The 57,671-nt window shown below is 43.8% G+C and carries 49 protein-coding genes (1 of these 49 running past the window's edge); 42 read left to right on the top strand and 7 right to left on the bottom strand.

Annotation, left to right across the window (positions count from 1 at the left end; genetic code table 11):
* From Q0339_RS08210 to Q0339_RS08200, 3 genes are all read left to right on the top strand, one after another.
* Positions 1-576, top strand: partial view of an RluA family pseudouridine synthase gene (locus Q0339_RS08210; protein WP_298078340.1) — the 3' portion only. Its footprint begins 354 nt before the window's first position; the window shows 576 of its 930 coding nt (coding positions 355-930); its start codon lies beyond the left edge, outside the window; the stop codon is at positions 574-576.
* A gap of 38 nt (positions 577-614) precedes the next feature.
* Positions 615-1,331 carry a DUF2786 domain-containing protein gene (locus Q0339_RS08205; protein WP_298078338.1) on the top strand — a complete coding sequence of 239 codons (717 nt, stop codon included), beginning with the start codon at positions 615-617 and terminating at the stop codon, positions 1,329-1,331.
* 838 nt (positions 1,332-2,169) lie between these two features.
* The gene (locus tag Q0339_RS08200; RefSeq protein WP_298078337.1) at positions 2,170-5,028 is read left to right on the top strand and encodes a Cna B-type domain-containing protein; all 2,859 of its coding nucleotides are present in this window, start codon (positions 2,170-2,172) and stop codon (positions 5,026-5,028) included.
* Positions 5,029-5,146: 118 nt separating this feature from the next.
* On the opposite strand, the gene Q0339_RS08195 is transcribed toward Q0339_RS08200, so the two are convergent.
* Positions 5,147-5,956, bottom strand: coding sequence for a Cof-type HAD-IIB family hydrolase (locus tag Q0339_RS08195; protein WP_298078336.1), 810 nt, complete (start codon positions 5,954-5,956; stop codon positions 5,147-5,149).
* A 135-nt stretch (positions 5,957-6,091) separates the two neighbouring features.
* Between Q0339_RS08195 and Q0339_RS08190 the strand changes: the two genes are divergently transcribed.
* From Q0339_RS08190 to msrA, 39 genes are all read left to right on the top strand, one after another.
* Positions 6,092-6,415: a metal-sulfur cluster assembly factor gene (locus Q0339_RS08190; RefSeq protein WP_070755633.1), complete on the top strand. Its 324-nt coding sequence runs from the start codon at positions 6,092-6,094 to the stop codon at positions 6,413-6,415.
* 10 nt (positions 6,416-6,425) lie between these two features.
* Positions 6,426-6,710 (top strand): rhodanese-like domain-containing protein, encoded by a 285-nt coding sequence (locus tag Q0339_RS08185; RefSeq protein ID WP_291428483.1) that lies wholly within the window; start codon positions 6,426-6,428, stop codon positions 6,708-6,710.
* 150 nt (positions 6,711-6,860) lie between these two features.
* Positions 6,861-9,464, top strand: a complete 2,604-nt coding sequence (gene clpB / locus Q0339_RS08180; RefSeq protein WP_298078335.1) for an ATP-dependent chaperone ClpB — start codon at positions 6,861-6,863, stop codon at positions 9,462-9,464.
* 178 nt (positions 9,465-9,642) lie between these two features.
* Positions 9,643-10,782 (top strand): AI-2E family transporter, encoded by a 1,140-nt coding sequence (locus tag Q0339_RS08175; RefSeq protein WP_298078334.1) that lies wholly within the window; start codon positions 9,643-9,645, stop codon positions 10,780-10,782.
* A gap of 133 nt (positions 10,783-10,915) precedes the next feature.
* Positions 10,916-12,529, top strand: a complete 1,614-nt coding sequence (locus tag Q0339_RS08170; protein WP_298078333.1) for a DUF6612 family protein — start codon at positions 10,916-10,918, stop codon at positions 12,527-12,529.
* Positions 12,530-12,603: 74 nt separating this feature from the next.
* Entirely contained in the window at positions 12,604-13,218 is a 615-nt protein-coding gene (locus Q0339_RS08165; RefSeq protein ID WP_298078332.1) for an NfeD family protein, read from the top strand.
* A complete protein-coding gene (gene floA / locus Q0339_RS08160; RefSeq protein ID WP_070755627.1) occupies positions 13,218-14,210 on the top strand; it encodes a flotillin-like protein FloA in 993 nt (330 codons plus the stop codon). The genes Q0339_RS08165 and floA overlap by 1 nt, the downstream gene beginning before the upstream one ends.
* Before the next feature lie 34 nt (positions 14,211-14,244).
* Positions 14,245-14,826, top strand: coding sequence for a hypothetical protein (locus tag Q0339_RS08155; protein WP_298078331.1), 582 nt, complete (start codon positions 14,245-14,247; stop codon positions 14,824-14,826).
* A 138-nt stretch (positions 14,827-14,964) separates the two neighbouring features.
* Positions 14,965-16,227: an Mbeg1-like protein gene (locus Q0339_RS08150; RefSeq protein WP_298078329.1), complete on the top strand. Its 1,263-nt coding sequence runs from the start codon at positions 14,965-14,967 to the stop codon at positions 16,225-16,227.
* The gene (locus Q0339_RS08145; protein ID WP_298078328.1) at positions 16,214-17,737 is read left to right on the top strand and encodes an AMP-binding protein; all 1,524 of its coding nucleotides are present in this window, start codon (positions 16,214-16,216) and stop codon (positions 17,735-17,737) included. The genes Q0339_RS08150 and Q0339_RS08145 overlap by 14 nt, the downstream gene beginning before the upstream one ends.
* A 121-nt stretch (positions 17,738-17,858) precedes the next feature.
* Positions 17,859-19,349: an excalibur calcium-binding domain-containing protein gene (locus Q0339_RS08140; RefSeq protein ID WP_298078327.1), complete on the top strand. Its 1,491-nt coding sequence runs from the start codon at positions 17,859-17,861 to the stop codon at positions 19,347-19,349.
* 201 nt (positions 19,350-19,550) lie between these two features.
* Positions 19,551-20,315 (top strand): 30S ribosomal protein S2, encoded by a 765-nt coding sequence (rpsB, locus tag Q0339_RS08135; RefSeq protein WP_035364286.1) that lies wholly within the window; start codon positions 19,551-19,553, stop codon positions 20,313-20,315.
* Positions 20,316-20,434: 119 nt separating this feature from the next.
* A complete protein-coding gene (gene tsf, locus Q0339_RS08130) occupies positions 20,435-21,316 on the top strand; it encodes a translation elongation factor Ts (RefSeq protein WP_035364288.1) in 882 nt (293 codons plus the stop codon).
* Between the two features lie 87 nt (positions 21,317-21,403).
* Positions 21,404-22,126: a UMP kinase gene (pyrH, locus tag Q0339_RS08125; RefSeq protein ID WP_298078325.1), complete on the top strand. Its 723-nt coding sequence runs from the start codon at positions 21,404-21,406 to the stop codon at positions 22,124-22,126.
* Between the two features lie 617 nt (positions 22,127-22,743).
* Positions 22,744-23,439 carry a DUF6088 family protein gene (locus tag Q0339_RS08120; RefSeq protein WP_298078324.1) on the top strand — a complete coding sequence of 232 codons (696 nt, stop codon included), beginning with the start codon at positions 22,744-22,746 and terminating at the stop codon, positions 23,437-23,439.
* Positions 23,426-24,373 (top strand): nucleotidyl transferase AbiEii/AbiGii toxin family protein, encoded by a 948-nt coding sequence (locus Q0339_RS08115; protein WP_298078323.1) that lies wholly within the window; start codon positions 23,426-23,428, stop codon positions 24,371-24,373. Before Q0339_RS08120 ends, Q0339_RS08115 begins: the two co-directional genes overlap by 14 nt.
* A 205-nt stretch (positions 24,374-24,578) precedes the next feature.
* Positions 24,579-25,136: a ribosome recycling factor gene (gene frr, locus Q0339_RS08110; protein ID WP_035364290.1), complete on the top strand. Its 558-nt coding sequence runs from the start codon at positions 24,579-24,581 to the stop codon at positions 25,134-25,136.
* 110 nt (positions 25,137-25,246) lie between these two features.
* Positions 25,247-26,173 carry a 2-dehydropantoate 2-reductase gene (locus tag Q0339_RS08105; RefSeq protein ID WP_298078322.1) on the top strand — a complete coding sequence of 309 codons (927 nt, stop codon included), beginning with the start codon at positions 25,247-25,249 and terminating at the stop codon, positions 26,171-26,173.
* 121 nt (positions 26,174-26,294) lie between these two features.
* Positions 26,295-26,768, top strand: coding sequence for a ribosome maturation factor RimP (gene rimP, locus Q0339_RS08100; protein WP_070755622.1), 474 nt, complete (start codon positions 26,295-26,297; stop codon positions 26,766-26,768).
* 21 nt (positions 26,769-26,789) lie between these two features.
* On the top strand, positions 26,790-27,980 hold the full coding sequence (nusA, locus tag Q0339_RS08095) for a transcription termination factor NusA (RefSeq protein WP_298078320.1): 1,191 nt from the start codon (positions 26,790-26,792) through the stop codon (positions 27,978-27,980).
* 23 nt (positions 27,981-28,003) lie between these two features.
* Positions 28,004-28,309 carry a YlxR family protein gene (locus Q0339_RS08090; protein ID WP_070755620.1) on the top strand — a complete coding sequence of 102 codons (306 nt, stop codon included), beginning with the start codon at positions 28,004-28,006 and terminating at the stop codon, positions 28,307-28,309.
* Positions 28,306-28,602 carry a ribosomal L7Ae/L30e/S12e/Gadd45 family protein gene (locus tag Q0339_RS08085; RefSeq protein WP_291428455.1) on the top strand — a complete coding sequence of 99 codons (297 nt, stop codon included), beginning with the start codon at positions 28,306-28,308 and terminating at the stop codon, positions 28,600-28,602. Before Q0339_RS08090 ends, Q0339_RS08085 begins: the two co-directional genes overlap by 4 nt.
* 38 nt (positions 28,603-28,640) lie before the next feature.
* Positions 28,641-30,938 (top strand): translation initiation factor IF-2, encoded by a 2,298-nt coding sequence (gene infB, locus Q0339_RS08080; RefSeq protein ID WP_298078319.1) that lies wholly within the window; start codon positions 28,641-28,643, stop codon positions 30,936-30,938.
* Positions 30,939-30,952: 14 nt separating this feature from the next.
* Positions 30,953-31,312: a 30S ribosome-binding factor RbfA gene (gene rbfA / locus Q0339_RS08075; RefSeq protein WP_268442862.1), complete on the top strand. Its 360-nt coding sequence runs from the start codon at positions 30,953-30,955 to the stop codon at positions 31,310-31,312.
* Between the two features lie 147 nt (positions 31,313-31,459).
* A complete protein-coding gene (gene ppc / locus Q0339_RS08070; RefSeq protein ID WP_298078318.1) occupies positions 31,460-34,147 on the top strand; it encodes a phosphoenolpyruvate carboxylase in 2,688 nt (895 codons plus the stop codon).
* Between the two features lie 98 nt (positions 34,148-34,245).
* Complete coding sequence (gene truB, locus Q0339_RS08065; protein ID WP_298078317.1) at positions 34,246-35,175, top strand: tRNA pseudouridine(55) synthase TruB; 930 nt, start codon at positions 34,246-34,248, stop codon at positions 35,173-35,175.
* A 5-nt stretch (positions 35,176-35,180) separates the two neighbouring features.
* Positions 35,181-36,128 carry a riboflavin biosynthesis protein RibF gene (gene ribF, locus Q0339_RS08060; protein ID WP_298078316.1) on the top strand — a complete coding sequence of 316 codons (948 nt, stop codon included), beginning with the start codon at positions 35,181-35,183 and terminating at the stop codon, positions 36,126-36,128.
* A gap of 1 nt (position 36,129) precedes the next feature.
* Entirely contained in the window at positions 36,130-37,302 is a 1,173-nt protein-coding gene (gene hemW / locus Q0339_RS08055) for a radical SAM family heme chaperone HemW (RefSeq protein ID WP_298078315.1), read from the top strand.
* A gap of 3 nt (positions 37,303-37,305) precedes the next feature.
* The gene (locus Q0339_RS08050; protein ID WP_298078314.1) at positions 37,306-38,175 is read left to right on the top strand and encodes a YitT family protein; all 870 of its coding nucleotides are present in this window, start codon (positions 37,306-37,308) and stop codon (positions 38,173-38,175) included.
* A gap of 173 nt (positions 38,176-38,348) precedes the next feature.
* Complete coding sequence (gene hrcA / locus Q0339_RS08045; RefSeq protein WP_298078313.1) at positions 38,349-39,338, top strand: heat-inducible transcriptional repressor HrcA; 990 nt, start codon at positions 38,349-38,351, stop codon at positions 39,336-39,338.
* A gap of 44 nt (positions 39,339-39,382) precedes the next feature.
* Positions 39,383-39,979, top strand: a complete 597-nt coding sequence (gene grpE / locus Q0339_RS08040) for a nucleotide exchange factor GrpE (protein WP_298078311.1) — start codon at positions 39,383-39,385, stop codon at positions 39,977-39,979.
* 57 nt (positions 39,980-40,036) lie between these two features.
* Positions 40,037-41,869 (top strand): molecular chaperone DnaK, encoded by a 1,833-nt coding sequence (gene dnaK / locus Q0339_RS08035; RefSeq protein WP_291454649.1) that lies wholly within the window; start codon positions 40,037-40,039, stop codon positions 41,867-41,869.
* 98 nt (positions 41,870-41,967) lie between these two features.
* Entirely contained in the window at positions 41,968-43,125 is a 1,158-nt protein-coding gene (dnaJ, locus tag Q0339_RS08030) for a molecular chaperone DnaJ (RefSeq protein WP_298078309.1), read from the top strand.
* A 160-nt stretch (positions 43,126-43,285) separates the two neighbouring features.
* A complete protein-coding gene (gene lepA / locus Q0339_RS08025) occupies positions 43,286-45,118 on the top strand; it encodes a translation elongation factor 4 (RefSeq protein ID WP_298078308.1) in 1,833 nt (610 codons plus the stop codon).
* A 150-nt stretch (positions 45,119-45,268) separates the two neighbouring features.
* Positions 45,269-46,330 carry a zinc-dependent alcohol dehydrogenase family protein gene (locus Q0339_RS08020; RefSeq protein ID WP_298078306.1) on the top strand — a complete coding sequence of 354 codons (1,062 nt, stop codon included), beginning with the start codon at positions 45,269-45,271 and terminating at the stop codon, positions 46,328-46,330.
* Between the two features lie 85 nt (positions 46,331-46,415).
* Positions 46,416-47,165 carry an NAD-dependent protein deacylase gene (locus tag Q0339_RS08015; RefSeq protein WP_298078305.1) on the top strand — a complete coding sequence of 250 codons (750 nt, stop codon included), beginning with the start codon at positions 46,416-46,418 and terminating at the stop codon, positions 47,163-47,165.
* A 63-nt stretch (positions 47,166-47,228) separates the two neighbouring features.
* Complete coding sequence (locus Q0339_RS08010; protein ID WP_298078303.1) at positions 47,229-48,770, top strand: ABC-F family ATP-binding cassette domain-containing protein; 1,542 nt, start codon at positions 47,229-47,231, stop codon at positions 48,768-48,770.
* A gap of 395 nt (positions 48,771-49,165) precedes the next feature.
* Positions 49,166-51,802 carry a bifunctional acetaldehyde-CoA/alcohol dehydrogenase gene (gene adhE / locus Q0339_RS08005; RefSeq protein WP_298078302.1) on the top strand — a complete coding sequence of 879 codons (2,637 nt, stop codon included), beginning with the start codon at positions 49,166-49,168 and terminating at the stop codon, positions 51,800-51,802.
* 119 nt (positions 51,803-51,921) lie between these two features.
* Complete coding sequence (gene msrA, locus Q0339_RS08000; RefSeq protein ID WP_298078300.1) at positions 51,922-52,896, top strand: peptide-methionine (S)-S-oxide reductase MsrA; 975 nt, start codon at positions 51,922-51,924, stop codon at positions 52,894-52,896.
* A 47-nt stretch (positions 52,897-52,943) separates the two neighbouring features.
* Here the strand turns inward: msrA and Q0339_RS07995 are convergent, their stop codons facing one another.
* From Q0339_RS07995 to Q0339_RS07975, 6 genes are all read right to left on the bottom strand, one after another.
* Complete coding sequence (locus Q0339_RS07995) at positions 52,944-53,798, bottom strand: helix-turn-helix transcriptional regulator (RefSeq protein ID WP_298078299.1); 855 nt, start codon at positions 53,796-53,798, stop codon at positions 52,944-52,946.
* Positions 53,799-53,871: 73 nt separating this feature from the next.
* Positions 53,872-54,258: an iron-sulfur cluster biosynthesis family protein gene (locus Q0339_RS07990; protein ID WP_298078297.1), complete on the bottom strand. Its 387-nt coding sequence runs from the start codon at positions 54,256-54,258 to the stop codon at positions 53,872-53,874.
* A 108-nt stretch (positions 54,259-54,366) separates the two neighbouring features.
* Positions 54,367-55,134, bottom strand: coding sequence for a M15 family metallopeptidase (locus Q0339_RS07985; protein ID WP_298078296.1), 768 nt, complete (start codon positions 55,132-55,134; stop codon positions 54,367-54,369).
* A gap of 32 nt (positions 55,135-55,166) precedes the next feature.
* Entirely contained in the window at positions 55,167-55,403 is a 237-nt protein-coding gene (locus tag Q0339_RS09110; RefSeq protein WP_366517275.1) for an ElyC/SanA/YdcF family protein, read from the bottom strand.
* Between the two features lie 34 nt (positions 55,404-55,437).
* Positions 55,438-56,169 carry a YdcF family protein gene (locus Q0339_RS09105; protein ID WP_366517274.1) on the bottom strand — a complete coding sequence of 244 codons (732 nt, stop codon included), beginning with the start codon at positions 56,167-56,169 and terminating at the stop codon, positions 55,438-55,440.
* Between the two features lie 12 nt (positions 56,170-56,181).
* The coding region (locus tag Q0339_RS07975; protein ID WP_298078295.1) for a glycerophosphodiester phosphodiesterase at positions 56,182-57,671 on the bottom strand (1,490 nt) is incomplete at its 5' end.

Below are 57,671 nucleotides of genomic sequence, written 5' to 3'. Positions count from 1 at the left end.
TACTTGAACGGCAATCTGTCCAGTGGTTCGGATTTATACCGCCCTGGTATCGTACATCGGATTGATAAGGACACTTCTGGCCTCTTAGTAGTGGCTAAACATAATGCCGCTCACCAAGCTTTAGCAGACCAACTAGTCAATCATGATATGCGTCGCTCATATATGGCGCTCGTGCATGGCCATGTCAAAGCTCCGCAAGGTACTATTGAAGCCCCACTGCAAAGAGATCCAGCTAACCGCTTGCGTTGGACGGTTGCTAAAGACGGGAAATATGCTTTAACTCGTTTTCAAGTCTTAAAAAGTTTTGAGAATGCTACTTTATTAGACTTGGAGTTAGAGACAGGTCGGACTCACCAGATTCGTGTCCACCTAGAGTTTATTGGACATCCACTAGTTGGTGACCCAGTTTATCGCAAGGGGCTGGACCATGTCAAAGGATCACTTGTCCATGATATGTCTGGCCAACTACTTCATGCCTATGCACTTAAATTACAACATCCTAGAACAGGTGAGTGGTTAGAATTTAAGGCGCCACTGCCAGGTCATTTTGAGCAAGTTCTAAGTCAGTTAGCTTGAATTTATGACCGGAGTTTCCACAGAAAGGTCGGGTAATCATGAATCCAAATGATAAAATCTTGGATAAAATCCGTAATTTGCTTGAGCTAGCAGAGGACGGTAACCAGGATGAGGAGAGCCAAACAGCTCTCTTGATGGCGCAAAAACTCATGCTTAAGCATAAAATATCCCAACATGAGCTAGATGCTGCCACTAGTCTAGATGTCATTGTCACACGTTCCTTATCTGTGTACAAAACCCTCTTTTGGTGGGAGAAGATATTGGCACGAACTATTGCCGATAATTTTCGCATTATGCTCTATGTACAGAGCACGCGATTGCCTCATCAATCAAAAACTCAGCGCAAGATCGTCTATATGGGATATCAGTCAGACGTAGATTTAGCCTACCATGTCTTTCAACTAGCGACCAACGCCATGAAGTATCATGCTGGACAACACCTTAAATTTCTTAGCCAAGATTTGACCACCTCCCAGAAGCAAAGCCAACGTCGAGCCTATTATCAAGGTTTTATGGATGGCTTAGCAGCAAAATATGAGCGTCAGCGTCAAGTTATGGTAGAGGAAGAAGCGGGCTATTCCTTGGTAATTCAAGTTCCTGAAGAAGTAAGAGAGGCTTTCCGCGCTCAGGTTCAGGGGCATATTGTCTTTAAGCAACCTCATGTCACTGAAGAGGGTTTGGCCTATGAAAGTGGCTATCAACAAGCAAATTCAATGAGTCTTGAGGCTGCTCAGCTAGATTGCGGAGATAATTAGAATTAAATATCAAAAACGTTCGCAAAGAAAAGTAGTTAATCTAAGTGTTAACTACTTTTTTTGTACTTTTAAGATCTCAATCAAACCCATATATTTGTACGAAAAATATAACTAAAGGACTGGTTGCGTTTGCAAAAAAATATTAGAAATTTAATTTTGATGTATCTAATTGAAACCATGTTATAAAGCCTAGACAACTTTAAAGTGGATTTATGAATGTCAATTTATATAGACAAGTAAATATTAATAACTTTTCGATTTAAATGCAATGTTCGTATTTTTGTGTTGATTATATAACTATTCATCTATAGATATGTATAATTAGTTGTCTTAACCTCTATATATAGATGGTGATACGAATATTAGAAACAATATGTGGTATTAATTAACGTTTTTAGATTTACAGAACGTAACCTATTTGTTATAATATCACTGACTGGTTATATAAATGAAATAGTATTTCTAGTGCAATTGTCATAAGGCTGTCTCAATGTATTGATTTATTACTATCTCGGTCGTGTTCTATCACTCATATTTACGATTATAGGGGGTGGAAAATGAGAAATATCAAGTGAAGGTGATAGGTAAAGACGGAAGGTAGTAAAGTAAACTTTTATTTATAAGATAGATTGGAAGTCTGTATCAGAAAGTAATTTATTAAGAATAGGACTATTGGTTAATTAGCAAGTATAAGAAACCTAGACTTAACTAGTCGAACGAATAGCGATTAAGGATTTGGCTACTCATTCTGATTGAAGCAGGGCTTTGCCCCACAAGGGCCGTTGTCATAGAGTGTTCTGTTGCCGTGAGGATGACTTAATCAAGAGGAGGAAGATATATGAAGGAAAATGTTAAATGGGCAAAACTATTTGCCATCTTAATGCTCATCTTCAGTGTTTTATCAGGCCCGTTAGAGGCTTTTGCTCAGGATGTCAGTAGCGCATCCGATGTCGAGGAGCTTGTCTCTTCGTCTGTAAATTCGTCGTCAAATGTTGATGCAAATGAAAATGCTTCATCAGAATCTGAAGAGGAAGCAACCTTCCCCCAAGCACAAGCGCTTAATACTAATATCAATGGCACACCTAAAGCCTTACACAATGCAGTTAGAAGTGCTATTGTTTGGGACTATAACAATGCTCGTGAAGCAACCAAGGATGAAGACGGCAACTACGTCTTAAGAGAAGGAGCGCTTTTCGGTTTTGAAATGCAATTTGACCTATCAGACTATGATTATAACTTGAACAATGGGGATTACTTTGAGTACGAAATTCCAGCACCTCTAACAGTTCAAGCAGGGAGTTTTGACTTGATAGATGGTCCAACCGGCATTGCCGTTGGGGTAGCGGAAGTTACTTCTAATGGCTCTGGTAAAGGTGGTTCAGTTCATATCAGCATTCAAAACTTAGAAAAATACCTTGAAGCAAAAAAAGCTGATAGTGCTTATGGTGTACGGGGAAGTTTCTTTGTGGAGTTTAAATCTGATACAATTACAACTCCAGTTACTATTCGCCTTAAAGAAAAAGGTGTCGCTGCAGGCGTAGATATCATGTTAAAAGTAAACCCACGTGGACCAGTCACTGACAACGGCCCTTACCTAAGCGGTGAGAACTTTAACAAGTTATGGGGGGTTATGATTGAAGACCCTTGGGAATCTGTTGCTCTGGGCACTACAGGTAATTATGTTCACCCTTGGCGTGTTCGTCTTAACGCAAGCCTAGGCAAATATAATAAATATGTTGTTTATGATGAAATTTCCCAGGGTAGTGGGGACATGCAGTTTATCCCTGAAAGCTTCCGTCTCTTGTCGGGTAAAAAGATTAATCAGAACTGGGGTTTAGATGATGGTTATGAATTAGAAGAAGGTAGTGACTACTCTATTAGCTTCAGTGATAACTACACTAAGTTCAAAATGACTATCTTCAACCCATCAGGTAAACCTTTCATTTTGGACTATAAAACAACCGCTCCTGGGGATGGGAGTACCGTAGGGAACGTGATTTCTGTTCAAGGTGATGATAAACCCCTCCCTAATAACGCAGTAAACAATAGCACGAAAGAGGAAGTCCGTCGTCGTAGCAGTTTGACGGAAGGCGGGGCTATTCAATTGAATGTTGCCTACCGTATTGTGATTAATAAGGTAGATGCTGAAACTAAGAAGCCTTTAGCGGGCGCTGTCTTTAAAGTAACTGACCCAGATGGGAATGAATTCCGCTTAGCGCCTACTGGCACGGATGGTTCAACCATTTCTGATAAAATTAAAGATACTTTAGCTGAAAAAGGTACCTTCAAAATTCAAGAAGAGACAGCTCCAGCAGGTTATGAGTTATCCAATGATGTGACTGAAGTAACCGTTACTGAATCGGGTGTAATCCGTACAATTGAGAACAAAAAACGTTCTACAGAGTTTAAGGCTACTAAGGTATGGGCAGGCGACCAAGACGCTACTAAGCGTCCAGCAACTAAGTTCCAACTCAAACGTGATGGAGCTAACTATGGCGATGCTAAAGACGTACCTCAAGCAGGTGGGAAAGTAACTTGGTCCAACTTGCCTTACTACCAAGATGGTAAGACTGATCCATCTGTTTACACAGTAGAAGAAACTGGCCTAGAAGGTACTGGTTATGACGTTGCCTATAGCAACCAAACCGCTACAAGTGCAACTGTAACCAATACTTACCGTACTACCGAGTTCAAAGTAACCAAGGTATGGGCAGGCGACCAAGATGCAAGCAAACGTCCAGCCGTTAAGTTCCAACTCAAACGTGACGGTGCTAACTATGGTGAAGCTAAGGGCGTGCCAAAAGAAGGCGGTTTAGTGACTTGGACTAACTTACCATACTACCAAGATGGTAAGACTGATGCTTCTGTTTACACTGTAGAAGAATTAACTGAAACGCCAAATGGCTATGAAGTTACCTACACTTCTGATGCTAACGGTAGTGTGACCGTTACAAACACCTTCAAGACAACTGGTTTTGTTGCAAGCAAAGTTTGGAAAGGTGATAAGGATCAATCCATTCGCCCTCAAGCTCAATTCCAACTCTACCGTGATGGAGTAGCTTATGGCCAACCACAAGCTGTTCCAACGGTTGATGGACAAGTTGCTTGGACTAATTTACCTTATTATCAAGAAGGTAAGACTGAAGCAAGTGTCTACACTGTTCAAGAATTACAAGCAGTGGATTCTCCGTATGCAGCGACCTATGCAGATCAAACAGCAAACACCGTGACTGTAACCAACACACTTCAAAACAAGACCACTAGCTTTACTGTTGACAAGCAATGGCGTGGGTTTGGCGCTGACATGAAGCGTCCAAATGCTAAGTTCCAATTAAAGCGTGATGGTCAGGCCTTTGGTGAACTCCGTGATGTACCGAAAGAAGATGGGCAAGTAGTTTGGACAGACCTACCACTCTATCAAGATGGCACTACTACGCCAAGTGTCTATACTGTTGATGAGTTAGATCCATCTAACCAAGGTGGCTATGAATGGAAGGTTGAGAATTTAACAGCTTCTTCAGCAACAGTTATTAACTCTCGTAAGCCAGTCGATCAACCACCAACCCCACCAACTCCTTCTGGTAAGCATGAATTACCTAAGACTGGTGAACATGATACATTCTTAACTGGTTTGGCAGGTTTAAGCTTCTTATTGGCGGCAGCATATGTCATCAACCCAGTACGTCGTCGTAACTAAGCGAGTGCGACCAATAGACGCAAACCCTAAATGCGTAAAAACTCAGAGCTTTTGCTCTGAGTTTTTTTATAGTGTGTGATTGTAAAAAAGCTCTCCCAATTGAGGGAGAGACAAATTCTTATAATTGGAAGAAATCAACCAAGTAATGGGCTAAGCCGTCTTGATCATTGGTGTAGGTAGTGATATCGTTAGCGATTGCCTTAAGAGGTTCAATGGCGTTTGCCATGGCTACACCATGGCCGGCATAAGCAATCATAGACAAATCATTATGTTGGTCGCCAAAAGCCATAATATGGGAATTGGGAATATGGTAGAACTGGGCTAAGCGATCAATCCCATAAGCTTTATTGACGCCTTTCTGAACCACTTCCAAAAAGGGAAGGGTGCCGCCCCAAGTGTCAATATCCACCGTATGACCGTATTCTTTTAATAGTAGTTTTTTAATTGGCTCTTGAGTCTCAGCGGTTGAAAAGACGCTAAGTGATGTCGGGCCAAAGGTCAGACTCTCTGGTGTCATCAAGGTTAGATCGTTTGGATCAACTTGGAAGAAGGGACTATCCGGAATATCATAACTAGAAACAAAGACGTAGCCGGGACCTTCAGCACAGACTAAGGAAACACCTAGGTCTCGACTTTGATCCATAATTTTGAGAGCTAATTCCCGTGGGACTTCCGCTTCATAGCGTGCTTGCCAGTTGGGACGACCAGGATAGTGGGCACAAGCTCCATTGAGGTTAAGAATGGGCGCCTGAGGGTCAAGCGCCTTGTAAAACTGTTGACTGTTGCGGTAAGGTCTCCCAGTGGCGATAACGACCAGGTGCCCCATATCACGTACTTTTTGTAGGACTTGAATGGTATAGGGACTTAATTGTGATTGATTATTTAAGGTTGTGCCATCTAAATCAATGGCGATGAGATAGGCTTGCATGGAAATCCTCCTTATCATCTTAGTATAGCCATTTCTGCCTTGGCTTTCAACTCTTAATGACAGGCAAGATACTTGATTTTTCTATTAAATAGCTTACAATGAAGGAGTAATTGCCAAGGAAAGGGGCTTGTGACCATGAGTCAAGAACTAACAGAAAAACTACAGACCCAGATTCAAACCGCTTTGGAAGAAGTGATTGACCCAGAACTGGGAATTGATATCGTCAATCTTGGCTTGGTTTATGAAGTCGATTTAAGCGAAGAAGGGGTCTGTGAAGTTCAGATGACCTTGACCACAATTGGTTGCCCTTTAGCAGACGTTATCATCAATGATGTCAAACAGGCTTTGCTTAAGATTGACCAAATTAAAGAAGTTAAGGTTGAGTTGGTTTGGTATCCAGCTTGGGACCCAAGTCGCATGAGTCGCTATGCCCGTATCGCCTTAGGCGTTAAATTATAGGAGGGATATTATGCGTGAGTTAGCAGATTTACAAGCCGTTGAGGATTTCAAAGCACAAAATCCGGAGGGACTAGTCATTGATGTCCGGTCTCAAGCGGATTATGAAGAAGGTCATATGGAGGGAGCACTTCATCATCCTGAGGAAACTATCTTGACGGATTTAGCTGATAGAGATAAGACGTTGCCAATTGCGGTTTACTGTAACCGAGGTGTTAAGTCACGCCGTGTGGCACAAAGTCTCGAAGCAGCGGGCTTCAGCAATATTTACAACTATACACCTGGCTTAAAAGGTTAAGAAAAGTTTAAAGTCAAAAAAGGTCAGAGAAAACTCTTGACCTTTTTTGACTTTTGGTCTATACTAAGAATGTGCCCAAGATTGGGCTATTATTAAACACTAAAAACACTGACTATTTTTGACCAAACAACTATAAAGGAAGGTGCTAAGATGATTGAAAAAATGACAACAACCATGCAAGAAGCTTTGGGTCAAGCGCAACAGATTGCCATTACCCGGCAACATCAGGAAATTGATATTCCTCATCTCTGGCATGTTCTGATTCAACCTAATGAATTTGCGGCACGTCTCTATGAAGAAATTGGCGTTCCTATGGAAGAATTTCGCCAACTAGTCAACAAGGAGATTGACGCAATCAGTGTCGTATCAGGAAGCAATGTCCAGTATGGCCAAGCCATTAGTCAACGACTTAACCAACTTTTTGCAGTAGCTAATCAGATTGCTAAGGACAATCAGGATGAATATTTATCTACTGAAGTTGTTCTATTGGCACTCTACAAACAAAAGGGCAATCCCTTGACTCAATTCTTGAATCAACATGATATCAGTGAGTCTAAATTAAAAGAACGTATCGATCAATTGAGAGGAGGATCACGCGTGACTTCACAAAACCAAGAAGAAACCTATGAAGCTTTGGCCAAGTATGCCACAAACCTTGTCCAAGCCGTAAGAGAGAATAAACTAGATCCAGTCATCGGACGTGACGAAGAAATTCGGGATGTCATCCGAATCCTATCACGTAAGACCAAGAACAACCCAGTCTTAATCGGGGAACCAGGTGTTGGTAAGACTGCCATTGTGGAAGGGTTAGCCCATCGTATTGTAAGACGCGATGTACCTGAGAACCTCAAAGACAAGGAAATCTACAGCCTTGATATGGGGGCCTTGATTGCCGGAGCCAAGTACCGCGGTGAATTTGAAGAACGTCTCAAGGCCGTTCTTAAGGAAGTGAAACAGTCAGAAGGCAGAATCTTGCTCTTCATTGATGAGATTCACCTGATTGTGGGAGCTGGTAAGACAGATGGCGCTATGGACGCCGGTAACTTGCTCAAACCGATGTTGGCTCGTGGGGAGTTGCACTGTATTGGTGCCACTACCTTAGACGAATACCGCGAGAACATCGAAAAGGATAAGGCCTTGGAACGTCGTTTCCAACGGGTACTAGTTCAAGAGCCAACAGTGGAAGATACTATTTCTATCTTACGGGGACTCAAGGAACGCTTCGAAATCCACCACGGAGTTAACATTCATGACAACGCCTTGGTGGCAGCAGCTATCCTGTCCAACCGCTACATTACCGACCGCTTCTTACCTGATAAGGCCATTGACTTAGTCGACGAAGCATGCGCAACCATTCGGGTGGAAATTAACTCTATGCCGACAGAAATGGACCAAGTCAATCGTCGTCTCATGCAACTTGAAATCGAAGAAGCGGCACTTAAGAAAGAGCACGACGAAGCAAGTAAGAAACGCTTAGAGAACTTACAAGAAGAATTGGCTGATCTACGCGAACAAGCCAACATGCTCAAAATGCGCTGGGAAATCGAAAAAGAAGCTTCAAACAAAATGCGTGACAAGCGCCTTGAGTTAGAAGCGGCTCGCCACCAACTCGAAGAAGCGGAAGCTAGCTACGATTTGGAACAGGCAGCCGTCCTGCGCCATGGTAAGATTCCACAATTAGAGAAGGAGCTAGCAGAACTTGAAGCCAAAGAAACTGTGCCACGTCATGAACGTCTGACCCAAGAATCAGTGACTGACGAAGAAATCGCGCAGGTTGTAGGGCGATTGACAGGAATTCCGGTTAATCGACTGGTGGAAGGTGAACGTGAGAAGTTACTTAAGCTTAGCGACACCCTACATGAACGCGTCATTGGCCAGGACGAGGCAGTTGATAAGGTAGCGGAAGCAGTTTTACGTTCTCGTGCAGGCTTACAAAACCCTAACCGTCCAATCGGTTCCTTCCTCTTCTTAGGACCTACTGGGGTAGGGAAGACAGAGTTAGCCAAAGCCTTAGCAGAAACGCTCTTTGACTCAGAAAGCCATCTGGTCCGGATTGATATGTCCGAGTATATGGAGAAACACAATGTCTCTCGTCTGGTAGGGGCTCCTCCAGGCTATGTAGGTTATGAAGAAGGGGGCCAATTAACAGAGGCTGTGCGACGGACGCCATATACCATCGTCTTATTAGATGAAATTGAAAAGGCCCACCCAGACGTCTTCAATATCCTACTCCAAGTTCTTGACGACGGTCGCTTGACCGACTCTAAAGGACGGACTGTTGACTTCAAGAATACAGTGCTGATTATGACCTCTAATATTGGCTCAAGCCTCTTGTTAGAAGGAGTTGAGGACGATGGTAGCATCAATCCAGAGACAGCAGCTCAAGTCCGTCAACTCTTGCGTCAACACTTCAAGCCAGAGTTCCTCAACCGGATTGACGACACCGTACTCTTTACACCATTGGCACAAAGCCACATGAATAAGATTGTCTTCAAACTCTTGAAGAGTCTGCAAGAACGTTTGGCTTACCAAGATATTAGCCTAGAGCTAGATGATCAAGCAGCCACTTGGTTAGCTCATAATGGCTATGACCCAGTCTACGGGGCACGTCCACTCATGCGCTATATGACGCGTGAATTAGAAACGCCATTAGCTAAGGCTATCATTGCCGGGGACATACAAGCTAACTCGCATGTGATGGTGCACTTAGAAGATGACCACCTGGTCTTTGAATCAAAACCTAATCAAGAATAAGGGCGAGTAAGATGACTAAGTTAACTTAGTCATCTTTTTTAATGTGCAAGGCCTTCTTATTTACTTGACTTTCTTTCTAGCCTAGCGTAAGGTAAAATTAAACATAAAGAGTTAATCTCTCGTGATTTTGACAATCCCAATGACTTATTGCTTGATTAGGATTGCTAGGAGGAGCGCTATGGCACGCTACGATAAATATATTATGAAATACATTGGTTTAATCACCCTCATTGTCTTGGTTTTATGGAACTGGAATTCCATTATGGGCTTAGTCGGATCCATCTATAAGACTTTGGGACCAATTATTAACGGGGCTATTTTTGCCTACATCTTGAATCTACTTATGGTTCGCTACGAAAGGCTTTTAACTAAGTTACAGGTAAAAATGCCGTTGATTAAAGAACTGAAGCGACCAGTATCTATGCTCTTATCCCTCTTGACTTTTGTCTTGGCGGTTATTATGATTCTGGTCCTAGTCTTACCACAGTTATCGACCGCTATTAGTCGTTTTATTGAGGTCATTCCAAGTGTCAGCACTTGGCTACAGAAGGCGATTGAAGAGTATGATGCTTATTTCCCTCAGTTGCAGACCCTCATGTCACAGCTTAATATCAACTGGGGCAGCCTGATTCAACAATCCATGACAGTTCTTAACAGCTTGTCTTCTAACTTCTTAAACATTACCTTTACTACAATTACTGGGGTGGCATCTAATACTATTAACTCCATCCTGTCCTTGATGGTTGCCCTCTATATTTTGGGGTCTAAGGAACGTCTTTTACTACAAGGTAAGCGGCTCATTATGGCCTACTTGAAACCTAGCCACGCTCAGACTCTCTTAGATATTATTCGCCTAATGAATGAATCCTTCACCAATTTCTTCGTGGGGATGACCTTGGAAGGCATCATTCTGGGCAGCCTAGTCACTGTTGCTGCCAGCATCTTCAATCTGCCATATGCGGGTATGTTAGGAGTGATTGCTGGGGTTATGGCCTTAATTCCTATTATTGGTGGCTATATCTCTGCAGCAGTAGGGACTCTCATGCTATTGGCTGTTTCACCAAGCCAGGCGCTCTTTTATCTGGTCATGGTCATCATTATCATGCAACTGGAAGGGAACCTAATCTATCCACGTGTGGTGGGAGGTTCTATTGGGTTACCAGGTCTCTGGGTCTTAGTGGCCTTCACAGTCGGTGGTGGCTTAATGGGTATTTCAGGCATGATTCTGGGGATTCCTTTAGCAGCGACCCTCTACAAATTATTGGGTCGAGATGTCCTCATGCGTGAGAAACGTCAGACCTTGACTATTCTTGAATAAGTCAGATAGCGAGAGCATGGCTGCTCTCGCTATTTTAATAGGATTATTTGGTGACTTTAGAGGCTTTATGTTATAATTGAACTATCAAATTTATCCTTTGATTTAGGTACTAGAGGGTAAGGAGGTTAATAAGATGAAACACTTGACTAAGCAATTGTTAGTTGGCTGTTTAGGATTAAGTTTTCTTGTCAACTATATGGGCCAAAGTGTCGCTGCACGCCCACCAATTTTAGATGCTACCTCTGAGGAAAGTTCTAAAGCAAGTGAGGGAAGTTCACTGATATCTGAAGAGACTGAGCGTATGACCTTCCCTGAATTACAGGATAAGCTAGAGCAAGCGCGACAAAAGGTTTTAAGTGTTAAACTCACCGCAAAGACCTCTCGAAAAACTAAGGAGTTTTCTGTGCCAAGTGAAGATGCGTATATAGCTTGGAATAAATTTGAAGTCAGTGATGACCAGAAGAGTGAGCCGATTCTTTCCTTTAATCATGAAGAATTCAATTTGGCTGGCATACTTAAATTTGAGTATTTTTTGACTAAGAAAGCTCAAGATGACTATCTTTTGTATACGAAATCAGAGGCTAATCAGGCTAGCTATAGGCAGATAAGTTCTCCCTTTGCCTATGTCAATTACCAGGATATTCTTACGTCCATTATTTTACTTGACGCCCCATACGCTAAGGTTGAACTTAAAGATTCGAGTTATCATGTCTACATCAGTGACAAGGACCAGTCCTTAACCCACCTTTTCCTCTTTAGTATTGGGCGAGATAAAGTCGGTCAAGAAAAGAGTAGTCTTGAGCTCGTCATCGACCAGAAGGATTTTAATCTTAAGGGCTTAAGCTATTACTATCAAGACGATCAAGAACAGCGGTCTGCAGAGCTATCGGTAGAAGATATTAATCAAGTCCCTGAGAAAGATCTGACCTTGGCTCCATGGACGCAAGACGCTGTCTTGGAAGAGAAAAGCAGTTCTGATAGGACTGAATCAAGTGATGAAACAAGTGAAACAGCTGACTCCAGCCAAAGTCGTGAGTCCTCTCCTAAGGCTAGCCAAATCATGGAAGAAGTATGGCGAGAGCGGCTACTTTCTTCAGTCTTCATGTCTTTCGAGAAAATAGTCCTATCAGATGACAAGACCAATGTCACAGCCTTAGAAGGTGATATGGCCTATAATAAGGTTGGGCAAATCGTCGGTCTTCATTACTTTGGTATTCTAGATCAGGGCTATCCTGATGGCCGGTTCGTTGAAATCATAAAGAGCTTGAATGACAAAACCTTTTATGGGCGTCTCAATACCCAATGGTACACGATATCGACAGCTAAAACAGAGGATATCAAACCAGAATACCAGCGCCTGATGACAGTCTTAGCAGACAAAAAGCTAACTGAAAAAATGACCGTTGAAGAATCGGAAACAAGTTACTTGTTGAAATTGCAAGGCCATGACCTTGGCCTCCTTGGTGATTTGTCAAGAGACTTGCTAATGGATTTGACGGAGACAGACTCAAATGAAAGGCAAGGCAAGTTTAGTTTGACTGTAGAGGTTTCTAAAAAGGAACATTATCTCCAATCACTTGATTTGAAGGTAGAGACCCAAATAGAAGGGAGCCCCCACATCCAGCATGCTAAAATTTCCTTTAGTCGCCATAATAAGGTCTCAGATATGAAATTTGAGCTTCCTAGCGAGGCCAAAGATGCTAGACCAATTGAAGAGCTCTCATCTTCTGAAGAATCGAATTGGTAAGTTTGTATAAATAGTTTTCAGACTTTAGTGAAAGTGCTATAATAGACTTAGAAACTTGAGAGGAGGAATAACTCGTGTATCTACTTATCTTGTTGGGGGTTGCTTTTACGACGGCCACGCTCTTCTTCAAGCAGAAGTTGCCGACAGCACTTTTAGCATTAGCTTCCTTTGCTTGGTATTTTGAAGCTTGGCAGTCTGATGGACTCTTACCCTTTATCATTTTCTCAGTTGGGGTAGTCATGGTCATCTTAGAGTTCTACTTACCACAAACAGGTTTTGCAGGCCTTATTGGCTCAGTTGTCATGGGCTTGGTACTCCAATACCATACACAGAATTGGCAAGAGACCTGGCTCTTACTCTTCGGGATTGGACTTGTCAGTGTGACAGTCTTCTTCGTCCTATTGAAGTTTGGCCTTTCTATTAAGGTCAATGAAGCCTTAATTCTAGATGCGCAGATTAACTCTCATGCTCGAGGAAGACAAGGAGACCAGGCAGCTAGTGCTGATCACCCGCTCATTGGCCACCCAGGACATGCTATTTCAGATTTGAAGCCGGTTGGTAAAGTCGAAGTAGATGGCCAGGTCTATGAAGCGCGGAGTGCCCACAACTTTATTAGTCAAGGGGCGACGGTTGCGGTGCAGGCTGTTAGCCAAGGGACACTTGTTGTTAGAAAAGGAGGAGAAGCATAATGAATGGATGGATTCCATTAGGTTTATTAATTATCGTCTTATTAGTACTGATTAGCCTCTTCTTCCGCTTTGTACCAGTAGGTTTATGGATTACCGCCTACTTCTCTGGTGTTAAAGTGGGGATTGGGAATTTAATCGGGATGCGTTTGCGGCGGGTTGTGCCAAAAATGATTATTAACCCAATGATTAAGGCAACCAAAGCAGGCTTAGTCATTAATACAAATGAACTTGAAGCCCACTATTTAGCAGGTGGGAATGTCAACATGGTCATTGATGCCTTAATTGCGGCTCAACGTGCCAATATTGACTTGGAATTCGAACAAGCAGCTGCTATTGATTTGGCAGGGCGTAACGTTTTTGAAGCCGTTCAAGTATCGGTTAACCCTAAGGTAATTGAAACCCCAATTATTGCGGGTGTCGCTATGGACGGGATTGAAGTTAAGGCCAAAGCTAAAGTGACCGTACGTGCCAATATCGAACGTTTAGTCGGGGGTGCTGGTGAAGAAACCATCATTGCCCGTGTTGGTGAAGGGATTGTTACGACCGTAGGTAGTGCCGCTAAGCACTCCATTGTCCTAGAGAACCCAGACTCTATTTCCCAAACTGTTTTACGTAAAGGTTTAGACTCAGGGACTGCCTTTGAGATTCTATCCATTGATATTGCGGACGTTGATGTGGGCCGTAACATCGGGGCTAAATTGCAAGCTGACCAAGCTGTAGCAGACAAGAAGATTGCTCAAGCTAAGGCTGAAGAACGTCGTGCCTTCGCGGTTGCCCAAGAACAAGAAATGTTGGCCGAAGTACAACGCATGCGTGCTAAAGTGGTTGAAGCAGAATCTGAAGTGCCATTAGCTATTGCCGAAGCTTTCCGTAAAGGCAACCTAGGCATTCATGATTACTATCAATTACAAAATATCCAAGCCGATACTGCCATGCGTGAATCCATTGCTAAGGATGAAAAACCAGCCGGCGACACAGTGATTTCTGAATAGGACACTTAAGTCATGATGAAAGGGGAGTTAACCAATGAGAGGCTATATCTTTTTGCTGATTTTCCTTGCGTCTTTCCTCATCCCTAAAATTCGGGACATGATTCGTGATAATGCGGCGGGCAAGCAAGCAAGATTCCGCCAGAACCCAATGCCACAAGTAGACCCTCAGTATTCACTAAGAAATCTGTCAGCTCAATTGAATGTGCTCATGGCTGCAGCACAGGATCCTAATCTCACTGATCAGGAGAGAGCCTCATTAGAAGATAAGATTGATTATCTTAACCAAGAATTAGACCAAGCTCTAGGTGCTGAGGAAATTGAGGCTGATAATCTCTTACAAGCAAAAGGCGAAGCGGGACAGTCTATGTTGGACGAGGTTGAGTTTGATCAGGCTCAAGCTCAAATGGAAGCGTCCTTGGCTGATCGGTGGGGTGTCAGTGACCAAGATTGGTCCTTAGCCGAATCTGATACAGATGCCATTCAACTTGAACGTATAGGTGCTTCTAATCACCACCAAACAAGGCCTGGTTCTAAACTCACCAAGCTCAATCGCAAGACCCTTAAGGATGCGGTTATTTATAGTGAGATTCTCAAACCAAAGTATCAATCTAAATGATATGGAATGGAGGTAGGAAGTGATTCCTGCCTCTTTTTGTGTATAGTTAGACACAAAATAATCAGGAAACTTGCTTTTATTGCCTAAAGTGCTAGGATGAAAGTAGGATTACTGTGTCCAGAAAAGAGGGATGACTAAATGTCAGATTTTAAACAGTATATTAAGAATATCGGCCATGTTGATTTTGAGCTCCAACCTCTCAATGAGGTAGATATTGCAGTTATGGTCGAAATGGTCTATCTCAAGTTAGATGATTATGTCAGTCATGTTATATCCGAATCAAAAGCCATTTCTGTGATGGATTTTTACCAGCAATTTGCGCAAGACAAAAAAGAAATTCAAGAGGAAAATCCTTTCTTAATTTCCAAGGGGCGTCTTGAGGTAGCCAAGGCCGCAGCCCAAGCATCACGCTATCGTAATATTCAGATTTTCGGCTTTCAATCCGACTTAGACCTCAAGTTAGAGAAGCAGTTTGCGGCGGCAACCTTCTATATTCCGGAAGTTAATACCTATTTGGTAGTCTTCCGTGGGACAGATGAAACGATTGTGGGTTGGAAGGAAGACTTCAATATGAGCCACCAAACCCAGGTGCCGGCTCAGGATGCTGCTAGAGAATACCTGACCAAAGTCATGACTGAATTTGATGGGCAATATATTATAGCCGGTCACTCCAAAGGAGCCAACTTAGCAATTTATGCCGCTAGTCAACTTGATAAAAAGCTACAGAATCAAGTGTCGGCCATTTATGCTTATGACGGGCCGGGTTACCAAAGGGATTTTCTAGAGACAGAGGGCTATTTGGCCATTGAGTCCAAGATTCATGCCTTCCAGCCAGAGGATGCGGTGGTCAGTCAGATTCTCTTCCATACAGTTCAAGCCAAGGTGGTCGCCTGCAAAGGCATTAGCATGATGCAACACCTGCTAGAGAACTGGCAAATCGATAAGATAAGTTTCAAGGAAGTAGAGTCGGTAACCCCAGGGAGTCAGCGTCTTCAAGCTACCCTTGGTCAATGGGTTGACCAGCATTCTGCCCAAGAGTTAGAAGAATTCTTCGGTGCCATATTTGGCATTATTGAGGCTACAGGTATTGAAACTTTGAACGAGATAGGGGACAATTTCCTCGCGTTTCTTATCTCTCTACAACGTCAAATTCGTGATACAGAGGATAGTGAGTTGCTTAAAGAAGGATTCGCTCAGCTCCAAGCCATCTATAAGGAGCAGGGGGATGAAACAAATGCCAACTTCTTGGAAGTCGTTCAAGGCAAGATAGATAGTGCCACAAGCTTCATCAAGGACCTAGTTCCTGACGCCCTATTGCCAGGTAAATCTGAAAATAAGCAAGTAGAAGAAGAAGGGGACCCACAAGCCAAAAGTGAGGAAACAGAGCATGGCGCGATTTGATTATGAGCCTCTCAATCTCTATGATAACTTTGCGACTGCTAGTCGCAAATGGCCTCGTGTTCCCATTTATTTTGATCAGACTTTAGCTGCTTTCCCGGAATTAGGTCTTGAAACTAGCTATCAGGATGCTTTAAAATCCATTGATCGACGTGCTAAGCAGTTAGCCAGATTAGGTATTAAGGCTGGGACTATGGTCATGGTCTATAAGGCGCCTGCTTTTGACACCTATCTTTTAGCGCTTGCCTTGACTAAACTTGGTGCGGTACCAGTTATGGTGTCCTATCACTTAGGAGCTGAGGTTATTAAGGTCTTCGGCCAAAGACTGGGGCAAGGACATGCCTTAATTTACGACCAGAAAACGGCTAAAAATGTGTCACAACTTGCCACTCCAAATGGCTCAAGTTACTTAAGTCTTGACTCTATACTAGATGCGAAAGAAGTAAATGAGCTTGAGTCAACTAAGTTCGATTTAGATGCTATTGCCTATATGACCCATACATCGGGCACAACTGGAATTCCAAAGCTTATCTGTCACTCTTGCTCTAGCATGGGCTGGCGGACCCTCTGGCAGAAGCGGGTCTTAGACCTGATGCAAGAGAGAAAACTCTGTAGTTTTTTGGTTAGTCCTGTGCATTCACGTTTCAATATTGGGGTTTCTAGCCTTATGTCCTTGGGCTTTCCCATGATGCCGCTATCGAATCCTGACCTATCTTCAGTGGAGGCTGCTTTCAGAGCACACCCACCTTATGCAGTGGAAACTCATCCTAATCATTTTGTTCAGTGGCGTGGTCTAGCACAGGGCCATCCGGACCTCTTTAAGGAAACTAAGTACTTCCATTCGACTTTTGATGCCATTAATGGCGATACCATGGCTTCATTCTTGAAGGCAGCTAAGGCTAACCATCCTGTCTTCCTACAGGTCTACGGACAAAGTGAATGTGGGCCTATGATTTTAAGAGCCCATCGCTTAAGAAGCTTAGCTAATCTCGAAGCCAGAGACATGGGACTAGGCCTAGGCGACTTAACCGAGGCCAGAATATGTGATGCTGAGGGTAATCCTGTCAAGCAAGGCCAACCAGGACATATCCAACTCTATTCCAAGGGCAGGGCGCTAACTTACTATCAAGAAGAAGAGCGATTTGCTGAAAATGTTTATGGTGAATGGTGGGATAGTGGGGACTACGGCTATATAGATCAACGGGGCCATCTCTATCTGCAAGATCGCCAAGTCGACCTAGTGGAGGATTTACCAAGTACACTTGCATTAGAAGATGTGCTTTTGGATAAACTGGATTTTTTGGCTGAAGTGGTCATTATTAGAGACCCAAAGGGCTATGCACAGCCGGTTATTGCAGTCAATGATGGTATGACCATGGATTGGCAAGCCTGGTGGGAACTGACTTCGGATATGCCATTTATGAACAAGCCGATTGTGATAGATTGGTTAGAATATCCAAGAACTGAGACCATGAAAATTAAGCGTTCATCCCTGTATGATCTTTTATTTTAACAAAAGATACACAAATAGATTGAATCCCTGTGAACAAAGAGTTATAATGTAAGCAGATTCATCATTATATTCTATAGGGGGATTATTTATGAAGTTGTCAAAATTTTGTATATCTATACTTGTGTTATCATCGTTAACAGCGGTTATAGCACCAACAGACGTACACGCAATCCACTTCCGAAATTGTGACGAAGCTTGGGCTAAAGGATATGGTAATATATATGTTGGCCAAGATGGCTATAGTCGAAGTTTAGATGCTGATAAAGATGGCATCGCATGTGAGATTAGTAAATCAAAAGGCAAGTTTAGAGCGCGCCGTGCTGATGGAAAGCCTCTAAATGCAGTACAATCTTCAGCGGCACCTGTCTTAAAAAACGGTTGGCTTAAAGAAAACTCACTGTGGTATTACTACAGAAACAATCAAAGGGCTACAAATGAATGGGTAGGAGATTATTATCTAACGTCATCTGGAGAAATGGCTACCTCCAAATGGGTATCTTACGGAAACTACTGGTATTATGTGGATTCGGAAGGGAAATATCTACGCAATACTTGGAGTGGTGGATATTATTTACAGTCTGATGGTTCAATGGCATCTGAAAAATGGGCTAAAGATGGAAATACCTGGTATTATTTCAATAAGGCAGGCAATTACTTAAAAAATTCTTGGAAGGGGAAGTACTATTTACAGTCCGATGGATCAATGGCAAGCAATAAGTGGATTCAAGATCCAAACTATGGGAATAGTTGGTTTTATTTATCCGCTGATGGAAGCTATGTAACGGGCCGTCAGACTATTGGTAACAGCACCTATCTATTTGATGGAAGTGGTGCCATGATAACCGGTTGGCATAAGGATAATCAAAACTTGTACTATTTTGGTGCAAGTGGAGCCCTGGCTTCCGGCTGGAAACAAATTGATGGTAAATGGTACTATTTAAATGAATCAGGAGTAATGCTTGCTAACAAATGGGTCGGTGATTACTATTTAGGTAGTTCAGGCGCTATGCTTGTCAATACTGTAACTCCAGACGGGTATGTGGTCGATGCAAACGGTAAATGGGTCAGAGATGTCAAACCTGAGTCCAGTGAATTATCTAATTCTAGTTCAGATCAAACAAGTCAATCAGCTGACGGAACATCTTCTGAAAGCAGCATAGATTCCCTTGATAACGAAACGGTTGAAAAAGCAGTAGGAAGAGTTCGGTATTATGCATATGAAATGCATCTTTCTAGACAAGATACTTATTACCAACTGACAACCGAGTACATAGATGGATTCAGTTCAAAAGTAGCTGAAGCTGCCTTGGCAAAAGTTAAGGTGGATTGGCAAGCTAATGCTAAAGTGATTGTAGATCAGGGACTGACTTACTCTAAATCTAAAGCAAGTATTGTTGAGGATTTAGTAAGTCGTAAGTTCACTCAGAATGAAATCACGATGGCAACTCAAGGTATTGACTGGAACAGTGTTGCTTTAAAAGCTGCAAGTACACTCACATTTCTCTCGAAAAATCGCCAAGACTTATATGATTGGTTAATTAGGGAAGGTTTTACTCCTGAGGAAGCAGCTTATGCCACAAAAAACACACCTGATTCTGCTTGGCAACGTTAAACATTACTCGAAAAAGCAGGTCCTAGTTTAAAAGCTAGGCCTTGCTTTTTCTTATGAGATGGTGTATATTATATAAGGTTGCATCACCTGATGCGCCAATTCGCACGTTCGTTGATAGTGAGGACGGTGCTTGGGTAACCAAGTTTCCTTGCTAGGTGACACGTTCGGAGGAAAAATATTAAACCAAATGGAGGTATAGAAATGTCAGTAATTTCTATGAAGCAATTATTAGAAGCTGGTGTACACTTCGGTCACCAGACTCGCCGTTGGAACCCTAAGATGAAGCGTTACATCTTTACAGAACGTAACGGTATCTACATCATCGACTTACAAAAAACCGTTAAATTGGTTGACGAAGCATACAACTACATGCGTGAAGCAGCAGCTGACGGCGGTGTAGTACTCTTCGTTGGTACTAAGAAACAAGCTCAAAAAGCTGTTGAAGAACACGCAGTTCGTTCAGGTCAATACTACATCAACCACCGTTGGTTGGGTGGTCTCTTGACTAACTGGGATACTATCCAAGGCCGTATCCGTCGTTTGAAAGCTATCGAAAAAATGGCTGAAGACGGGACCTTCGAAGTACTTCCTAAGAAAGAAGTTATCGAAATCCGTAAGGAACAAGAGCGTTTAGAGAAATTCTTAGGCGGGATCAAGGACATGCCAAGAATTCCAGATGTTATCTTCATCGTGGACCCACGTAAAGAGCGCATCGCGGTTCAAGAAGCTCAAAAATTAAACATTCCAATCGTTGCTATGGTCGACACTAACTGTGACCCAGATGAAATCGACGTAGTAATCCCATCTAACGATGACGCTATCCGTGCTATCAGCTTAATCGCTGGTGCTATGGCTGACGCTGTTATCGAAAGCAACCAAGGGGTTGTAGAAGCTGTCGCTGAAGAATCAACTGACAAAGCTTTCTTCGACAACTTGTTCGAATCAAACGAAGGCCAAGAAGCCTAAGCGTTACTTAACTTAGTATAAGCATGAACTGTCTTAATTCAGGAGGATAACCATAGGCTCAAGGCTAGGGACCTGTGTTGAGACAGTTTTTTATAAGACCTGAGGAGGAAACATACAAAATGGCAAACATTACTGCAAAATTAGTAAAAGAATTACGCGACATGACTGGCGTCGGTATGATGGACGCTAAAAAAGCTTTAGTTGAAGTTGAAGGCGACATCGACAAAGCGGTAGACTTCTTGCGTGAAAAAGGTTTAGCTAAAGCTGCTAAAAAAGCTGACCGTATCGCAGCTGAAGGGGTTACTGCTACTTATGTAGACGGCAACACTGCTGCCTTAATCGAATTGAACTCTGAAACTGACTTCGTTGCTAAGAACGACAAGTTCCAAGCTTTAGTAGCAACTGTTGTTAAAGCTATTGCTGAAGCAAAACCAGCTACTATGGAAGAAGCTTTAGCTGTTAAAGTTGGCGACAAGACAATCGAAGAATTAATCTTAGAAGGTACAACCGTTATCGGTGAAAAACTTTCTCTTCGTCGTTTCGAAGTATTGTCTAAAGCTGATGGCGATGCTTTCGGTGAATACCTCCACATGGGTGGCCGTATTGGTGTCTTAACTGTTATCGAAGGTTCTGATGATTCTGTAGCAGCTAAAGATGTTGCTATGCACGTTGCAGCGATCAACCCACGTTACGTAAGCCGTGAAGATGTATCTGAAGAAGACTACAAACACGAAGAAAAAATCCAAACCGAAATCGCCCTCAACGAAGGCAAACCAGCTAACATCGTTGAGAAAATGATTAAAGGTCGTATGAACAAATACTTAGCTGAAATCAGCTTAACTGAACAAGCATTCGTTAAGAATCCTGACCAAACAGTTGCTGAATTCGTAGCTTCTAAGGGCGGCAAAGTGAAAACTTTTGTCCGTTATGAAGTCGGTGAAGGTATGGAAAAACGTCAAGATAACTTTGCAGACGAAGTGGCTGCCCAAATGGGTAAATAAGCTCGTCTAATTGACTAAGCCCCAAGTGATTGGGGCTTTTTCTGAAAAACGGACTCATCAGGCAAATCAAGGTAAGGAGTAAGGAAAATGGTAGAACCGAAATACAAACGTGTCGTCTTGAAATTAAGCGGCGAAGCCATGGCTGGACAATCTGGCTTTGGCATTGATCCAGCAACCATCAAAGAAATGGTCAAGGAAATTAAAGAAGTTCACGCTCTAGGCGTAGAAATCGCCATTATTGTCGGTGGTGGCAATATCTGGCGCGGGATTACAGGCGCTGAGATGGGCATGGAACGGGCGCAAGCCGACTACATGGGCATGTTAGCGACTGTCATGAACTCCTTAGCCCTACAAGATGTTCTGGAGAACAATGGCGTGCCAACTCGGGTTCAAACTTCTATCGATATGCGCCAAATTGCGGAACCATTCATCCGTCGTCGTGCTATCCGCCACTTGGAAAAGGGCCGCGTGGTTATCTTTGCTGCAGGTACCGGGAACCCTTACTTCTCAACTGATACGCTAGCCGCTTTGCGTGCTGCAGAAGTGAACGCAGACGTTATCTTGATGGCTAAGAACAATGTGGATGGTGTCTACGATGCCGATCCACGCCATGATGCCAATGCAACTAAGTTCGACAACTTGTCCCACTTAGATGTTATTGCTAAGGGCCTAAAGGTTATGGACTCTACCGCTAGCTCGCTCAGCATGGATAACGATATTCCATTGGTTGTCTTCAACTTGAATGAACCTGGTAATATTCGACGGGTAGTTTTGGGTGAATCCATCGGGACGGTCGTTGGCGGCAAATAAATATTACTTTAATCAGCTATCAGGTATCAGATAGCTTCGGCATGCCCCATTTTTACTATTTTAAATAGCAATATAGAGTGAACTTCACCCCGTATAGTTATTTTTCTAACTGTGGGTATGAAAATAACCTCCGTAAAAATAACGACCATTTCTAGAGGCAAGCTAGCTACCTTGCAACTTACTATAGAAGCTAAAAGTGCATTCAGTATATGGTCTATTTATTGAAAAGTTACGAATAAGATTTTATCCTTAATATGCCACTATCCTCTGTTATACGTCCTATATGGAAAATATAATAAGAATGAAATACTTCTTATCTAACGTCAATTTGCTACTAGCTACCTCCAAAATGATCACAAAGAGTTAATGGAGCGAGATTTTCTCTTATGAGACTAGAACAACCTCAATATATAACTCTAAAATATAACTCTTAAGTCTTGCTTTTGATTATTGTTTCATTGTACTTTTCATAGAGGAGGGGGCAATAGGTATGTTATGCGTAAAGTAAACAATTAATAGCTATTCAAGTAGTATCTACACATGTCAAGTTAAATTTTAAAAAACTTGACAAAAAGAAGAGAATTTGACATACTTAGGTTAAGTTAGGGGGGGAAAACATGACGCACGCAACCTTTATTGCTGAGGTAATCGAAAAGATGCCAGACAAAGAAATTTTTTTCGCGAAAGAACTCTATGATAGCATTTATAAATATGAAGCTATTACTGAAGAAAACTACTATCAGATTTTAAAGCGGAATCAAGAAAAAGGAAGACTTGTACGCCTAAGTAAAGGTGTGTATGCTAAACCAAAAAATACACGATTTGGTATTGTATCACCAAGTGAAATTGAAATTATAGATCATTTTATCAAAAATGATAAGGGGATGTTTGTAGGCTACCAATTATTTAATCAATTACATTTGACAAGTCAAGTTTCCAAGAAATACCATATTATAACTAACAATAATCACAATAAGTATACTATTAATAACATTTCAATTAAATATGCCAATTTAGAATTTACCAAACCTATTAAAGAAACTATAGCTATGCTAGAGGTTCTAAGCGAGATTGAGAATATTCAAGATCTTGATGAAAAACGTTTCATGCAGTATTGTGAAGAATTCGCTATTAACTCGTATAGTGATGATGCTTTATGTACAGTTCTTAAGGAATCCAAATATCAAAAGTATATTTTAAACTTTTTAAAAAAAATTCTGGATACTTATGAAGTACAGAATACGATTGATGTTTATCTGTCTAAACTAACAAATTATAAAAAGCCAAAGGTGTCCTTATATGAATTTGCATGAAGATAGTGAGATGTTTAATGATTTAGCTACATTGACTTCAGAATGGCGTAATATCCCTGTGACCTCTATAAAAAGAGACTATTTAATCGTAATGATTTTAGAACAATTATCAGATAGTAAATATGTGGATAAATGTGTTTTTAAAGGTGGAACATCGCTTAGTAAATGTTATCCTGGTACAATTAATAGATTCTCTGAAGATATCGATTTAACTTATTTAAACAAAACAGACGAATCTAAAAAAAATATAGAACGTAGTATAAAAGATATAGAAAAAAAATTGAGTTCGGGCCTATGTATGGAAAAAGTCGAGTCGGAAAGAAGTCAGCAGGCAAAGAGTTCTTATGTATGGATCAATGGAATTGGCGAACATGATAAAGTAAAATTAGAAATTGCAAGTTCAATTAGACCAGAGCCATACAAAAAAATGGAGCTAAAAACCTATATTCATGAGTTTTTGGAAGAGCAGAAACTGCTTGATGATATTAAAAAATACGAGCTAACCCCTATTGAAGTTAATGTATTAGATATTACTCGCACGTTTGTGGATAAAGTGCTCGCCGTAAAACGTCATGCTTTTAACGGTAATTTAGATATTAAAGTACGACATATATACGATGTCGTTTGCCTATTTGAGCATGAAGATATCAAAGCTCTTTTTGTCAATAAAGCAGAATTGAAAGAATTGTTAGACAAAACTAAAAAAACTGATCAATTTTATATTAAAAAAAGAAAGCTACATGAAAAATATATTCCTGACTCACCATATAATTTTGATGAATGGAAAGAGAAATTTGATTCTCATAAAATTCGGAGTAATTATGAGTCGTTGCATGAGGAATTGCTATATACCAATGAAATTCAACAATTTGATAAAGCAATAAAAATTTTTGAGGAAATCAGCAGTTTATTTCAAGAGATTGAAGGGAATTAGGGTTCTACATCGCTGACAATAAAGTGTAGAATATATATTATAGATTTTAAGTCGATAGACGTTTCTGATCCAGTAAATTTTTTCGTTCCTCAATATTTAGATGTGGTATAAGTTATAAAATTTCTTCTTTTTCATGTTGATAATACTTTTTGCTACTAATTTATGCTATAGTAAGTTAGTACAAAATATGCAGGAGGCTGTCTCAATGACTACTGAATTAATCAAAGATACTAAGCAACGTATGCAAAAGACCGTTGACGCCTACCAACGCGAGTTAGGTTCTATTCGGGCTGGACGTGCTAATGCCAGCATTTTAGACCGTATTAGTGTTGAATACTATGGCGTGCCAACTCCCCTCAACCAATTAGCATCCATCACCATTCCAGAGGCGCGTATGCTCTTGATTACCCCTTATGACAAAGGAACCCTGGGGGATATCGAGAAAGCGATCTTAATGAGTGATGTGGGCATTACGCCATCTAACGATGGGTCTGTGGTGCGTTTGGTCATTCCTGCCTTGACTCAAGAGCGTCGTCAAGAATTGGCTAAAACCGTTGGTAAGGAACAAGAAGGGGCTAAGGTCCGTGTTCGTAACATCCGTCGTGATGCCATTGACCATGCTAAGAAGGCAGAGAAGAACAAGGAAATCACCGAAGATGATTTGAAAGGTCTGGAAAAAGACATTCAAAAGTTAACAGACGACTTCGTCAAAGAAATCGAAAAATTAACGGCTGAAAAAGAAAAAGAAATCTTAGAAAAATAAGACTTTATCGACGTGGATTCTGTTGTATAGCAGGATTTGCGTCTTTTTTTCTTACCTAAAAAGTGCTATAATGAAGTTAGTTAATAAACTTACATAGGAGGGAACTTGTTATGTTGACCTATATTGTAGGTGCCGGCGCAATGGGTTGCCGTTTCGGCTACCAAATGGCTGAAGCTGGCCAAAAAGTTGTCTTGTTCGATGGCTGGCAAGACCACATTCAAGCAATCAAAGAAAAAGGCCTAATTATTACCGGTGACCAAGACAAGACGGTAGACTTAGATATTCGGCCTTTTGGTCAGGATGCGCCTGTCTGTGACCTCATGATTCTTTTCGTCAAAGCCCACCAATTGGAGACAACCTTGCAGGAAACGGCACACTTACGTGATCAGCACACCAAGGTTTTCTGTTTACTTAATGGTTTAGGACATGAAGAAGTCATTAAACGATACGTGGATCCACACAATATTATGATGGGGGTAACCGTTTGGACAGCTGTCCTAGTCGGTCCGGGGCAAGTTCGTCTCAAAGATTCCGGAACCATTAATTTCTGTGCGCTTGACCCAAGCGGTAAAGAAGTTGGCCTAGAGGTAGAAGCTTTACTTAACCAAGCTGGGCTTAATGCGACATATGACCAAGAAGTCTTTAAGGCTATCTGGACTAAGGCCTGTGTCAATGGGACCATGAACTCTACTTGTGCCTTAACAGATTGTACCATTGCAGAATTCTTCTCTTCGGAAGAGGGGCGCTTAATTGTTCGTCAACTCATGCACGAGTTCATCACCGTAGCCAAAGCCAAAGGTATCGCCCTCGATGAAGAGAAAATCTACCAGTACCTGGTGGACTTATCTGTTAAGTTAGCAGGTCACTATCCATCTATGCACCAAGATCTGGTTCAACAAAAACGCCTAACTGAAATTGACTACATCAATGGGGCTGTTGCACGTATGGGGGCCGACTTAGGCATTGATACACCTTACTGCAAGATGGTGACGGAGTTCATCCATGTTAAGGAGCGTCAAATTGGGGTGCGCGCCTAGTAACTAAGCCCAAAGGCTTGACACTTAGGCTCTTTGTGGTATAATGAATACAGTCGAAATCAAGTTGGAAAGGAGTGAGCGGTGACGCTTGCTCTTTTTGCATGAGAGAATGAGGTGAACTATGAGTGCAATTTTAGATAAGGTGACACCAGCCATTACCGAGATAGTAGAAGCCAACGGCTGCTACTTGGTTGACATGGAATATGTCAAGGAAGGTAAGTCTTGGTTCCTTCGCATCTATGCGGATAAACCAGGACGGATTGACATTGATGACTGTGCGGCCATCAGTGAGCAAATCAGCGAACATCTGGATAGTATTAAGCCTGATCCATTTCCTGAGGCTTATTTCTTAGAGGTCTCATCACCAGGGGCGGAACGGCCATTGAAAACTGATCAAGCCTTGCGAGAGGCAATAGGTGAGTATGTGCATTTAGACTACTATGCGCCACAACACGGTGCTAAGAGCCATGAAGGGACTTTAGAAGCTGTGACAGATGACAAAGTTACGCTGACTGTCCAAATTAAAACTGTCAAAAAACAACTAGAAATCGAACGCCAAGCCATCGCCAAAGCGCGTCTGGCTATTAAGTTCTAATAGACTACTGGAGGATAGACAATGAGTAAGGAACTTGTTAAAGCAATGCAGGTTTTAGAAGAAGAAAAGGGGATTTCTCGCCAAGTCATTAAGGAAGCCCTGGAATCTGCCTTAGCTCTAGCATATAAGAAAAACTATGACCAAGCCCAAAACGTGGAGGTCCAATTCGATGAGAATAAGGGCACCATTAAGGTTTACTCGGTCAAAGAAGTTGTAGAAACCAACTATGATTCGACCTTAGAAATCAGCCTAGAAGAAGCGCTCAAGATTAACCGCGCTTACGAAATTGGCGATAAAATCAAATTCGAAGTGACACCTAAGGACTTCGGTCGTATTGCGACTCAGACAGCTAAGCACGTCATCATGCAACGTATTCGTGAAGCTGAACGGGAGAATATCTTCGAAGAATTTAGTCAATATGTAGATGAAATCATGACCGGGACGGTAGAACGTCAAGATCACCGCTTTATCTATGTCAATATTGGCCGTGTGGAAGCTATCATGCCCCTTGGGGAACAAATCCCTAGCGAACAATTTGAACCTGATCAACGTATTAAGGTTTATGTAGCCAAGGTTGATAAGACAAGCAAAGGCCCACAAATCGTGGTCAGCCGTGCACATAATGATTTCTTGCGCCGCCTCTTCGAGCAGGAAGTACCAGAAATCTACGATGGTACGGTTGAAGTCATGGCCATCGCTCGTGAAGCAGGTGACCGTGCCAAGGTAGCAGTGCGTTCACGCGACAAGAATATCGACCCTGTTGGGACCTGTGTGGGCCCACGTGGTCAACGTGTTCAAGCTATCGTTAACGAACTCAACGGCGAAAATATGGACATCATCGAATGGAATGAAGATCCAGTTGTCTTCATTCAAAATGCCTTGAGCCCTGCTCAAGTTATCAAGGTTGATTTCAACGAAGAAGCGCATGCCTGCATCGTGGTAGTACCGGATAACCAATTATCCTTGGCCATCGGTAAACGTGGTCAAAATGCCCGCCTAGCAGCTCGCTTGACTACCTATAAGATTGATATCAAGTCAGAATCTTCTTATGCTGACTACTTAGAAGAGCAAGCAGCCTTAGCGCTGGAGGCTCAAGCTGCAGCTGAAGTTGGTCAAGAGGATTTAGCAGAAGAACTTCCAGCTGAAGCAGTGGACCAAGCAGTTGAAGTAGAAGATCTAAAGCTTGAATCTGAACCTGCTGGCGAAGAATAGGGCTGAGCGAAGGAGGGGACCCGATGCAAACGAAGAAACAGCAAGCACCACGTAAGGTGCCAATGCGTAAATGTATTGTATCCCAGACCATGTTCCCTAAGAAGGAACTGGTACGGGTGGTCAAATCCAAAGAAGGACAGATTTCGATTGATCCAAGTGGTCGTCAAAATGGTCGTGGTGCCTATATTGGCCTAGACCGTAATCTGGCCTTGGAAGCCAAGAAGAAACGGACCTTTGACCGTGCTTTCAGTATGAAAGTGGATGACGCCTTCTACGATGAACTCTATGCCTATATTGATCATCAACAGGCGCGTAAAGAATTACTATGACACCAGAACAAAAGAAACTGAACATGTTAGGTCTGGCCAACCGGTCGGGTAACCTGATTAGTGGTGACGAACTCGTCGAGAAAGCCATTAAACGCGGGCGTGTGGCCTTGGTCATCTGTGCCCAAGATGCAAGTGACGCTACCCGTACACGTTATCAGGATTGGTCCCAGCGCTATCATGTTCCACTAGAAATGACATTTAACCGAGAACAAATCAGTCACGCTGTGGGAAAGACTCGTTCAATCGTGGCCATCACCAACCAGGGGATGGCTAAGACCTATCTTTCCTATTAGCCCTACTGACCAATTCTTAGGAATAGGAAGGTGAGACAATGACAGTTAGTCGCGTATATGAATTTGCCAAAGCACATAATATGAGCTCCAAGGCTGTATTAGAATTGGCAAAGAAAAATGGTATTGAATTCAATAGCCATATGTCCTCCATGACCGAGGGACAAACTCAAGAATTGGAACGCTTACTGCGTCAACCAAAGGCTGCGCCGGCAGAGAAAGCTACGCAAAAGCCAAAACAAGACAAGCAAGCGCCTAAGGCTAAGCCTGAAGCCAAGCAAGGTCACAAACAGTCTGAAAACAAAGGCCAAAATCAAGCCCACCAAGGCAACAAGCAAGCTAAGAAGCCACATGGCCAAGAGTCTGCTAAAAACCACGAAGGCCAAGCCAAGGCTAAGCCTGAAGGCAACCGCCACAATGGCCAACAGTCTAACAACCAAAATCAACGTCATAACCAATCAGACTTTGACTCTAACCGCCGCGGTGGTGGTAGCCGCCGTAAGAACCGTGGCCGTCACAACCGTCAAAATGCTAACGTGACCGAATCCAAGGGGATTACTGCTCGTAAGCATAAGGAATTGCCAGAGAAGTTAGTCTACACGGAAGGTATGAATATCCAAGAGATTGCTAAGCTCTTCCACCGTGACGCTAGTGAAATCATCAAGAAACTTCTTATGTTAGGGGTTATGGCCAACCAAAACCAAGCGCTTTCCAAGGAAGTTATCGAATTAATTGCCATGGAATATGGGGTAGAAGCGGAAGAAAAAGTGGTCATTGATAATGCTGACTTGGAACGTCACTTCGCCCAAGAAGAAATTAAGCCTGAAAACTTAGTCACACGTCCACCAGTTGTGACCATTATGGGTCACGTCGACCATGGTAAAACCACTCTCTTGGACCAATTGCGTAATACCAACGTTTCCGAAGGTGAAGCCGGCGGGATCACTCAGCACATCGGGGCCTACCAAGTTAAGATTAACGACAAGTTAATTACCTTCTTGGATACGCCTGGTCATGAGGCCTTCACCACCATGCGTGCCCGTGGTGCGGATGTTACTGACATCACCATCATCGTGGTAGCAGCGGATGACGGGGTCATGCCTCAAACGGTTGAAGCTATTAACCACGCCAAAGCGGCTGATGTTCCAATCATCGTTGCTATTAACAAGATTGATAAGCCAGGGGCTAACCCTGATCGTGTCATGCAAGAATTAACCGAGCACGGTTTGATTCCAGAAGCATGGGGTGGGGAAACCATCTTCGTGCCAATTTCTGCTAAGTTCAATCAAAACATTGAAGAACTCTTAGAGATGATTCTTTTAGTTTCTGAAGTGGAAGAATTGAAGGCTGATCCTCAACGCTTGGCTATCGGGACCGTTATCGAAGCCCGTTTAGACAAGTCTCAGGGTTCAACTGCAACCCTCTTGGTACAACAAGGGACCCTTCAGGTGGGGGATCCAATCGTCGTCGGAAATGCCTACGGTAAAGTCCGTACCATGGTTAACGACGCTGGTCGTCGTATTCGCCAAGCGGGCCCAGCAACGCCAGTTGAAATTACTGGTTTGAATGACGCGCCGCAAGCGGGTGACCTCTTTGTAGTCTTCCCAGACGAAAAATCTGCTCGTGCGGCAGGTGAAGAACGTGCTAAACGTGCTCAGTTGGCTATGCGTGACCTTAAGAAGAAGGTGACCTTGGATAACTTGTTCGAGAGCCTGCAAGAAGGCGAGCTCAAGTCTGTTAATGTCATCATCAAAGGGGACGTGCAAGGTTCCGTTGAAGCCTTATCAGCAAGTCTTCAGAAGATTGATGTTGAAGGCGTCCGCGTTGACATTATCCACCAAGCGGTAGGTGCCATCAATGAAAGTGATATTACCCTAGCTCAAGCTTCAGGTGCTATTGTTATCGGCTTTAACGTACGTCCTACGCCACAAGCTCGTTCCTTGGCCAACGATAACGAAATCGACATTCGTCTCCACCGCATTATCTATAATGTGATCGAGGAGATCGAAACAGCCATGAAGGGTATGTTGGATCCTGAGTACGTGGAAGAAATTACCGGTCAAGTGGTTGTACGTGAAACCTTCGTCGTTTCTAAGGTTGGGACCATTGCAGGTTCTTATGTCTTGGATGGTTTCATCCAACGTAACAGCAAGGTTCGGATTATTCGTGACAACATTGTCATCTATGAAGGCGAACTAGCTAGTCTCAAACGCTTCAAAGACGATGCCAAAGAAGTTACTAAGGGCTTTGAGTGCGGGATTATGATTGAAAACTATAACGACATTAAGATTGACGACATCATCGAACCATACCGTATGGTTGAAGTCAAACGTAGCTAGGAGGGAAGAACCCCATGGCAAATTATCGTCTAGGCCGTGTCCGCCAAGAAATCATGCGTGAAGTCAACCGCATTTTGCTACGCGAAGCCAAAGATCCGCGTATCGAAGGGGTGACTATTACCGATGTGGATTTAACTGGTGACTTGCAACAGGCGACCATCTTCTATTCAACACTGAGTGATAAAGCTGGTGAGCGTCAGAAGACGGAAGCAGGGCTCAAGGCAGTAACAGGTCTGGTTCGCAGTGAACTGGGCAAGGTCCTTAAGCTCTACAAGACACCAGAAATCCGTTTCGAACGTGACCGTTCAGTGGACTACGGAAATCGTATTGATCAATTACTCAACCAAATTCATCAACAAGATCAAGCAGAATAAGGCAAAGAGACTAGGGGAGCCTAGTCTCTTTTTTATGGCTCAAAATGTGACTTAGTCAGCACAAGTATGGGGAGGGCGACTTGTTTAACTAGTCTATTTAACCTATAATAAGAGTTAGATATTTTTGCCAAAGAGAAGGTGACATCCGTGAATATTGAAAACCAGATTCAACAGAGTCAAGTTATGCATTTATCTCAGCTTCTTACAGATGCTCTTGAGCGAGCCTTTACTTCCATGACCTCACCCCAGCAGCAAGCCTTATTAGCCAAGCTTAAGAATTTAGCGGATCAAGGGGACTACTCAGCTTATGTAGCAACTATTCAGCCGCTTGCTGAAGAAGATTTAGCGCTAGTAGCCCGTTACTTCTCGGCCTTGCCTTTCCTGATTAACATCGCAGAAGATGTGGAGTTAGCGAGTCAAATCAAAATGAAACGTTGTCGTTACATTGATTTTCAAGGGGAGTTGCCGGCTACATTGGCTGCCATCAAGCAAGCAGGCAAGGGCCAAGTGCTTGAGCGTCCCATGACCATTGAGCCAGTCTTAACGGCTCACCCAACTCAAGTCCAGCGTAAGTCCATGCTGGATCTCATGGATAAACTTTACGGTCTTTTAAGGGACTATCGTAACACGAGACCTGAATTTTTAGACCGACAAGCTTGGCAACACGAGCTTGAAGCCGTCATTGAAATTATCTTAGGCACAGATTTGATTCGCGAGCAGAAGCTACAAGTCGCAAATGAAATCGCCAATGTCATGACCTATTATCAGAAATCTCTGATTGAAAGTATCACAGATATTACCCTTAATTATCGCCAAGCCCTGTCTGCTTTAGAGATAGAGCCTCAGCAAGCTCTGCCAATTACCATGGGCATGTGGATTGGTGGGGATCGGGATGGCAACCCTTATGTGACTGCGGAAACCTTACGCCTGACCGCCCACATTCAATCACAAGTTATCTTAGACCATTACTTAAACAGCCTGGACCAGCTTTATCGCCGCTATTCTTTCTCTAGTGATTTAGTGTCTGTGACCCCAGAATTGGCTGCTTTAGCAGAAGTTTCTGAAGATTACTCTATTTTCCGCCAGAAGGAACCTTATCGTAAGGCTTTAAACACCATTAAGAATCGCCTTTGTGCTAGCAAATCCTTAATTATAGTGGAGGATTCTCAGCCTCAAGCCCAAGCCTATCCAGATGCCGAGACCTTCAAGGCTGACTTAAACCTTGTCTTAGAGGCGCTTAGAGCCGATGGCAAGGAATCACACACATTAGCTCCGCTAGAATCCTTAATTGTCTGTGTAGAAATATTTGGTTTCCATTTAGCCAGTATCGACCTAAGACAAGACTCCAGTATCAATGAGGTATGTGTGGCTGAATTATTGGCACAATCCAAGGTTGAGGAGAATTATAGTCAGCTAGATGAAGCAAGCAAAATCAACTGCCTCTTACACCAGTTAACCCAAGAACCTCGTCGCTTATCGAGCGCCTTAAATCAACCATCAGATATTCTGAAAGGTGAGATGGCTATTTATCAGGCCGTCGCTGACCTACAAAATCGTTTGGGCCACCGCATCATCAAACGCCACATTATTTCTCATACGACTTCCGTTTCTGACTTGTTAGAGTTGGCTTTGCTCTTCAAGGAAGTAGGCTTAATCGGTCCTGACTGGGCACATGTCCAACTAGTGCCACTCTTCGAGACCATTGAAGACTTAGAAGAAGCCCTAGAGGTCATGACCACTTACTTGCGCCTGCCTCTTGTTCAGAAATGGCTAGAAAGCCAAGATTGGTGTCAGGAAATTATGCTAGGTTATTCGGATTCCAACAAGGATGGGGGTTACCTTGCTTCTGGCTGGGCTCTCTATCTAGCTCAGAATAAATTAACCCGTTTAGGTAGGGAAGAGGGCATTACCATTAGTTTCTTCCACGGTCGTGGGGGGACCGTCGGACGTGGCGGTGGGCCAAGTTATGAGGCCATTATGTCGCAACCTATTGGGACGATTAACCGTCTTATGCGGGTGACAGAGCAGGGCGAAGTCATTGGGACCAAGTATGGTAATCCTGACACAGCTTATTATCAATTGGAAAACATGTTAGTGGCCTCCTTGTCTCACGTCTTGTTAGCCCATGAAGTTCAAGACAGCAAACCTTATGAAGCGGTTATGAATCGCTTGGTTGATTGGAGCTATCAAGCCTATCGCCAATTAGTCTTTGCAACTCCTGGCTTCTCCGATTTCTTCTTCCAAGCAACGCCAATTAAGGAGGTTAGTCAGCTTAATATTGGCTCTCGACCTGCTTCACGTAAGAAGGTGACCGATATTGATGGTCTGCGGGCTATACCTTGGGTCTTCTCTTGGTCACAGAGTCGCATGATGTTCCCAGGTTGGTATGGTGTAGGAACTGCCTTCCAACGTTTTATTGAAGAAGACCCTAGTCATTTAGCTTTATTGCAAGAAATGTATGCAGAGTGGCCATTCTTCCGGGCCTTACTGTCTAATGTAGACATGGTCTTAGCTAAGTCTGATATGGAAGTGGCTCGTTACTATAGCCAACTAGTTGAGGATGATAATGGTCAAGCCATCTTCCAAATCTTAGAAGCAGAGTGGCAACGCACCAAGGATCTCCTCTTACAAATAGAAGGGGAAGCGCAGCTGTTGGCACAAAATAATTACCTGCGTGATTCCTTAGCTATGCGTCTACCTTACTTCAATGCCCTTAATTACTTACAAGTGGAACTGATTAGACGGTCTCGCCAAGAACCGCTCAGTCCTTTGGCTAGCAAGATTTTGCACATTACCATTAATGGGATTGCGACTGGCTTGCGTAACTCTGGTTGATGGCACTTCTCAAGCCCTTATCTAAGCCCTTTGTTAGTCTTTTGGCCCTAAATCTGATATAATAAATCGTTATGAAATTTAAAGGAGCGTCGCACACTATGTATCACGGAATCTTGGTAATCAATAAACCAGTCGGTATGACCAGTCACGATGTTGTCTTTAAATTACGCAAAATTCTCAGAACCAAACGCATTGGTCACACCGGTACTTTGGATCCTAACGTGGCGGGCGTCTTAGTTTGTTGTATTGGCCAAGCAACCAAGTTAGTTGAAGACCTAATGGATGGTCAAAAGGGCTACCGGGGCGAAATCACCTTGGGTTTTTCTACCGAGACAGAGGATGCCGACGGAGCGCCTGTCGAACGTAAGCGACTTGAAGAGCCAGTGTCGGATGCCACAATTGATGCCGCCATGGCGACTTTTCTAGGAGAGATTGTTCAGATTCCGCCTTATTACTCAGCTGTTAAAGTAGGGGGCAAGCGCCTCTATGAATATGCGCGTGCAGGTCAGCAAGTGGAACGTCCACGACGAATAGCTCGGATTGACCGCTTTGAACGACTAGGGACCAGTGAATTCGATCCGCAAGAAGGCCTACAACGCTGGTCTTTTGATGTCCAATGCGGCAAGGGAACCTATGTTAGAACCCTAGCAGTCGATCTAGGCGCTAAGCTAGGCTATCCAAGCCACATGTCTCATCTGGTCCGCTACATGACGGGGGGCTATAGCTTGTCTCAGGCCCATAGCCTAGAAGAAGTGGCCCAAGCGGCAGATCAAGGGCGAGTTAGCCATATACTAGTTCCACTGGATCAAGCAATCAACTTTTGCCCACATTACCACTTGCAAGATTCAGAGTGGCCCATAGTCAAGAATGGGCAGGTTGTGCCAAGCACTGCTTTCAACCAAGCTCTCAAAGAGGCTACCGCTTGCTACTACCAAGGCAAAGTTCGTGCCATTTACGGGCCACATCCAAGCAAACCTGGTATGGTCAAGCCCTTGAAGATGTTTACCTATGAAGAGGAGTCACGATAGACAACATGGAAATTATTCGTATACACCACCCAAATCTTCCGCAACTTAAGGGGCCCATTGTCTTGGTTTTAGGATTCTTCGATGGCGTGCATCGGGGACATCAGGCTGTCATTCAAGCCGGACGTCGAGAGGCCGACCGCTTAGGTTTGCCTTTGGCGATCATGACCTTCAACCAACATCCAAAAATCGTATACAGTCGATTGACAGCTGCTGAAATGGATTACCTGTCAGACTTAGACCGTAAAATGGAATTGCTTGAAGCTAATCAGGTGGACATGGTCTTCTTAGTAGACTTTACCTATCCCTTTGGCTCCCAGTCTCCTCAAGCTTTTGTTGAAAAATACATTGTCGGCCTTAAGGCTCAGGTGGTGGTAGCAGGTTTTGACTATACTTATGGTCCTAAAGAAGAAGCCAACATGTCCACCTTACCGCAACACGCAGCTGGTCGCTTCCAAATTATTGAAGTGCCTGAACTGGTGCTTAATCAGGAAAAAATCGGCTCGACACCCATTCGGGAACTCTTACGTGAAGGAAAAATCGATGAGGCCAACTTGGCTCTAGGCTATGTCTATGAGACCAGCGGTGTGGTCGTTCATGGTGAGAAGCGAGGACGAACCATTGGCTTTCCAACGGCTAATGTTCGTCCCCAAGCTGGCCAAGTCCAACCAGGACCGGGTATCTATGTGGTCGAGATTCAAGTCAATGGCATTTGGCATCAAGGCATGGCTTCGATTGGCTATAATGTGACCTTTGAGACAGAGACAGGTCTGACCTGCGAGGTGCATATTTTTAACTTCAACCAGCTCATTTATGGTGAGACCGTTAAAGTTCGTTGGCATCACTATCTGCGTGGCGAAGTCAAATTCGAATCGGTTCAGGGCCTAATTCAACAACTGCAGACTGACCAAGCAGCCTCACAAGCTTACTTCCAGCAAATGAACAAGGAGGGCTAGCATGCAAGCCAAGGCCGCCTATATCCATATTCCTTTCTGCAAGAAAATCTGCCATTATTGTGCCTTTAATAAGTTTTTCTATGATGGCCAACCAGTCGGGGATTATCTGGCCGCCTTGGACCAGGAAATGGCTGCCTACGAGTTAGATCAGACGCAGCCCCTAGACACCCTCTATATTGGGGGTGGGACCCCAAGTTGCTTGTCTCTGTCAGAGTTGGATTACTTGTTAGCCTCTATTCACCGGCGCTTGCCCCTGACGGACAAGACCGAATTTTCTTTTGAGATTAACCCAGGTGAACTTAGCCTAGAAAAATGCCGTCTGCTCAAAGACCAGGGGGTTAACCGTATCAGTATGGGGGTCCAGACCTTCAATGACCGACTACTCCGTAAAATTGGACGTAATCATCGGGAAAAACAAATCTACCAGTCCATCGACTGGTTTCGCCAGGTAGGCTTTGAAAATCTCAGCATTGATTTGATTTTTCGTTTGCCAGAACAAACTTTAGCAGACTTCGATGAGAGTTTGACCAAGGCCTTATCTTTGGATTTGCCTCATTATTCCCTCTATTCTCTGATTATTGAGAATCAGACAGTCTTCCAGCAACTCATGCGCCAGGGCAAGTTGCCCCTGCCTAGCGAGGATGTAGATGCCGATATGTTTCAATTGGCTATTGACCGGCTCAAAGACGCCGGCATCCACCAGTATGAAGTCTCCAACTTCGCCAAACCAGGCTATGAATCGCAACACAATCTAGGTTATTGGCGTTATACGCCTTACTATGGCTTTGGTGCGGGTGCTCATGGTTTCTTAGATGGGGCGCGTTATTACAATCACGGGCCCGTTCACCATTACCTTAAACAATTAAGAGCGGGAAATAAGCCTATTATTGATGCTAGTCCCTTGGACTTAGTTGATCAGATGGAAGAATTTCTCTTCTTGGCCTTGCGTACCACGCAAGGGGTCTGCCTGACTGACTTCCAAAGACGTTTTGGTTATCGGGCAGAAGCCTTGTTTGCTGATTTCTTCAGACAGCAAGCTGAGCGTGGACTTTTAATAGAAAAAAGTGACCGCATTTATTTAACTACAAGGGGCCTTTTCTTAGCCGATCTAGTCTTTCGGGATTTGATCGGTTGGCTCAAGGAAAGGCCGCAAATAATGAATAAGGAGGATTAATTGATGAATCGTAAATTTTTGAAGAATTTCTTTTTAGTAGTTTTAGGGAGTTTAATCTTTGCCTATGCCATTAATTTGCTACTGGTGCCTAACCATATGGGGGAGGGTGGCGTGACCGGGGTCACATTACTACTCAAGTATACGCTAGGTTGGGATAACGCCATCACTTACTGGATCATCAACGTGGCCCTCTTAATTATCGGTTGGCGTTATCTAGAGCGGGAAACCCTCTATCTGACCATTGTATCGGTTATGTGTATCTCCGTCTTCCAAAAGATTCTGCCTTCCACAGGCTTTATTCCCGAAAATTCCATGATTATTCCGCTTATGGCGGGTGCCATGATTGGGGTAGGGCTTGGTTTGGTTTTCCTAGGCGGCGGGACTACCGCTGGGGCTGATATTATCGTGATGATTCTTAATAAGTACTTTGGAATTAACACCTCTGCTGGTTTCCTCATGATTGATACAGTCGTTGTACTTTCAACTTCCTTTGTTATCGGCTTAGAGAAGACGGTGCTAACCTTAGCCATGTTGGTTGTCTTTACCCGCATCATGAACTTTATCTTAGAAGGTTTCAACCCTAAGAAGTCCGTTACTATTATCTCTAAGGATTCGGATAAAGTGGCTCAGGCTATTTCCCAACGCATTCAACGCGGGATTACCATCCTCAAAGGGCAAGGTTACTACACCCGCAATGACAAAGATGTCCTCTTCATTGTGGTTAGCCGTAACCAGCTCCTACCTCTGCAACGGACAGTGCTTGAGATTGATCCAACTGCCTTTATGATTATCTCCAATGTCCAACAAGTACATGGGGAAGGTTTCTCCTTCTATCTAGATGCTGAGACTGGTCAACAGATTCCTCATCGCTAAAAAGCTTATAAACTCGCGCTTTTGACCAGTGCGAGTTTTTATTCTAGGTAAAATTAGCACTCTAATAAAAAGAGTGCTAAAATTTATGCTCAAAAGGGTTGACAAGGGGTAAAATAGGGTGTATACTAGCATTAGCACTTGAGGTAAAAGAGTGCTAAAAAGAGGTGAGAACAATGTTAACAGCTAGGCAGCAACAAATTTTACAGTTGATTGTGCAGCTGTATGGCCAGTATGAAGAACCGATTGGGTCTAAGACCCTGCTTCAGAAGAGTCTATTGGATGTCTCACCGGCAACCGTACGAAACGATATGTTGGCACTTGAGCGCATTGGCTATCTCAAGAAGGCTCATTCTTCTAGTGGACGGATTCCATCCTTTGATGGTTACCGCTACTATGTAGATCGACTGATCGAAGATCAAGCAGATATTCAAATGGCTAAGCAAGATAGTGAGGTAATTCAATCTATCTTCCGAGATCGCCATTTTGACGCTATGCAGCATGCCCAATTGGCAGCTGATATCTTGGTCTCCTTGACTGGCTATACGGCCGTCGTTTTGGGAGAATCCAAGGAACAATATCATTTAAGTGAGTTCCGCTTGATACAACTCAGCGAGAGTCGGATTGTCGCCATTGTCTTGACTGACAAGGGAAGCGTTGAAAGTGATCTAGTAGATTTACCACGATCCTTAAGTCGAGAGGACTTGGGTCGTTTGACTCAAGCCATCAACCAAGAAATTGTTGGCTTACCCTTACTAGAAGCACAGCAACGACTTAAATTGACCTTGCCACTCTTGATGCAGCGCTTAGTTGGCTTCCAAGTCGACTTTTCGTCAGTTATCACCAAATTAATGCGCCATTTGAAGGGGCGTAGTTACTATGTCAGTGGTAAGAATAACTTATTCGATTCAGTAGAAGTGTCAGATTACAAGCGACTCTTCAATCTAATCGATGGGTCAGCAGAAATGTTCCAGCTACTTGAAGCCAAGCAAGGCTTAGCAGTTGAACTGGGATTGGGAGGCCTAGCAGACGTCAGTCTCGTGACCTCATCCTATCAGTATCAAGCACAACAGGTCATCATCGGCCTAGTTGGTCCCGCTACGATGCCTTATCAGCGTGTGCTGGGCTTGATGCATCACATCACGCATGAACTGGCCCATTATTAAGTAGCCACATCCAGAATTACCAAACCCTTAAAGGAGGCGATTACGTGTCAAACACAGAAAAAGAAGTGCTCAAGCAAGACACACCTGTTCAAGATGAAATGCTTGATAAGACTCAAGACAGTGCTGATCAAGAAGAGGTTGAAGTTGATCAATCAAGCGACAGCCTAGATCAAGCCATTGAAGAAGCGGAAGACCAAGTCGGTCAGTTAGAGGCTGAAAAAGAAGCTTTATCCGACCAACTGTTACGTCTACAAGCAGAAATACAGAACATGCGTCGCATTAATCAACGCGAACGCCAAGACGCAGCTAAATATCGCTCGCAAAGCTTGGCCAGCCATCTCTTAGATGTAGCTGATAACTTGGAACGCGCCTTGGCAACCCCAGCTGAGTCCGAAGATGCCAAAGCCATCCATAAGGGTATCGAGATGGTTTACAAGCAGTTCCAACAAGCCTTTGAAAAAGAAGGCATTAGCGTCATTGACCCATTGAACCAAGCCTTTGACCCTAATTTCCATCAGGCCGTTAGTATGATGCCTGCAGGCGAGGGTCAGGAAGCTGATACAGTCATCAATGTCTTACAAAAAGGCTACTTGTTACAAGACCGGGTTTTAAGACCTGCCATGGTCATTGTCGCTCAGTAACATTTTAATGAATATTCCAGACTAAAAAATCAAACTAAAAGAAAAGAGGAAACTATTATGGCAAAAATTATTGGTATTGACTTAGGGACTACAAACTCTGCCGTATCTGTCTTAGAAGGCGGCGAAGCAAAAATTATCCCAAACCCAGAAGGTAACCGTACAACTCCATCTGTTGTGGCTTTCAAAAATGGTGAAATCCAAGTAGGGGAAGTAGCTAAGCGTCAAGCCGTTACCAACCCATCAACCGTAAGCTCTATCAAACGTCACATGGGTGACGGCAGCTACAAGGTCCACATGGACGGAAAAGACTACACACCACAAGAAATCTCTGCGATGATTCTCCAATACTTGAAGTCTTATGCAGAAGACTACTTAGGTGAGAAAGTCGACAAAGCGGTTATCACGGTACCTGCTTACTTCAACGATGCACAACGTCAAGCAACCAAAGATGCTGGTAAAATCGCTGGTTTAGAAGTTGAACGTATTGTCAACGAACCAACAGCCGCTGCTTTGGCCTATGGTTTAGACAAGACTGACAAAGAAGAAAAAGTCCTCGTCTTCGACTTAGGGGGCGGTACCTTCGACGTGTCCATTCTTGAATTAGGTGATGGCGTCTTCGATGTATTGTCAACTTCAGGGGACAACCACTTAGGTGGGGACGACTTCGACCAAAAGATTATGGACTACTTAGTAGCTGAATTCAAGAAAGAACATGGTGTAGACCTTTCTAAAGATAAGATGGCTCTCCAACGTCTTAAAGACGCTGCGGAAAAAGCTAAGAAGGACTTATCTGGTGTGTCTACTACCCAAATCAGCTTACCATTTATCACGGCGTCAGCTGAAGGCCCACTTCACTTGGAATTGACCTTGACTCGTGCTAAGTTCGAAGAATTAACACACGATTTAGTAGAACGTACTAAACAACCTGTTCGTCAAGCCCTCAAAGATGCTGGCTTATCTCAATCCGATATCGACGAAGTAATCTTGGTTGGTGGTTCTACTCGTATTCCAGCCGTTGTAGAAGCGGTTCGTAAGGAAACTGGCAAAGAACCTAACAAATCTGTTAACCCTGACGAAGTGGTGGCCATGGGTGCTGCTATTCAAGGTGGGGTTATCTCCGGTGATGTTAAAGACATCGTCCTCTTAGACGTAACACCATTGTCATTAGGGATTGAAACCATGGGTGGCGTCTTCACTAAGTTGATTGACCGCAACACGACCATCCCAACTAGCAAGTCACAAGTCTTCTCAACAGCAGCTGACAACCAACCTGCGGTAGACGTACACGTCCTCCAAGGGGAACGTCAAATGGCGGCTGACAACAAGACCCTCGGTCGCTTCCAATTGACCGATATTCCACCTGCACCACGTGGTATCCCACAAATCGAAGTTACTTTTGACATCGACAAGAACGGGATTGTTAACGTAAGTGCTAAGGACTTAGGGACTGGTAAAGAACAAACCATCACCATCAAGTCTAGCTCAGGTCTAACTGACGAAGAAATCGACCGCATGGTCAAAGATGCCGAAGCTAACGCTGAAGCCGACAAGAAACGTCGTGAAGAAGCTGACCTCCGCAACGAAGTTGATCAATTAGTCTTCCAAACTGACAAAGTCTTAGCTGACCTTAAAGACAAGGTTTCAGAAGAAGAAGTCAAGAAGGCTGAAGCAGCTCGTGACGAACTAAAGGCAGCCATCGAGGCCAATGATCTAGATCAAATGAAGGCTAAACGTGACGCCCTCAATGAAATCGTCCAAAACTTAACGGTTAAACTCTATGAGCAAGCCGCAGCCCAAGCACAAGCAGCTCAAGGCGATGGGCAAGCTCAAGCTGATACAAATGCCGCTGGCGATGACGTTGTAGACGCTGAGTTCGAAGAAATCGACTAATTTGAGAGGTAAGGATCAACGCCAGAGCTTGTCTTTGGCGTTTCCTTTCTAATCTAACTGTGTCATAAGCCCTAGGGCTTGAATAAAGGAGTGGGAAAATGGCAGATAAACGTGATTACTACGACGTCCTAGGGGTCTCTCGAGATGCTAGTGACGCCGAAATCAAGAAAGCCTATCGTAAACTATCCAAACAATATCATCCAGACATTAACAAAGAAGCAGACGCAGCCGATAAATTCAAAGAAATTACCGAAGCTTACGAGGTCCTAAGTGACACTGATAAGCGCTCTATGTACGACCAATATGGTCACGCAGCCACCGACGGCTCCTATGGTGCCGGTGGTTTCGGTGGTGGCGGTTTTGGCGGCTTCAGCGGTGGAGGATTCAGCGGCTTTGAAGATATCTTCGAGTCCTTCTTCGGTGGCGGTATGGGTGGTGCTGGTTCTGCAAGAGCCAACGCAGCCCGTCGGGGTGATGATCTCCAATACCGGGTTAAACTCAAATTTGAGGAAGCCATTTTTGGTAAGGAAGTCACCATCACCTATAATCGTAAGCAAGAATGTCATACCTGTCATGGTTCAGGTGCCAAGGAAGGAACCGAGCCAGTGACCTGTCACAAGTGTCATGGTTCTGGGGTTATCAACGTTCAACGCAACACTCCATTTGGTGCCATGATGTCTCAGGCAACCTGTGATGTCTGTCGCGGGACAGGTAAAGAAATCAAGGAAAAATGTACAACTTGCCACGGTGCTGGCACGGAAACCCAACAGCATTCGGTTAAAGTCACAGTCCCTGCAGGGGTAGAAGACAACCAACAAATGCGAGTATCTGGTCAAGGTGAAGCCGGAACCAATGGCGGCCCATACGGCGACCTCTATGTGGTCTTCCAGGTCGAAGAGAGTGACATCTTTGAACGTGAAGGTACTGAAATCTTCTACGAACTGCCTATCAGCTTTAGCCAGGCAGCCCTAGGGGATGAAGTGAAAGTACCAACTGTTCATGGTAACGTCAAACTTAAAATCCCAGCTGGTACCCAGACTGGTACCACCTTCCGTTTACGCGAGAAGGGAGCACCAAGTCTACGCGGTGGCCGCAATGGGGACCAACACGTAACCGCCAAAGTGGTAACGCCAAAACGCTTAAGTGATCGCCAAAAGGATCTCTTCAAGCAACTGGCTGAATCTAGTGGTGAATCTGTCAAGGGCCATGAAGGTGGCTTCTTCGATAAGATGAAGGATATGTTTGAAGGCAAATAAGTCTAAAGGCTGGAATCTTCCAGCCTTTTTTGTTCTTATTTTTAGTTAGCATTCCCTGGCTTAACCCTAGTCTTAGAGCCAAAAATTTGGTACAATAGACCAGTGTATTAGTGCCAGATGGCACTCCCATCTAGATAAATTTGTACGAAAGAGGAAGCCTATGAATCCACAAGAATTACAAGCACTCCGAGCCCGCCAGGAGAAAATTCGCAACTTCTCCATTATCGCTCATATTGACCATGGTAAATCAACCTTGGCTGACCGTATTCTACAACTGACGGAGACGGTTTCAGACCGGGAAATGCAGGACCAACTCTTAGACTCCATGGACTTGGAGCGGGAGCGAGGCATTACCATTAAACTCAACGCTGTTGAACTGACCTATAAGGCTCAGGATGGGGAAGAGTATATCTTCCACCTAATTGATACCCCGGGGCACGTGGACTTTACCTATGAGGTGTCACGTTCACTGGCAGCCTGTGAAGGGGCTATTTTGGTCGTCGATGCCGCCCAGGGGATTGAAGCTCAGACTCTGGCCAACGTTTATTTGGCTTTAGATAACGACTTAGAAATTCTGCCGGTCATTAACAAGATTGACTTGCCAGCTGCTGATCCTGAGCGTGTTCAAGTTGAAATTGAAGATGTCATTGGGATTGACGCTAGTGAGGCGGTTTTCGCGTCAGCTAAATCCGGGATTGGCATTGACCAAATCCTGGAGCAAATTGTCCACAAGGTTCCAGCCCCTCCAGGCGACCTAGAAGCACCGCTTCAGGCCTTGATCTTTGACTCTGTCTACGATTCCTATCGTGGTGTTGTCTTGAATATTCGGGTTGTCAACGGGATTGTAAAGCCTGGGGACAAGATTCGTTTGATGTCCAACGGCAAAGAATTCGATGTAGTAGAAGTAGGGGTCTTCAGTCCTAAACCGGTCCAACGCGACTATCTCATGGTGGGGGATGTGGGCTATATCACAGCTTCCATTAAGACCATCCAAGATACGCGAGTAGGGGATACCATTACCTTGGCCAACAATCCGGCCCAAGAACCCCTAGACGGCTACCGTAAGCTCAATCCTATGGTCTACTGCGGTCTCTATCCAGTCGAGTCTAACGACTATAACGATTTGCGGGATGCTTTAGAAAAACTCCAACTTAACGACGCGGCCTTACAATTTGAGCCTGAAACTTCTCAAGCCCTAGGTTTTGGCTTCCGTACCGGTTTCTTAGGCTTGCTTCACATGGACGTTATCCAGGAACGTCTGGAACGTGAGTTCGACATTAACCTGATTACTACAGCACCTTCGGTTATTTACAAGGTTAAAAAGACCAATGGTGAGGAAATCATCGTGGATAACCCGTCTGCTATGCCAGACCAAACCGTCATCGACGAAATCTACGAGCCCTACGTTAAGGCTTCTATCATGGTGCCTAATGAATACGTTGGGGCGGTCATGGATATCGGCCAACGTAAGCGGGGCAACTTCATTACCATGGATTATCTGGATGATTACCGGGTCAATGTGGTCTATGAGTTACCCTTGTCAGAAATCATCTATGACTTCTTTGATAAGCTCAAATCGAATACCAAGGGCTATGCATCCCTTGACTACGAATTAATTGGCTACAAGCCATCTAATCTGGTTAAGATGGATATCCTGCTAAATGGTGACCTGATTGACGCCTTCTCCATGATTGTCCACAAGGACTTTGCTTACGGTCGTGGCCGTGAGTTAGTAGAAAAACTTCGTGGCATCATTCCGCGTCAACTCTTCGAAGTACCTGTTCAGGCTGCTATCGGTAATAAGATTCTAGCGCGTACCACCATTAAAGCCTTGCGTAAAGACGTAACGGCTAAACTCTACGGTGGGGACGTCAGCCGTCGTAAGAAGCTCCTCGAGAAACAAAAAGAGGGGAAAAAACGGATGAAACAAATTGGGACCGTGGAAGTCCCTCAAGAAGCCTTCATGGCTGTCCTACAAATGGACGAAGATTAATATCTATCAAGCTCCCAGCCAGTATGGTGGGAGTTTTTTTCTATAAACAGAAGGTCAAAATAATTAAGTAATCGCTTGCAATCACCTAAGAAAAGGTTTACAATATAAGTGTAGTATATTTCACAAATTTCACAATAAGGAGGATCTACTATGAAAGCATACACCTATGTTGAACCTGGCCTAGCAAAATTCGTTGACAAGCCAAAGCCTGTCATCTTGAAGCCAACGGATGCAATTGTTCGTATGCTTAAAACGACCATCTGTGGGACAGACCTACACATCATCAAGGGTGACGTGCCAGCTGTCCAAAATGGGACGATTTTAGGACACGAGGGGATTGCGGTTGTCGAAGAAGTTGGATCCAGCGTGACTAACTTCAAGCCTGGCGATAAAGTCATTGTTTCTTGCGTCTGCTCCTGCGGTAAGTGTTATTACTGTAAGAAGGGGATTTATGCCCACTGTGAAGACGAGGGTGGTTGGATTTTCGGCCACTTAATCGACGGCACACAGGCTGAATATCTCCGCGTTCCACACGCAGATAATACCCTCTATAACCCACCAGCAGGCCTTAGCGATGAAGCCCTAGTGATGATTTCAGATATTCTACCAACGGGTTATGAAATTGGGGTCCTCAAAGGTCGGGTAGAGCCAGGTTGTAATGTGGCCATTATTGGTTCTGGACCAGTTGGTTTGGGCTCACTCTTAACCGCTCAATTCTATTCTCCTGCTAAAATTATCATGGTGGATATTGATGATCACCGCCTAGATACAGCTCTCAAGTTCGGCGCTACCCATAAGGTTAATAATTCCGATACTGACAGAGCCATCAAGGAAATCTTTGACTTAACGGGTGGTCGTGGGGTTGACGTGGCCATTGAAGCGGTCGGGATTCCAGCATCCTTTGACTTCTGCCAAAAAATTATTGCGGTTGATGGCCGTATTGCTAACGCAGGTGTCCATGGGGTTCCTGTACAATTTGACTTAGACCGTCTCTGGATTCGCAATATTACCGTGACAACCGGCTTGGTGTCAACTAATACCACACCACAATTGCTGCAAGCCTTAGAAGCGCAAAAGATTCACCCTGAAGAACTCGTTACCCACTACTTCAAATTGTCACAAATCGAAGAGGCTTATGAAGTCTTCCGGGATGCCTCTAAGAATAATGCCATTAAGGTCCTGATTGAAAATGACCTTAGCCCACAAAGCTAGGCTAAGAAGGAACGCTTTTACTATAAGTGACTGGGCCTCGGCTCGGTCACTTTTTATGTCACAACAGAAGATAGGAGGTAAGCCTATGCAAGAAGCCATTCAGGCTCTACAAACCATTATTAATAATAGCCAGCATCTTGTCTTTTTCGGTGGGGCAGGTGTGTCAACAGAATCAGGTATTCCTGATTTTCGCAGTGCCCAAGGCGTTTATAGTCAAGATCTAGGTAGAAACTTTTCAGCCGAACAACTGATTAGTCATAGCATGTATGGTAAATATCCCCAGCTTTTCTATGATTTTTACCGTCAGCATTTGATTTATCCTCATGCCAAGCCAAATGCTGCCCATATCTTTCTAGCACAGTTAGAGGCCAGTGGCCACTTAGACGCTGTCATTACCCAAAATATTGACACCCTACATGAAGCTGCAGGTAGTCAAGGCGTCCTCAAGCTTCACGGAACGATTGATCGTAATATTTGTCAGGAATGTGGCAGAGTCTATGACCTTAAGAGCTTTCTTGACGCTTATGATAGTCAGGGCATTCCGCGCTGTCCCCATTGTGGTGGCCTGCTTAAACCAGATGTTACCCTCTATGAAGAGTCGCTTAATATGGAGGTTTTTGACCAGGCTATCTCAGCCATTCAGCAAGCCGATACCTTGATTGTAGGAGGTACTTCTTTAGTCGTCTATCCGGCTGCAGGTCTACTGCAATATTTTAAGGGCAAACATTTGGTGGTCATCAATAAGCAGGCCATCCCTCAGGATGACTGGGCAGATTTAGTTATTCATGCTCCTATTGGGCAGGTTTTCAGCCAATTAGTGCTTCCGGGTCAATAGGGCCTATTCAAAGCAGACAGAATAGACTATAATAGGTAGGAACTGTCAATTTGGAGGAAAGACATGAGTATCTTAAGCGTATCAAATCTTACCCATGGATTCGGCGATCGGGCCATCTTCGAAGATGTCTCCTTCCGCCTACTCAAAGGGGAACATATCGGCCTGATTGGGGCCAATGGTGAAGGAAAATCAACCTTCATGAACATTGTAACAGGTAAGCAAGTGCCAGATGAAGGCAAGGTAGAATGGGCCAAGTATGTTACAACTGGCTACCTAGACCAACACAGCGTCCTTAAGCCTGGTCAAACTATTCGCGATGTCTTGCGCATGGCCTTTGATGATTTATTTGCCATTGAAGCGCGTATTAGCGAGGCCTATGAAGAGATGGCGACCGCTGATGACCAAACCATGGCAGACCTATTAGAGGAAGTAGGGGAGCTACAAGAACGCTTGGAAGTCCACGACTTCTACACCTTGGATGCTAAAATAGAAGAAGTAGCTCGTGCCCTAGGGATTACCGCCTTCGGTTTAGAGACAGATGTCACCTCACTGAGTGGGGGACAGCGGACCAAGGTCTTATTAGCCAAGTTACTCTTAGAAAAGCCCGATATTCTACTCTTAGACGAACCGACCAACTACCTGGATGCGGAACACATCGAGTGGCTTAAACGTTACTTGCAAAACTACGAAAATGCCTTTATCTTAATTTCCCATGATATTCCATTCCTTAATAGTGTCATTAACATTATTTATCATGTGGAAAACCTCAAGCTCAGCCGTTATGTTGGCGACTATGAGAACTTCCAAGCGGTTCACGCCATGAAGCGTGCCCAGCTAGAGGCGGCCTATGAACGCCAACAGAAGGAAATAGCGGACCTCAAGGACTTCGTTAACCGCAACAAGGCCCGAGTCGCAACGCGCAATATGGCCATGTCCCGTCAGAAGAAATTAGATAAGATGGAAGTCATCGAGCTACAAGGCGAGAAACCTAAGCCAAAATTTGACTTCCAGTCTGCCCGGACCCCTGGGCGCTTCATCTTCGAAGCAAGTCAGTTAGAGATTGGTTATGACCAGCCTCTAACCAAGCCGCTGGACCTAGTCTTTGAACGTAACCAGAAGGTTGCGATTATCGGGGCCAACGGGATTGGGAAGACAACCTTACTCAAGAGTCTCATGGGGCTTATTCCGGCCTTAGGAGGCCAAGTAGAGCAGGGAGATTACCTGGAAATTGGTTACTTCGAGCAAGAAGTTGCTTCAGGTAACCGTCAGACGCCTTTAGAAGCTGTCTGGAATGCTTTCCCAGCTATGAACCAGGCTGAGGTTCGCGCTGCCTTAGCACGTTGTGGCCTGACTTCTAAGCACATCGAAAGCCAAATTCAAGTCCTAAGCGGGGGAGAGCAGGCCAAGGTCCGCCTTTGCTTACTTATGAATGCTCCCCATAATGTCTTGATCTTGGACGAGCCGACCAACCACTTGGACGTCGATGCCAAGGAAGAATTGGCTCGAGCCCTCAAAGAATACAAGGGCAGTATCCTCATGGTTTGCCACGAACCTGAATTTTATCAAGGTTGGGTCGACCAAATTTGGGACTTCAATCAATTTTAACAAGCCAAAGCCAAAGTTTGTTCACTTTGGCTTTTTTTCATGGATTAATGCCGATATATCAAGATTATTTTATAAACTCATTTTCACAAAGTGTTTGTGAATCTAAAAAACGAATAGAGAATATATAATATTTTATATGGCTAACCCGAGTATTTTATTTAAAATGATAAGGTTTTCTATTCACATAAGCATTTAGTTAAAATACTGATAAGTCAATATTTGAAAACGTTTTGAAAACAACCTTCACATTGTGCCATGTTTTCATACATGCTCATTTACAAAAAAAGACCGTCAATATAAAATTTTTATCGTTTGAACATGAACAAGTGCTTTACTTTTTGAAAACAAAAGCGTATGATGAAGATGTAAATAAAAAGAACTTAGGAGGAACATCCATGGTTGAAAAAGAAGATAAGAAGTTAGAGGCTCAAGCTCATGTTGACGAGCTTGTCCAAAAAGGCTTAGTAGCTCTTGACGAATTCCGTCTCTTGGACCAAGACCAAGTAGACTATATTGTGGCTAAAGCCTCAGTTGCAGCCTTAGACCAACACGGGGTCTTGGCTAAACACGCGCTAGACGAAACGGGTCGTGGCGTATTCGAAGATAAGGCCACTAAGAACCTTTTCGCCTGCGAGCACGTGGTTAACAACATGCGTCACACCAAAACAGTTGGCATCATCTCAGAAGACGATGTGACTGGTTTGACCTTGATTGCTGAACCAGTCGGGGTTATAGCTGGGATTACCCCAACTACCAACCCAACATCTACCGCGATTTTCAAATCTTTGATTTCATTGAAGACGCGTAACCCAATCGTCTTTGCCTTCCACCCATCTGCCCAAGAATCTTCTGCTCACGCAGCAAAAGTTGTTTACGATGCAGCAGTAGCTGCAGGGGCACCTAAGAACTGTATCCAATGGATTACTTTACCATCTATGGAAGCAACTTCTGCACTTATGAATCACCCAGGGATTGCGACGATCTTAGCAACTGGTGGTAACGCCATGGTTCGTGCCGCTTACTCATGCGGTAAGCCTGCCTTAGGGGTAGGGGCTGGTAACGTGCCTGCATATGTAGAAAAAACAGCTAACATTCAACAAGCCGCTCACGACATTATCATGTCTAAGTCTTTCGACAACGGAATGGTCTGTGCTTCTGAACAAGCTGCCATCGTGGATAAAGAAGTTTACGATGAATTCAAGAAAGAACTTGAGTCTTACCATGTTTACTTCGTTAACAAGAAAGAAAAAGCCTTGTTAGAAAACTACTGCTTCGGCGTAAAAGCTAACAGCAAGAACTGTGCAGAAGGCAAATTGAACGCTGATATCGTAGGTAAACCAGCTGCTTGGATTGCAGAACAAGCTGGCTTCAGTGTACCAGAAGGCACCAACATTCTCGCTGCTGAGGTAAGTGAAGTAGGGCCAAAAGAACCATTAACTCGTGAAAAACTCTCACCAATTATTGCGGTATTGAAATCAGAAAATACGGAAGATGGGATTGCTAAGTCTCGTCAAATGGTTGAATTCCATGGTTTGGGTCACTCTGCTGCTATCCATACACGTAACGAGCAACTGGCAAAAGACTTCGGTCGTGAAGTGAAGGCAATTCGTGTTATCTGGAACGCACCATCTACTTTCGGGGGGATTGGTGACGTATATAACGCCTTCTTGCCATCCTTAACCTTGGGTTGTGGGACTTATGGTCGCAACTCTGTCGGCAACAACGTCAGCGCCGTTAACTTGTTAAACATCAAAAAAGTGGGGAGACGTAGAAATAATATGCAATGGTTTAAAGTACCTTCAAAAATCTACTTCGAACGTGACTCCATCCAATATCTGCAAAAGATGAAGGATGTAGAGAAAGTTATGATTGTTACGGATGATGCTATGTTCAAATTAGGTTTTGTTCACCGTGTCATCGAACAACTCTCCCTCCGTCCTAAAAAAGTTACCTACACCATCTTCTCAGATGTTGAACCAGATCCAGATATTACAACGGTTGAACGTGGGGCAGCCCTCATGCGTGAATTCCAACCAGATACCATCATCGCTTTAGGTGGGGGGTCTGTAATGGACGCGGCTAAAGTAATGTGGATGTTCTACGAACAACCTCAAGTTGACTTCCGTGATTTAGTACAGAAATTCATGGATATCCGTAAACGTGCCTTCCGCTTCCCAGAATTAGGTAAAAAGGCTAAATACGTCGGGATTCCAACCACTTCTGGTACCGGGTCTGAAGTAACACCATTTGCCGTTATCTCTGATAAGAAGAATAACCGTAAATATCCATTGGCTGACTACTCCTTGACACCAACCATCGCCATCGTGGACCCAGCCTTTGTCTTGACCGTTCCTGCATCAGTTACAGCTGATACTGGTATGGACGTCTTGACCCACGCAGTGGAAGCTTATACTTCTACCTTGGCTAACGACTATACAGATGGTTTGGCTCTACAAGCAATCAAGTTAGTCTTCGAAAACTTAGAAAGCTCTGTTAAGAATGCTGACTTTGAGTCACGTGAGAAGATGCATAACGCGTCAACTATGGCAGGTATGGCCTTTGCCAACGCCTTCTTAGGGATGTCTCACTCTATGGCTCATAAGATTGGTGGTTTCTTCCACACAGTTCACGGCCGTACTAACGCCATTCTCTTGCCATACGTTATCCGTTACAACGGGACTCGTCCAGCTAAGGCTGCCACTTGGCCAAAATACAACTACTACAAAGCCGATGTTAAATTCCAAGACATTGCTAAGATGTTAGGCTTGCCAGCTTCAACACCTGAAGAGGCTGTCGACGCTTTAGCTAAAGCAGTCTATGACTTAGGTGTTCGTGTCGGAATTGACATGAGTATCAAGGGACAAGGCGTGGATGAGAAAGAATACATGGACACAGTTGAAGAGATTGCTTACTTAGCATACGAAGACCAATGTTCACCAGCTAACCCTCGCTTACCTATGGTAGCTGACATGGTAGAAATCCTCCAAGACGCTTACTATGGTTACAAGGAACGTCCAGGACGTATCAAATAATAGCAAGTAGCTAACTATTCTAGCACCAGGTGCCTAGCACTTGGTGCTTTTTTGAGGACGTCTATTTTGGGCTTATGTTATAATAGAAGTATCAAGAATCGAGAGAGAGGGGTATAAGGATGACAGAAACAATTTATTTAGCAGGAGGCTGCTTTTGGGGTATGGAAGGCTATTACAAGCGTTTGACAGGTGTGGTGGATACGGAAGTTGGCTATGCTAACGGCAAAAGCCCACAGGCCACCTATCAAGGTCTTAAAAGCTCAGATCATGCAGAAACCCTAGCCATTCATTATGATCCTAACCAGGTCGATTTGGCGACTTTAATTAGCCACTTCTTCCGTGTTATTGATCCTTTTAGCCTCAATAAGCAGGGCGGGGACGTTGGCCGTCAATACCGCACAGGAATCTACACCACTAGTGCCAGTCAAGAAGCGGCTGTTAAGGCCCTAGTGGCTACTTTTGAGCAAAGAGCAGGTCGGCCAACGGCTGTTGAAGTCATGCCTTTGGCTCATTTTGTGCCAGCTGAAGACTATCACCAAGATTACCTAGATAAACATCCTAGTGGCTACTGCCATATCAAATTGGCCTGGGCCGATCAAGCCTTATCACCAGCTGAAAATTTAGCAGTCAAGAAGGGTGATAAGATGACCAGAACTATTGAAATTCGACCAGCCCAACTTGAGGACGCGGCGGCCCTGCAAAAGCTCGCCAGCCAAGAATTAGGCTATGATTATCCCCTAGAAGCCTGCCAAGAACGACTGCAAGCTCTCTTGGCGGACGACCAGCAGATTCTTCTGGTGGCTTGCATTCAAGAAGCTCCTAAACAGGTCTTGGGCATTGTCCACGCTAGCTACTATTATTCCTTTTATGGCGAACCCGCCTATAATGTCATGGCACTGGCGGTCGATCAGGCCTATCATCACCAAGGAATAGGGCGGCTTTTGATGCAAGCCTTAGAGGCCCAAGCTATTTCAAAGGACATCCACCACATTCGCCTCAATTCTGGTAGCCATCGCACTGGGGCACACGCCTTTTATCAGTCTATTGGCTATGATTGTTACAAAACTCAAAAAGCCTTCAGTAAAAACCTATAACTATTAAAAATCCCATTATATCATATATGATATAATGGGATTTTGCTTTAGATATGAGATTGGAATTGCTTAATACGTGCCAGTAACTGACTGTTGCCATTAAATTTAGCAAAGGCCAGAGCGTCTGCGCAATATTCTTTAATCTGTTCCACCTCTAAACCCTGAGCTTCTGCATTCTGGGCAAGGCGGAAGTAGAGACGATCAACATAATGGGATACCGCAGCTTGGCTAGAAAGGCTAATACCATGTAGCAAGAGGCGGTTAGACTGGTCATATTCTTGGGCTGTCGCATAGAAATTAGCTGAATGCAAAACAATATTGAGAATGCGCCATAGTTCCTGGCTATTAGCTGGCTCATAATCTAGCAGCCCATCTTGGGCTTTTTGGAAGTAGTGGTGGGCCCGTTCGGATTCTCCCGCATTAGCATAAGCCAAGCCTAAACCGGCCGCAGCTAGGGAACTATAGAGAGGCTCGAAATCGGTATGTAAATCGGTCATTAGTTGATTTAAGTAGAAAAAACTATCATTTATAGAAGCCTTGGCCAAGGCAGCCAAGAAACCCTTGAGATAAAGATACCGCTTTTTAAGCGATAGGGTGGTGACTTGCTTGGCATCCACAGCTGCTAGTTCCTGGCTAGCTAACTTATAATCCGCTCGAACAAAGGCACTTTCCGCCGCTTCAATATGCTGGTAAAGTTCGGTTGATTGAACATCTTGACGTGGGAAGAGCTCGCCTAAACTCATGTCTAATCGTTGACACAAATCCAGTAAAATCTTAACAGAAGGGACTTGTCCTTGATTTTCAAAACGACTCAGGGTGGCTTGGGTACAAATGCCTTGGCACAATTCAGACTGTGAAATCCCTAATGACTTGCGCCGTTGAATAAATAACTGAATATCCATAGAGGAAACCTCCTAAATATTGCGCTTATAAGTGACTCTATTATAGCATGATAGTGGCCACTTGTCATCGTTTTCACGAAGCAGGCAGAGTGATTATTAAAGGTAATTTAGGTGTAATCTGACCTGCATCACTCGATAAAGTCAAGGCTGGATAAGCCGGATCAAAACCAATCTTATGTTGATGATCAAACATCATGTCATAGAGAGGGTTGAGATAGATAGGCTCAAAATTAGTCTCAAACTTGCTTGAATAGAGGTCAAAAGGCACTTTGGGGTCATCATCGGCCACTATAAGCAGACGATACTTGCCCATAACATTGCAGTGACAGCCAACTGGATCATCATTATAAGGGCTATTACCATCCACATAATCCATGAGCACGCGGTAAGATTTGCTATCATGCTCGGACAGAGCTTCTTGGATAAAATCGATCGCTTGTTTAGTAAATTCAAAATTCATATATGAAATCCTTTCTTGCTATAGGGAGAGAGGTCAGTAGAGACCTAGATAATTTCTGACACCCATGAGTTAACATAATATACATTATAGGATAATTACTTGAGGAATCTAGTTAGACTCCTTCTTAGCCAATAAAGCCAGATATTCTTCTAAGGTCAAGCTATTATCATGGATAAAGCCCGCATGGACCTTACCTACATAACGAAAATGCCAGGGTTCAAAGTTATAACCTGTAATGTACTCTTTATTTTGCTGATAACGTAGGATAAATCCGAATCGATGGGCGTTGTTGGCCAACCATTTGGCCGAATCTGTCTCTGAATAACTAGCCTCTAGCTCACCACCATTATCTAGCCATTCAGTGCCTAAAAGATCAATAGCCAAGCCTGTCGTATGCTCTGAGGCATCTGCTGGCGCGAAATATTGATTGGTAACGGACTCTGCATCGGCTTGACTTAAGCCTTCAGCCAGATAGTTTTGAATGCTAAGGTTACGGTTATTTTCTTGCTCTTCAACAGACCGATAACCTGATACAACCCGATAATAGAAACCATCTTTGGCAGCAGCTTCCATTAAGTCTTCTAAGGGCTTAAGTAAGTCTTGATGATAGATATTTCCGTTGCTATCCCAAGCTAGTTCTGGTTCTTTTTTATCAGCATTAGGATTATTCTTATTAACTAGTTTAAGCAGTGGATCATCACTATGTGCGGTCACTGGTAGCTTTTCAATTAAAGCATCGACTTTCAAATCTTTGTTGCTTGTTTTTATTTCTTCTAAACTAGGCAATTTGTAGCTTATTTTGGCCTGCGCAGCTAATGAAGCTTGCAAGAACATGCTGCAGGCAAGTAAGAGATAAATCAACTTTTTCTTTTGCATAGGGACTTCCTTTCTTAGTTAAGTAAGCCATTTCATAGAGATAAAACCAGAGTCAGCACCCACAAGCCCCCTATCAAGCTCAAATGTAGGCGCCAGGCTAAGGTCAAATAGCCAATAAATTCGCGCAAAAAGGCATTAATTGAGAAATAGAGCTTGGTTTTGGCGCCATAACCTTGACACTTAAGTCCTAGGCGCCGTGCCAGAATAAGGGCACGCAATAAATGATAATAGTTAGTGACAATGACAAAGTCCTCTCTCCCCTTTTCCATTAGCTTATAGGAGAATTGAAGATTTTCACGGGTATTACTGATTGTCGACCAGAATGGCGGATTGAGGCACGCCTTGTCGCAGGGCATAAGCTTTCATCGCCTCCCCTTCTGCGATGACTTCATCTGGACCTTGGCCACCCGACATAATCAAGGTCACTTCTTGAGGGCGACGGCGCCAGAGTTTGATGGCCTTATCAATTCGACTGGCAAGCAAGGGTGTCACTTCTGTCCCATTCAAGCCAGCTCCTAGCACTACGATATAAGAATAGCGAGGCCGCACAAAATGGATAAAGTTGAGAATGTTGGTCACGAAAAAGATGCCGACCAAGACGGCAAAATAGAAAATAGTGCTTCCCATGAGCCCATAGATGACGTTAAAGATTGGCCAGTTGAGTGACAAACGACTTGCTAGAACAGGCCAGATGACCATGTAGCCAATCATGCCAAATGCTAGCATGAGCGCTAGTGAATTCACCATATTGAAGCCTTCCCGTCGAATCAAGGTAAGGCCTGAATACAAGAGAGCTATTAGGCTGATTAAAGGCGCTAACATCAAAGTCAAAATGAAGAGGACACCCAGGACGACCAAAATGACAGCAAAAAATTGCCATTCCAGTACGAAAGTCAGGTAGATACCAATCATGCCGGCTAATGACCCCGACACTAGGAACCAAAATCCCAACCATAAGGTTCGCTTATCATGCCAATAGACCCAAAAGAATGGCAAGCTGACCAAGACAAGTAGTAGTAAAAAAAGAAATGTCATAATCTAATCCTTTCAGAACTGTGGCACAATAAGTTGCCGTACACGCTCAAAGTAAGTTTGATTGTCTGAGATTCCGTATTGGATTTCCTTGAGTGTTTCCAATTTGTCAGTAATAATGCCATCCACAGGCTGATAGAGAAAGCTTTGGATTTCATCTTCATCATTTATGGTCCAGACGTAAAGTTCTTTGCCCTCTTGATGAGCTTGACTGGCAAGCTCACTAGTGTAGGAAAAGGCCTCTAGGGCATAGAAATCAACTTCATTTTTGGCAAAGGCGCCAAATTGTAATGGAATGACATAACCTGTTCTAATATCAGAATTGAGAGATTCAATGGCGTCAATCGCTTCATGATTGAGAGACATGACTGGATAGCGGCTAGTAATGCCTAATTCTTGGAGTTTAGCAACGATCAGTTGAGCATAATTATTTGGCTCCTTGCCATGTGGCTTGAGCTCGATTAGAAGATCAATATCTAGCTCCTGAGATCGCTTAACAAATTCCTCAAAGGATGGCAGCTGACTTTGATAGTCTCCCTGACTGAGCGTCAGCCCCACTAACTCATCATAAGTCATATCCGAAACTTCTCTATTGATGCCCGCCAAACGCTGTAAGTTACTGTCATGCATGACGACTAGACCTTGATCTTTAGTCATTTGAACATCTAATTCTACCATGGTGGCGCCATTTTCAGCGGCTGCTTCAAGGGATTGGATGGTATTTTCTACGCCCTTTTCTACATAGCCGCGGTGGCCAATAATGGCTTGCTGAGACTGATAGGTTTGACTGGCCAGCAGAAAAGCATTCTCCCCTATTTTGTAGAAAATCAAGCTGAATACGAGTAAAAAGATACGGCGACGGTGGCGACGATGAGTCGGCTCAATTAAGAGCAGCGAATTGGTCACTTCAGGCGCCACTACCTGATCCACTAAAATGATTAAGGTCCCGACTTTGGATAGGATAATCACCGTGAAGGCAATAAACTTGAGAATTGACAAGAGCAGCGCTTCGACTATAAAGCTATTACCGGAGGGATCTAAGAACATAGCCCCTTCAATGAAAAAGCTAATCAGCCCCATACTAATTAAGCCCAGGATAAAACCGAAAATAGCAAAGATTAAGAGCAATTTCCACTTCTTATACCGGGTCATTTGCCAACTTTCCCTGAGCGAAAGGAGAAAACTCTGGTCTTTAATCATCATAAGTGGCATGGCATAAATCAAGCGCAAGTTGAGATAGAAGAGAGTGATAGCTAGGAGCGTCACAAGAACGGTCCCCTGCCAAGTTTTAAGAAACTCACCTGTAATGAAATCTGGCACCCTGATGCCATTGGTCAGCGAAGACTGCATGACCAGACCCGATATGGGAATGGTAAGCAGAACATAGCTAAGAAAATAGAGAAAACTAAGGCCAAATAAATGCCTTAAGCGACCCAGGGCTTGGCGAATCACAGCTCCATAGGATATTTCCTTTTTGAGCTGGCGCGCATAAATGACATAAATCA

Origin of the sequence: uncultured Abiotrophia sp., from assembly GCF_938010525.1 — a bacterium.
Classification (GTDB): Bacteria; Bacillota; Bacilli; order Lactobacillales; family Aerococcaceae; genus Abiotrophia.
This window is presented reverse-complemented; position numbering and strand designations above follow the sequence as displayed.

Bases quoted from the DNA above. Each gene is read 5' to 3' on its own strand.
- Q0339_RS07985 (WP_298078296.1), bottom strand. From the start codon at position 55,134: ATGCAAAAGAAAAAGTTGATTTATCTCTTACTTGCCTGCAGCATGTTC.
- rimP (WP_070755622.1), top strand. From the start codon at position 26,295: ATGAGTGCAATTTTAGATAAGGTGACACCAGCCATTACCGAGATAGTA.
- Q0339_RS08115 (WP_298078323.1), top strand. From the start codon at position 23,426: ATGAATTTGCATGAAGATAGTGAGATGTTTAATGATTTAGCTACATTG.
- Q0339_RS08085 (WP_291428455.1), top strand. From the start codon at position 28,306: ATGACACCAGAACAAAAGAAACTGAACATGTTAGGTCTGGCCAACCGG.
- rpsB (WP_035364286.1), top strand. From the start codon at position 19,551: ATGTCAGTAATTTCTATGAAGCAATTATTAGAAGCTGGTGTACACTTC.
- Q0339_RS09110 (WP_366517275.1), bottom strand. From the start codon at position 55,403: ATGGAAAAGGGGAGAGAGGACTTTGTCATTGTCACTAACTATTATCAT.
- nusA (WP_298078320.1), top strand. From the start codon at position 26,790: ATGAGTAAGGAACTTGTTAAAGCAATGCAGGTTTTAGAAGAAGAAAAG.
- Q0339_RS08155 (WP_298078331.1), top strand. From the start codon at position 14,245: ATGAGAGGCTATATCTTTTTGCTGATTTTCCTTGCGTCTTTCCTCATC.
- lepA (WP_298078308.1), top strand. From the start codon at position 43,286: ATGAATCCACAAGAATTACAAGCACTCCGAGCCCGCCAGGAGAAAATT.
- Q0339_RS08050 (WP_298078314.1), top strand. From the start codon at position 37,306: ATGAATCGTAAATTTTTGAAGAATTTCTTTTTAGTAGTTTTAGGGAGT.
- Q0339_RS08205 (WP_298078338.1), top strand. From the start codon at position 615: ATGAATCCAAATGATAAAATCTTGGATAAAATCCGTAATTTGCTTGAG.
- Q0339_RS08015 (WP_298078305.1), top strand. From the start codon at position 46,416: ATGCAAGAAGCCATTCAGGCTCTACAAACCATTATTAATAATAGCCAG.
- Q0339_RS08175 (WP_298078334.1), top strand. From the start codon at position 9,643: ATGGCACGCTACGATAAATATATTATGAAATACATTGGTTTAATCACC.
- Q0339_RS08150 (WP_298078329.1), top strand. From the start codon at position 14,965: ATGTCAGATTTTAAACAGTATATTAAGAATATCGGCCATGTTGATTTT.
- floA (WP_070755627.1), top strand. From the start codon at position 13,218: ATGAATGGATGGATTCCATTAGGTTTATTAATTATCGTCTTATTAGTA.
- truB (WP_298078317.1), top strand. From the start codon at position 34,246: ATGTATCACGGAATCTTGGTAATCAATAAACCAGTCGGTATGACCAGT.
- Q0339_RS08105 (WP_298078322.1), top strand. From the start codon at position 25,247: ATGTTGACCTATATTGTAGGTGCCGGCGCAATGGGTTGCCGTTTCGGC.
- ribF (WP_298078316.1), top strand. From the start codon at position 35,181: ATGGAAATTATTCGTATACACCACCCAAATCTTCCGCAACTTAAGGGG.
- frr (WP_035364290.1), top strand. From the start codon at position 24,579: ATGACTACTGAATTAATCAAAGATACTAAGCAACGTATGCAAAAGACC.
- Q0339_RS08170 (WP_298078333.1), top strand. From the start codon at position 10,916: ATGAAACACTTGACTAAGCAATTGTTAGTTGGCTGTTTAGGATTAAGT.
- rbfA (WP_268442862.1), top strand. From the start codon at position 30,953: ATGGCAAATTATCGTCTAGGCCGTGTCCGCCAAGAAATCATGCGTGAA.
- msrA (WP_298078300.1), top strand. From the start codon at position 51,922: ATGACAGAAACAATTTATTTAGCAGGAGGCTGCTTTTGGGGTATGGAA.
- Q0339_RS08120 (WP_298078324.1), top strand. From the start codon at position 22,744: ATGACGCACGCAACCTTTATTGCTGAGGTAATCGAAAAGATGCCAGAC.
- Q0339_RS07995 (WP_298078299.1), bottom strand. From the start codon at position 53,798: ATGGATATTCAGTTATTTATTCAACGGCGCAAGTCATTAGGGATTTCA.
- tsf (WP_035364288.1), top strand. From the start codon at position 20,435: ATGGCAAACATTACTGCAAAATTAGTAAAAGAATTACGCGACATGACT.
- Q0339_RS08090 (WP_070755620.1), top strand. From the start codon at position 28,004: ATGCAAACGAAGAAACAGCAAGCACCACGTAAGGTGCCAATGCGTAAA.
- hemW (WP_298078315.1), top strand. From the start codon at position 36,130: ATGCAAGCCAAGGCCGCCTATATCCATATTCCTTTCTGCAAGAAAATC.
- Q0339_RS08020 (WP_298078306.1), top strand. From the start codon at position 45,269: ATGAAAGCATACACCTATGTTGAACCTGGCCTAGCAAAATTCGTTGAC.
- infB (WP_298078319.1), top strand. From the start codon at position 28,641: ATGACAGTTAGTCGCGTATATGAATTTGCCAAAGCACATAATATGAGC.
- adhE (WP_298078302.1), top strand. From the start codon at position 49,166: ATGGTTGAAAAAGAAGATAAGAAGTTAGAGGCTCAAGCTCATGTTGAC.
- Q0339_RS08185 (WP_291428483.1), top strand. From the start codon at position 6,426: ATGCGTGAGTTAGCAGATTTACAAGCCGTTGAGGATTTCAAAGCACAA.
- dnaJ (WP_298078309.1), top strand. From the start codon at position 41,968: ATGGCAGATAAACGTGATTACTACGACGTCCTAGGGGTCTCTCGAGAT.
- Q0339_RS08145 (WP_298078328.1), top strand. From the start codon at position 16,214: ATGGCGCGATTTGATTATGAGCCTCTCAATCTCTATGATAACTTTGCG.
- Q0339_RS08200 (WP_298078337.1), top strand. From the start codon at position 2,170: ATGAAGGAAAATGTTAAATGGGCAAAACTATTTGCCATCTTAATGCTC.
- pyrH (WP_298078325.1), top strand. From the start codon at position 21,404: ATGGTAGAACCGAAATACAAACGTGTCGTCTTGAAATTAAGCGGCGAA.
- Q0339_RS08190 (WP_070755633.1), top strand. From the start codon at position 6,092: ATGAGTCAAGAACTAACAGAAAAACTACAGACCCAGATTCAAACCGCT.
- clpB (WP_298078335.1), top strand. From the start codon at position 6,861: ATGATTGAAAAAATGACAACAACCATGCAAGAAGCTTTGGGTCAAGCG.
- Q0339_RS08195 (WP_298078336.1), bottom strand. From the start codon at position 5,956: ATGCAAGCCTATCTCATCGCCATTGATTTAGATGGCACAACCTTAAAT.
- Q0339_RS07990 (WP_298078297.1), bottom strand. From the start codon at position 54,258: ATGAATTTTGAATTTACTAAACAAGCGATCGATTTTATCCAAGAAGCT.
- Q0339_RS08010 (WP_298078303.1), top strand. From the start codon at position 47,229: ATGAGTATCTTAAGCGTATCAAATCTTACCCATGGATTCGGCGATCGG.
- hrcA (WP_298078313.1), top strand. From the start codon at position 38,349: ATGTTAACAGCTAGGCAGCAACAAATTTTACAGTTGATTGTGCAGCTG.
- Q0339_RS09105 (WP_366517274.1), bottom strand. From the start codon at position 56,169: ATGACATTTCTTTTTTTACTACTACTTGTCTTGGTCAGCTTGCCATTC.
- dnaK (WP_291454649.1), top strand. From the start codon at position 40,037: ATGGCAAAAATTATTGGTATTGACTTAGGGACTACAAACTCTGCCGTA.